The organism is Natrarchaeobius versutus (assembly GCF_041205745.1).
GTDB lineage: Archaea > Halobacteriota > Halobacteria > Halobacteriales > Natrialbaceae > Natrarchaeobius > Natrarchaeobius versutus.
Genome location: NZ_JBGFCC010000005.1, coordinates 1 through 56,988 on the forward strand (window position 1 = coordinate 1; position 56,988 = coordinate 56,988).

52 protein-coding genes and 2 pseudogenes (1 of these 54 only partly in view) are annotated in these 56,988 nt (G+C 64.5%); 42 read left to right on the forward strand and 12 right to left on the reverse strand.

All coding sequences use genetic code 11. From position 1 onward, the window contains the following. The first annotated feature begins 226 nt into the window (after positions 1–226). From AB7C87_RS12140 to AB7C87_RS12160, 5 genes are all read left to right on the forward strand, one after another. The gene (locus AB7C87_RS12140) at positions 227–673 is read left to right on the forward strand and encodes a TRAM domain-containing protein (protein ID WP_369729735.1); all 447 of its coding nucleotides are present in this window, start codon (positions 227–229) and stop codon (positions 671–673) included. 162 nt (positions 674–835) lie between these two features. Further along, positions 836–2,725, forward strand: a complete 1,890-nt coding sequence (locus AB7C87_RS12145; protein ID WP_369729736.1) for a hypothetical protein — start codon at positions 836–838, stop codon at positions 2,723–2,725. Next, positions 2,722–3,603, forward strand: a complete 882-nt coding sequence (locus tag AB7C87_RS12150; protein WP_369729737.1) for a DUF7269 family protein — start codon at positions 2,722–2,724, stop codon at positions 3,601–3,603. Before AB7C87_RS12145 ends, AB7C87_RS12150 begins: the two co-directional genes overlap by 4 nt. Beyond that, on the forward strand, positions 3,600–5,195 hold the full coding sequence (locus AB7C87_RS12155; protein WP_369729738.1) for a DUF58 domain-containing protein: 1,596 nt from the start codon (positions 3,600–3,602) through the stop codon (positions 5,193–5,195). Before AB7C87_RS12150 ends, AB7C87_RS12155 begins: the two co-directional genes overlap by 4 nt. Then, complete coding sequence (locus AB7C87_RS12160; protein WP_369729739.1) at positions 5,192–6,793, forward strand: DUF7519 family protein; 1,602 nt, start codon at positions 5,192–5,194, stop codon at positions 6,791–6,793. The genes AB7C87_RS12155 and AB7C87_RS12160 overlap by 4 nt, the downstream gene beginning before the upstream one ends. A gap of 234 nt (positions 6,794–7,027) precedes the next feature. Here the strand turns inward: AB7C87_RS12160 and AB7C87_RS12165 are convergent, their stop codons facing one another. Continuing rightward, on the reverse strand, positions 7,028–7,981 hold the full coding sequence (locus tag AB7C87_RS12165; RefSeq protein WP_369729740.1) for an AAA family ATPase: 954 nt from the start codon (positions 7,979–7,981) through the stop codon (positions 7,028–7,030). Positions 7,982–8,163: 182 nt separating this feature from the next. Here AB7C87_RS12165 and AB7C87_RS12170 point away from each other — a divergent pair, with 182 nt between their 5' ends. Then, positions 8,164–8,469, forward strand: coding sequence for an AbrB/MazE/SpoVT family DNA-binding domain-containing protein (locus tag AB7C87_RS12170; RefSeq protein ID WP_369729741.1), 306 nt, complete (start codon positions 8,164–8,166; stop codon positions 8,467–8,469). Beyond that, the gene (locus AB7C87_RS12175; RefSeq protein WP_369729742.1) at positions 8,466–8,903 is read left to right on the forward strand and encodes a PIN domain-containing protein; all 438 of its coding nucleotides are present in this window, start codon (positions 8,466–8,468) and stop codon (positions 8,901–8,903) included. The genes AB7C87_RS12170 and AB7C87_RS12175 overlap by 4 nt, the downstream gene beginning before the upstream one ends. 259 nt (positions 8,904–9,162) lie before the next feature. On the opposite strand, the gene AB7C87_RS12180 is transcribed toward AB7C87_RS12175, so the two are convergent. Both AB7C87_RS12180 and AB7C87_RS12185 read right to left on the reverse strand, forming a co-directional pair. Beyond that, positions 9,163–9,909: an endo-1,4-beta-xylanase gene (locus AB7C87_RS12180; protein WP_369729743.1), complete on the reverse strand. Its 747-nt coding sequence runs from the start codon at positions 9,907–9,909 to the stop codon at positions 9,163–9,165. A gap of 82 nt (positions 9,910–9,991) precedes the next feature. Continuing rightward, positions 9,992–10,156 (reverse strand): annotated as a pseudogene (locus AB7C87_RS12185) (endo-1,4-beta-xylanase); the annotation flags it as partial. Between the two features lie 1,062 nt (positions 10,157–11,218). Between AB7C87_RS12185 and AB7C87_RS12190 the strand changes: the two are divergent. The 5 genes from AB7C87_RS12190 to AB7C87_RS12210 all read left to right on the forward strand — a co-directional run bounded on the left by AB7C87_RS12190 (position 11,219) and on the right by AB7C87_RS12210 (position 15,551). Then, entirely contained in the window at positions 11,219–11,398 is a 180-nt protein-coding gene (locus AB7C87_RS12190) for a hypothetical protein (RefSeq protein WP_369729744.1), read from the forward strand. Then, a complete protein-coding gene (locus AB7C87_RS12195; protein ID WP_369729745.1) occupies positions 11,352–11,570 on the forward strand; it encodes a HalOD1 output domain-containing protein in 219 nt (72 codons plus the stop codon). Before AB7C87_RS12190 ends, AB7C87_RS12195 begins: the two co-directional genes overlap by 47 nt. A 353-nt stretch (positions 11,571–11,923) precedes the next feature. Continuing rightward, positions 11,924–13,066: a Fic family protein gene (locus AB7C87_RS12200; protein WP_369729746.1), complete on the forward strand. Its 1,143-nt coding sequence runs from the start codon at positions 11,924–11,926 to the stop codon at positions 13,064–13,066. Between the two features lie 716 nt (positions 13,067–13,782). Next, a complete protein-coding gene (locus AB7C87_RS12205) occupies positions 13,783–15,024 on the forward strand; it encodes an MBL fold metallo-hydrolase (protein ID WP_369729747.1) in 1,242 nt (413 codons plus the stop codon). 104 nt (positions 15,025–15,128) lie between these two features. Next, positions 15,129–15,551 carry a nucleoside 2-deoxyribosyltransferase gene (locus tag AB7C87_RS12210; RefSeq protein WP_369729748.1) on the forward strand — a complete coding sequence of 141 codons (423 nt, stop codon included), beginning with the start codon at positions 15,129–15,131 and terminating at the stop codon, positions 15,549–15,551. Between the two features lie 120 nt (positions 15,552–15,671). Here the strand turns inward: AB7C87_RS12210 and AB7C87_RS12215 are convergent, their stop codons facing one another. Next, complete coding sequence (locus AB7C87_RS12215) at positions 15,672–16,331, reverse strand: helix-turn-helix domain-containing protein (protein ID WP_369729749.1); 660 nt, start codon at positions 16,329–16,331, stop codon at positions 15,672–15,674. A 320-nt stretch (positions 16,332–16,651) separates the two neighbouring features. Continuing rightward, a complete protein-coding gene (locus AB7C87_RS12220) occupies positions 16,652–18,622 on the reverse strand; it encodes a molybdopterin biosynthesis protein (protein ID WP_369729750.1) in 1,971 nt (656 codons plus the stop codon). Positions 18,623–18,737: 115 nt separating this feature from the next. Here AB7C87_RS12220 and AB7C87_RS12225 point away from each other — a divergent pair, with 115 nt between their 5' ends. Continuing rightward, entirely contained in the window at positions 18,738–19,256 is a 519-nt protein-coding gene (locus tag AB7C87_RS12225; RefSeq protein WP_369729751.1) for a Tfx family DNA-binding protein, read from the forward strand. A 143-nt stretch (positions 19,257–19,399) separates the two neighbouring features. On the opposite strand, the gene AB7C87_RS12230 is transcribed toward AB7C87_RS12225, so the two are convergent. Beyond that, complete coding sequence (locus AB7C87_RS12230) at positions 19,400–20,683, reverse strand: outer membrane protein assembly factor BamB family protein (protein ID WP_369729752.1); 1,284 nt, start codon at positions 20,681–20,683, stop codon at positions 19,400–19,402. Positions 20,684–20,847: 164 nt separating this feature from the next. Here AB7C87_RS12230 and AB7C87_RS12235 point away from each other — a divergent pair, with 164 nt between their 5' ends. Continuing rightward, positions 20,848–21,885, forward strand: coding sequence for a hypothetical protein (locus AB7C87_RS12235; RefSeq protein ID WP_369730067.1), 1,038 nt, complete (start codon positions 20,848–20,850; stop codon positions 21,883–21,885). Here AB7C87_RS12235 and AB7C87_RS12240 read toward each other — a convergent pair. Then, the gene (locus AB7C87_RS12240; protein WP_369729753.1) at positions 21,882–22,754 is read right to left on the reverse strand and encodes a HesA/MoeB/ThiF family protein; all 873 of its coding nucleotides are present in this window, start codon (positions 22,752–22,754) and stop codon (positions 21,882–21,884) included. The two genes, AB7C87_RS12235 and AB7C87_RS12240, sit on opposite strands and share 4 nt — an antisense overlap. 162 nt (positions 22,755–22,916) lie before the next feature. On the opposite strand from AB7C87_RS12240, the gene AB7C87_RS12245 reads away from it, so the two are divergent. The 4 genes from AB7C87_RS12245 (at position 22,917) to AB7C87_RS12255 (ending at position 26,538) form a co-directional block, all read left to right on the forward strand. After that, positions 22,917–23,099, forward strand: coding sequence for an HVO_0416 family zinc finger protein (locus tag AB7C87_RS12245; protein ID WP_369729754.1), 183 nt, complete (start codon positions 22,917–22,919; stop codon positions 23,097–23,099). A gap of 181 nt (positions 23,100–23,280) precedes the next feature. Next, positions 23,281–23,439 (forward strand): DUF7563 family protein, encoded by a 159-nt coding sequence (locus tag AB7C87_RS24220; RefSeq protein ID WP_440590510.1) that lies wholly within the window; start codon positions 23,281–23,283, stop codon positions 23,437–23,439. A 73-nt stretch (positions 23,440–23,512) separates the two neighbouring features. Continuing rightward, entirely contained in the window at positions 23,513–25,381 is a 1,869-nt protein-coding gene (locus AB7C87_RS12250) for a UvrD-helicase domain-containing protein (protein WP_369729755.1), read from the forward strand. Then, the gene (locus AB7C87_RS12255; RefSeq protein ID WP_369729756.1) at positions 25,378–26,538 is read left to right on the forward strand and encodes a M24 family metallopeptidase; all 1,161 of its coding nucleotides are present in this window, start codon (positions 25,378–25,380) and stop codon (positions 26,536–26,538) included. The genes AB7C87_RS12250 and AB7C87_RS12255 overlap by 4 nt, the downstream gene beginning before the upstream one ends. A 135-nt stretch (positions 26,539–26,673) precedes the next feature. On the opposite strand, the gene AB7C87_RS12260 is transcribed toward AB7C87_RS12255, so the two are convergent. Continuing rightward, entirely contained in the window at positions 26,674–26,940 is a 267-nt protein-coding gene (locus AB7C87_RS12260) for a DUF7533 family protein (RefSeq protein ID WP_369729757.1), read from the reverse strand. 129 nt (positions 26,941–27,069) lie between these two features. Between AB7C87_RS12260 and AB7C87_RS12265 the strand changes: the two genes are divergently transcribed. Next, positions 27,070–27,717 (forward strand): riboflavin synthase, encoded by a 648-nt coding sequence (locus AB7C87_RS12265; protein WP_369729758.1) that lies wholly within the window; start codon positions 27,070–27,072, stop codon positions 27,715–27,717. 22 nt (positions 27,718–27,739) lie between these two features. Here AB7C87_RS12265 and AB7C87_RS12270 read toward each other — a convergent pair whose 3' ends face one another. After that, on the reverse strand, positions 27,740–29,170 hold the full coding sequence (locus AB7C87_RS12270; RefSeq protein ID WP_369729759.1) for an MFS transporter: 1,431 nt from the start codon (positions 29,168–29,170) through the stop codon (positions 27,740–27,742). A 157-nt stretch (positions 29,171–29,327) separates the two neighbouring features. On the opposite strand from AB7C87_RS12270, the gene AB7C87_RS12275 reads away from it, so the two are divergent. The 14 genes and pseudogenes from AB7C87_RS12275 to AB7C87_RS12340 all read left to right on the forward strand — a co-directional run bounded on the left by AB7C87_RS12275 (position 29,328) and on the right by AB7C87_RS12340 (position 45,614). Next, positions 29,328–30,344: a HEAT repeat domain-containing protein gene (locus AB7C87_RS12275; protein WP_369729760.1), complete on the forward strand. Its 1,017-nt coding sequence runs from the start codon at positions 29,328–29,330 to the stop codon at positions 30,342–30,344. A 310-nt stretch (positions 30,345–30,654) separates the two neighbouring features. After that, positions 30,655–31,821: an ABC transporter substrate-binding protein gene (locus AB7C87_RS12280; protein ID WP_369729761.1), complete on the forward strand. Its 1,167-nt coding sequence runs from the start codon at positions 30,655–30,657 to the stop codon at positions 31,819–31,821. A gap of 143 nt (positions 31,822–31,964) precedes the next feature. Further along, positions 31,965–33,116: an ABC transporter substrate-binding protein gene (locus AB7C87_RS12285; protein WP_369730068.1), complete on the forward strand. Its 1,152-nt coding sequence runs from the start codon at positions 31,965–31,967 to the stop codon at positions 33,114–33,116. Positions 33,117–33,118: 2 nt separating this feature from the next. Then, positions 33,119–33,238: pseudogene (locus AB7C87_RS12290) on the forward strand (thioredoxin reductase); the annotation flags it as partial. 35 nt (positions 33,239–33,273) lie between these two features. Next, a complete protein-coding gene (locus AB7C87_RS12295) occupies positions 33,274–34,470 on the forward strand; it encodes a FecCD family ABC transporter permease (protein WP_369729762.1) in 1,197 nt (398 codons plus the stop codon). Between the two features lies 1 nt (position 34,471). Then, positions 34,472–35,440, forward strand: coding sequence for an ABC transporter ATP-binding protein (locus AB7C87_RS12300; protein ID WP_369729763.1), 969 nt, complete (start codon positions 34,472–34,474; stop codon positions 35,438–35,440). Next, on the forward strand, positions 35,440–37,353 hold the full coding sequence (locus AB7C87_RS12305; RefSeq protein WP_369729764.1) for an ABC transporter ATP-binding protein: 1,914 nt from the start codon (positions 35,440–35,442) through the stop codon (positions 37,351–37,353). Before AB7C87_RS12300 ends, AB7C87_RS12305 begins: the two co-directional genes overlap by 1 nt. A 57-nt stretch (positions 37,354–37,410) precedes the next feature. Next, the gene (locus AB7C87_RS12310; protein ID WP_369729765.1) at positions 37,411–38,589 is read left to right on the forward strand and encodes an ABC transporter substrate-binding protein; all 1,179 of its coding nucleotides are present in this window, start codon (positions 37,411–37,413) and stop codon (positions 38,587–38,589) included. A gap of 2 nt (positions 38,590–38,591) precedes the next feature. Next, entirely contained in the window at positions 38,592–39,530 is a 939-nt protein-coding gene (locus AB7C87_RS12315) for an NAD(P)/FAD-dependent oxidoreductase (RefSeq protein ID WP_369729766.1), read from the forward strand. A gap of 1 nt (position 39,531) precedes the next feature. Next, complete coding sequence (locus AB7C87_RS12320; protein WP_369729767.1) at positions 39,532–40,746, forward strand: ABC transporter substrate-binding protein; 1,215 nt, start codon at positions 39,532–39,534, stop codon at positions 40,744–40,746. Between the two features lie 2 nt (positions 40,747–40,748). After that, entirely contained in the window at positions 40,749–41,978 is a 1,230-nt protein-coding gene (locus AB7C87_RS12325) for an ABC transporter substrate-binding protein (protein WP_369729768.1), read from the forward strand. After that, positions 41,975–43,192: an ABC transporter substrate-binding protein gene (locus AB7C87_RS12330; protein ID WP_369729769.1), complete on the forward strand. Its 1,218-nt coding sequence runs from the start codon at positions 41,975–41,977 to the stop codon at positions 43,190–43,192. The genes AB7C87_RS12325 and AB7C87_RS12330 overlap by 4 nt, the downstream gene beginning before the upstream one ends. Continuing rightward, a complete protein-coding gene (locus AB7C87_RS12335) occupies positions 43,189–44,388 on the forward strand; it encodes an ABC transporter substrate-binding protein (protein ID WP_369729770.1) in 1,200 nt (399 codons plus the stop codon). Before AB7C87_RS12330 ends, AB7C87_RS12335 begins: the two co-directional genes overlap by 4 nt. 113 nt (positions 44,389–44,501) lie before the next feature. Then, positions 44,502–45,614: an ABC transporter substrate-binding protein gene (locus tag AB7C87_RS12340; RefSeq protein WP_369730069.1), complete on the forward strand. Its 1,113-nt coding sequence runs from the start codon at positions 44,502–44,504 to the stop codon at positions 45,612–45,614. Positions 45,615–45,683: 69 nt separating this feature from the next. Here the strand turns inward: AB7C87_RS12340 and AB7C87_RS12345 are convergent, their stop codons facing one another. The 3 genes from AB7C87_RS12345 to AB7C87_RS12355 are packed head-to-tail and all read right to left on the reverse strand — an operon-like array spanning position 45,684 to position 48,497. Then, the gene (locus tag AB7C87_RS12345; RefSeq protein ID WP_369729771.1) at positions 45,684–46,490 is read right to left on the reverse strand and encodes a CopD family protein; all 807 of its coding nucleotides are present in this window, start codon (positions 46,488–46,490) and stop codon (positions 45,684–45,686) included. A 59-nt stretch (positions 46,491–46,549) separates the two neighbouring features. Beyond that, on the reverse strand, positions 46,550–47,407 hold the full coding sequence (locus tag AB7C87_RS12350) for an ABC transporter permease (protein ID WP_369729772.1): 858 nt from the start codon (positions 47,405–47,407) through the stop codon (positions 46,550–46,552). Between the two features lie 25 nt (positions 47,408–47,432). Then, a complete protein-coding gene (locus AB7C87_RS12355) occupies positions 47,433–48,497 on the reverse strand; it encodes an ABC transporter substrate-binding protein (protein ID WP_369729773.1) in 1,065 nt (354 codons plus the stop codon). A 378-nt stretch (positions 48,498–48,875) separates the two neighbouring features. Here AB7C87_RS12355 and AB7C87_RS12360 point away from each other — a divergent pair, with 378 nt between their 5' ends. The 9 genes from AB7C87_RS12360 to AB7C87_RS12400 form a co-directional block, all read left to right on the forward strand. Next, entirely contained in the window at positions 48,876–49,298 is a 423-nt protein-coding gene (locus AB7C87_RS12360; protein WP_369729774.1) for a cupin domain-containing protein, read from the forward strand. Next, complete coding sequence (locus AB7C87_RS12365; protein WP_369729775.1) at positions 49,295–49,603, forward strand: cupin domain-containing protein; 309 nt, start codon at positions 49,295–49,297, stop codon at positions 49,601–49,603. The genes AB7C87_RS12360 and AB7C87_RS12365 overlap by 4 nt, the downstream gene beginning before the upstream one ends. Before the next feature lie 69 nt (positions 49,604–49,672). Further along, on the forward strand, positions 49,673–50,443 hold the full coding sequence (locus AB7C87_RS12370; protein WP_369729776.1) for a class I SAM-dependent methyltransferase: 771 nt from the start codon (positions 49,673–49,675) through the stop codon (positions 50,441–50,443). Between the two features lie 160 nt (positions 50,444–50,603). Next, the gene (locus AB7C87_RS12375) at positions 50,604–51,776 is read left to right on the forward strand and encodes an ABC transporter substrate-binding protein (protein WP_369729777.1); all 1,173 of its coding nucleotides are present in this window, start codon (positions 50,604–50,606) and stop codon (positions 51,774–51,776) included. Between the two features lie 38 nt (positions 51,777–51,814). Further along, positions 51,815–52,978 (forward strand): ABC transporter substrate-binding protein, encoded by a 1,164-nt coding sequence (locus AB7C87_RS12380; protein ID WP_369729778.1) that lies wholly within the window; start codon positions 51,815–51,817, stop codon positions 52,976–52,978. Between the two features lie 733 nt (positions 52,979–53,711). Next, positions 53,712–54,929: an ABC transporter substrate-binding protein gene (locus tag AB7C87_RS12385; RefSeq protein WP_369729779.1), complete on the forward strand. Its 1,218-nt coding sequence runs from the start codon at positions 53,712–53,714 to the stop codon at positions 54,927–54,929. 157 nt (positions 54,930–55,086) lie between these two features. Beyond that, a complete protein-coding gene (locus AB7C87_RS12390) occupies positions 55,087–56,013 on the forward strand; it encodes a DUF7551 domain-containing protein (protein ID WP_369729780.1) in 927 nt (308 codons plus the stop codon). Further along, positions 56,010–56,813 (forward strand): DUF7260 family protein, encoded by an 804-nt coding sequence (locus AB7C87_RS12395; protein ID WP_369729781.1) that lies wholly within the window; start codon positions 56,010–56,012, stop codon positions 56,811–56,813. The genes AB7C87_RS12390 and AB7C87_RS12395 overlap by 4 nt, the downstream gene beginning before the upstream one ends. A 103-nt stretch (positions 56,814–56,916) precedes the next feature. Beyond that, positions 56,917–56,988, forward strand: partial view of a metal-dependent transcriptional regulator gene (locus AB7C87_RS12400; RefSeq protein WP_369729782.1) — the 5' end (the start) only. The gene runs 342 nt beyond the window's last position; the window shows 72 of its 414 coding nt (coding positions 1–72); its start codon is at positions 56,917–56,919; the stop codon falls past the right edge of the window.

The following is a 56,988-nucleotide window of genomic DNA, read 5'->3' on the forward strand; positions in this document are numbered from 1 at the left end:
GCGATTGCTGTCCCGTCGATCTCGAACTCGTCTTCGACGGTGGCGACTTCGGAAACCGTGACGAGGATCTTCATCGGTATCACTGCAACGTCCGCGCCGTAAACGTTTTCGAAACCCCTATCCCCTCGTTCGCCGTTCATTCGTCCTCGTATTTCGGATCCCTCGAGCGCGCTCGAGGGCCGTATCGAGACGGAAACGGTTTAACGACGCCTCCGGTACTACGGGTATGGCAGACTGTCCACTCGCCGACGACTGTCCGAGTTTTTCCGAACGGATCTCGGGAATGGGGTGTCAACACTACGGGGACCGGGGTGGCAAGGAGTGGTGTAACCACTACAGCCAGCCGATCCAGGACCTGAAGACCCAGCCGGTCAAATCCGGCGAGGAGGTCGTCATCGACGTCGTCGACATGCACGAAAGCGGTGCCGGCGTCGGCCGAACCGAGGACGGCTTCATCGTCATGGTCGACGGCGTCCTCCCGGAGGCCAGAGCCCGCGTCGAGATTACTCGCGTCCACAGCAATCACGCACGCGCAGAGGAACTCGAGATCCTCCCGACGCCCGAAGAGGAGGACGACGACGAGGACGAATCCGAGGCCGACGGGAAGGGCCGAACGGACGGGTCGGACAAACGAGAACAGCTGGGCAGTCGCGAGAACTTCTGGGGCTCCTGATCGGCGCGCTCGAGCCGACCGATTCAGACTCGATCAGACAGTCGACCGTGGACAGTCGAACCGTCGTGTGATCGATGGACAGTCAGACCGGCACGTGATCGGGACCGTCATCGACGGTGCAACAAGAGGTAAGTGCGTGTTTCGTCTAGTATAACCCGATTAATGGCAGGCGGATCGAACGCTGGACGACGTCTTCTCGCGACGATTGCGGTGATCTGTGCCGTCGGTGGGCTCGTGCTCGCGGCGAGCGCCATGCCGATGCTCGCGTCGGACGCCCCCGTGAGCGGGCTGGCGACGGAGCGAGGTGACGGCGACGATCGTCACGGTTCCACCGATTTCGGCGGCGCACACGCCGAGGGCGCACAACAGGGTGTTGGCACTCACCACGACGATTCCGTTTCGGGATCGCCAGCCGATGGGCCCCAACTCGACGGGGCGCCCATCGCCGATCGCGACCTCGGAGCGGCTGAGACAGTTGCCGGCGGTATTCTGTACGGACTGGGAACGCTATTTTCGGTTCTCGGCGGCGACGGCGGTGACGACGGCGTTGCCGATGCAGGCGAGACACTCGAGGGCGGTGCCGTCGCCGACGCCGAAGCTGACGGCGCGGCCGAGGGGGTATCCGGAGACGAGCTCGCGGACGAGACCACCGAGGACACAGACCCCGCTGACGGCGGGATGGGCGGCGAGTTCGGGGAGTTACTGACCGACGGGGACGATCCCGACGAGCACGGTATGGATACCGACGGCGTAGAACCGACGGCTGGAGACGGCGAAGACGACGCGATCCCGACGGACGTCAACGAGGGCGACTCGAATGAGGGCCTCTCGGCCGACGACGCGGCCGTCTCGGACGCCGACCACGAGGACGGACCGCCGATCGACGACGACGGCGACCACACCGGCGGAGACGGCGAAGACGCGAACGGACTCCAGTCGGGATCCGACGAGGGTAACGCCCTCGAGCCGGGAGATGAGGACGGTGACGCCCTCGAGTCGACACTCGAGGGTGCGGACGGCCTCGAGTCGGAGGGGACGAGCGAGAGCGATCTCGAGTCCGACGACGGCACGAATCTCGAGTCGGCTGACGAACTCGAATCCGACGGGGACGCGGCCGACGGATTCGACTCGAGTGACGACGGAGATTCGAGTGACTCGATCGATTCCGACGGGGCGATCGATGCACACGGCACTGACGAGGCACTTACCGACGAACTCGGTGACGGGGAAACCGCCGGTGAACTCGGCGACGAGGAACTCGTCGGCGAGGAACCGGGCGACGTCGACGGGGAGGGCGACCACTCCGCCGCTTCGACCGACGGGCCGGACGAATCCGTCGACGAGGACTCGAGTGCGGCGGGCGACTCGAGCGGCGACGGCGGCGACGGGGAATCGGCGCTCGAGGACGCCACGCCCGACGTATCGACGACGTTGCTTCTGATCGTCGCGCTCGCGCTCGTAGCGGCGGTCGTCGGCTATCTCTGCTACCGGTTGGATGACCCGATCGCCACGGTGCTGTCGATTCCCGGCCGTATCGTGTCGTTCGTCGTCTCCGGCGTCGTCGCCTGCTCACAGGCGCTCGAGCGTGCGCTTGGGGCACTGCGAGGACTCGGTTCGATCCGAGAGCTACCGGCGCTCGTGCTCGCGGCGATCGGCGGGCTTTTCCAGTCGGCGCGGACACGAACCCGGACCGTCGGATCGGCGATCGGCCTGTTCGACGAGACGGGGTCCGACGCCGACGAAATCCCGGAAGACGGCACACACGCGAGCGCTCGAGAGCGGATCGAACGCGCCTTCGAGGCGGTGATCGACGCCTCGACGATGTACCGGGCGCGAGTCGCGACGGCGACGCCCTCGGACGTCGCCCGAAGCGCGAAGCGCGCGGGTGCGCCGACCGGCCCAGTCGAGACGATCACCGACGCGTTCCGCGACGTCGAGTACGGTGAGCGCGATCCCGAGCCTTACGTCGATCCGACCGACGCGGCCCACGAACGGCTTCGAAGCGCACTCGAGTCGCCCGGTGATGACGCGGCGTCGGAGGCCGACGAATGAGCCGGACGCCGTCGCGGCGCGGGTTGGGACTCGTCACGCTTTTCGCGGGAGCGTTACTCGCCGTCGGTATCGTCTTCGCGATCGATTCGAGGCTTCTCACGGGAACCGTGCCGGCGCTCGAGGGGATACTCGCGTCCGTCGATCCCGGTTTGATCCTCCTGGGTGCAACCCTGCTACTGGTGGTTTTCGCCCCGACGCTCGGCGTCGCCGGCAAACTCCGATCACGTCGCATGGAGCCCCTCGTCGACTCGATCGACCGCAATGAGAGCGATCGACGCCGGCGGGAGAGCGAGACGACCGCTCGCGTCCGCCCGTCAGCCGGGCGAGGCTGGGACGTCCTCGGCGCGTCGTTCGACCGCTCCGTCGACCGCGCGACGGACTACGACGGCGACCGCGAGGTTCGCTCGAGGGCGCGCGAGGAACTCATCGGCGCGCTTCGACCGATCGCAGCGCGGGCGTACGCCAACCGCGCCGGAGTCGTCCAGGATGACGCGACTCGAGCGATCGAGCGCGGCTCCTGGACGGACGACCCTCGCGCGGCGGCGTTTCTCGCCGACGAGTCGGGTCCGTCGACGCCGATCTGGCTCTGGCTGTTCGATCTCGTCACCGCGACCGACCCTTTCTCGAAGAGCCTCGAGCGGACGGTCGACGAGATCGAGGCGATCCAGGCGACGGCGACGATCACCCCGAGAGACGAGGACGGCGACGGCGAGAGCGGAACCGACGGAAACGAAGACCACGGCGAGAGTCCAAGAAACGGCGACGGGAATCCAAGAAACGGCGATGAGGGGGCGAGCGACGGTGACGAGCGTTCGACAAGCGACGACGAGAGAGTAAGGGATAGTGACGAACGCGTCGACCTCGAGGGGAAGCAATGACCGAGGCGATTCGTCGGGCACGATGGCATGGCGCGCTCGTCGTTGCGCTGGTCTCGGCGCTTCTGGGGGTTGCACTCGGCGTCTCCGAACTGTTCTTTCTCGCCGTCGTCGCGCTCGGCTTCGTCCTGGTCGGACAGGCGAGCGCCGAACCCGACGCCGATCTCAGCGTCGAGCGCGCCCTCGAGGAGTCGCGAGTCCGCCCCGGAAAGCCGGTGACGGTGGCGCTTTCGGTGACCAACGAGGGAGACCGCGTCGTCTCCGACGTCCGGCTCGCGGACCAGCCGCCGGCGGACGTCCCCGTCACGGGTGGCTCCCCGGCGTTTGCGACGGCAGTCAGACCAGGAGAGACGGTTAGCCACGAGTACGAACTGACGCCGCCGCGGGGGGAGTTTTCGTTCGGCCCGACGCGACTTCGGGTCCGTTCGCTTACGGCGACGAGCGCCGCGACCGACGAGTGCGACCCCGATGGCGACCGCAAACTCAGCTGTGAGACCCTGCTCGATACGTTCCCCGTCCAGGAACAGACGATCCAGTTCGTCGGCCGGACGCCCACCGACGACGGTGGAAGCGGCATCGAGTTCTTCTCGACTCGGGAGTACCGCCGGGGCGATCCGATCAACCGGATCGACTGGCACCGCTTCGCTCGAACCGGCGAACTCGCGACCGTCGAGTACCGCGAGGAGCGGGCCGTGACGGTCGTCTTCGTGATCGACGACCGCGACGGCGTCCACCGCGAGCCACTCGAGGGTGGCCCCAACTCCTACGACCTCACACTGTACGCCGCCTCTCGAGGCGTCGTCGCCTCCCTCGAGGACGGCAACCGAACCGGCGTGACGACCCTCTCGGGAAGCACCTGGATCGAACCCTCCGCCGACACCGACGTCCGAACGCGGATGGACGACGAACTCGGCGGTGCGAGAAGCGGATCGTCGGCCGATCGGGACGGATCGTCGAACCGGCGACGAGGGCCGGCGGAGCGACGACCCAACCCGTCCGCGACGGAGCAATCGACGTCCGACGGTCGCGACGCACGCGCCGATCGGCCGGTCACCGACGGCGGCTCACAGGTCGGTTCGCTCGCGGTCGACCTCGAGCGCCGACTCCCGCGCCGGGCCCAGGTCGTCCTCTGTACGCCGCTTTCGGACGCGGAGGCGGTCGGTCTCGTCGAGACGTTGCGAACCCGCGGGCGCGACGTCACGGTCGTCACGCCGGATCTGACGACCGGCATCGCGTCGTCGTCGATTTCACCGGGTGCGCGGATCGCCGGCCTCCGGCGGACGAACCGAATCGACGCCCTCCGCGGCATCGGCGCGACGGTCGTCGACTGGCACCTCGAGGATCCGATCTCGGTCGACCTCGCGCGGGCGTTTCGCGGCTCGCGATCCGGCCGATCGTCGCCTGCGCGTCGGACCTCTGGGGCGGGTCGATCCACGGGGCAAGAGACAGCGACGTCAGAGGAAATGGGGGACGGACGATCGACGACTGAGGAAACGGCGGACGGACGACCGACGGCCGACGAAACGGCGAATCGGCAATCACCAGCCGAGGAAACGGCGACTCCACGATCGGCGACTCGAGGTGAGCGCCCATGAGCCAAAACGTCGCCGACGTCGGCGGAGCGGCGTTCTCGTCGGCGCTCGGCGAGGTTCGCCGGGCGCTGTCTCGGCCGACGGCGAGCGACGTCGCGACGATCGGCTGTACGCTTCTGGTCGCCGTCGTCGTGGGATCGGCGCTCGTGGGCGTCGGTCTCGCGGTGTTCGCGACCGTCGCGGGACTCGCCGCCGCGCTGGCGACCGTCTTGCTCGCGAGCGATCGGCCCCTCGTCCGGGCGATCGGCGGGGCCGTCGCGATTCCCGCGGCGCTCGTCGTCGTCCTGCCGACCGTCCTCGCCGCCGCGCTCGTCGCCTCGAGCGGCGTCGGACGTTTCGCCGGTATCAGCGTCTGGGCGCTCGTCGTCGCGGGGCTTTCTTCCGGGCTCGTCTCCTGGAACCGGCTCGGACGCGGCGGCGCCGCACGCGGCGCGACGGGCTCGATGATCGCCGCGACGGGCGTGATTGCCCTCGTCGTCCTCCGAATCCTGCCCGAGTCGACGGCTCGAGAACGGGCCGGCGCGGCCGCCGCGGACGTGGCGGGAACGCTCTGGAGCGTTTTCGTCGTCGCCGACGGCTCCTGGGCGATCGTCTGGTTCGCCGTCCTCCTGTTTTCGACCGCATTCGCCGTGAGCCGCGCGGTCGCGGCCGTCCCGTTCGAACGACTCGTCCCGCCGGACCGCGAACCCCGCCTCTCGGCGGTCACCGACGCGATCCAGCGTGCGTGTTCGTACGGCCTGCGGTTCGCCGTCCTCCTCACGATGCTCGCGTTCGTCACGCCGGCCGTCAGCGATCGCTTCGAGGAGGTCCCGACGACGCCCCTCGAGGTCGCAAGCCAGCTTCCGTGGTCGATCGGCTACGCGCCAGCAGTGCTCGTGACCGCCTCCGGGCTCCGACTCCTGTTCGTCTCGCTTCTCCTCGCCGCCGTCGCGCTCGTCGCCCTCGAGTGGGCGCGCCGAACCCTCCGCCACAACGCCGCACTGGCGCTCGCGCGCATCGTGGCCCCCGGCGTCGGCGCGGCGCTGGTCGCCGTCGTCGCCGCGCTCGCTCTCTCGGCACTTGCGCCCGGCTTCGATCCCGCGGCGGCGCTCGAGGGGAGCGCCCCGCCGTCGGTCGTGAATCTGGTCGAGTCGTTGCCGCCGTTCGCGCTGGCGGCGTCGGTCCTGGTGGTCGCGTTGGCCGTTCTCTCGTCGGTGCTCTACAGCGTGACGTTCCTCCGTTCGCTCAGAATTCTTCCGGCGCGGGCGATCGGCGGCGCGCTCGCGGCGGGATCGGTCTTCCTCCTCGCCGTTGGCCTCGCCGTCGTCGGCCGGGCCGAACTCGCGATCGTAACCGGCGCCGGCGCGTTCGTCCTCTGGGACGTCGGCGAGTACGCCGACGGCGTCCGGGGCGAACTGGGTCGGGACGCCGAGACGCTTCGCGCCGAACTCGTCCACGTCGGCGCCACACTGTTGTCGGGGGCCGTCGTCGCGGGCGCGACGGTCGTGCTCTATCGCTCGATCGGAACCGACACGCCGGTTTCCGACCCGATCTCGGCGGCGGTCGCGCTCGCGACCGGCCTACTCGCGGTTGTCTTCGTGGCGTGGTCGCTTCGTGGCTGACGGTCGTACTCGAGGCGCGGTGACCTTACAATCGAGGGGTGGGCTCGAAACCCACTGATTTTGCGGTCGAGGGGTGGGCTCGAAACCCACTGATTTTGCGGTCGAGGGGTGGGCTCGAGCGGATGTCGGACGCGCTCGATCGTCGACGGATTGTCGGACGATGGTCGATCGACGACAAGATGGAGATCGATGGTCGGCCAGACGATGGTCGACGGACGGCCGGGACCGCGCCGATCAGTCGCCCATCGACGGCACCGGTACGCCGTTCAACGCGCTCTCGACGACGGCGTACGGGTCGACGTCGCGAACGTCGGCCTCCGTGGTGAGGACAATCCGGTGGTCGAGCACCGCGTGGACGACCGCGTGGACGTCCTCCGGCGCGACGTAGTCGCGGCCGACGATCGCCGCGCGGGCTCTTGCCGCCTCGAACAGCCGCTGGATCCCACGGGGCGAGACGCCGACGTCGACGCGTTCGTCCCCGCGGGTCGCCCGGCAGACGTCGACGACGTACGCCCGGAGTTCGGGGTCGACGCTCACCGTCTCCGGGACCGACTGGAGCGCGAGGACGGTCTCGCGGTCGACGATACGGGAAGCCTCGGGCGTCCGGGATTCGCGGCTCGCACGCCGGTCGACCAATTCGAGTTCGCCGTCGCGGTCGGGATACCCCATCGCCGTCTTGACCATGAAGCGGTCTACCTGGGCCTCCGGCAGGGGGAAGGTTCCCTCCTGCTCGACGGGATTTTGCGTCGCGATCACGAAGAAGGGCTCCGGCAGGGGGCGGGTCTCGCCGCCGATCGAGACCTGTTTCTCGCCCATCGCCTCGAGTAACGCGGCCTGGGTCTTCGGCGGCGCGCGGTTGATCTCGTCGGCGAGGACGACGTTCGCGAAGATGGGGCCGGCCTCAAACTCGAAGCGGCCCGCGTGTTCGTCGTAGATGTGCGTCCCCGTGATGTCGGCGGGCAACAGGTCCGGCGTGAACTGGACCCGGCTGAACTCGAGGTCGAGCGCCCGCGCCAGCGTCCGCGCGGTGAGGGTCTTGCCGGTGCCGGGGACGTCCTCGAGTAAGACGTGTCCCTCCCCGACGACGGCCGTCAGGATCGTCTCGAAGAGCTTCGGATCGCCGATGACCGCCGTCCGGATCTCCTCGAAGACCGCCCCGCAGACCCGTTCGGCTTCCGTGACGTTCATGAAACCGACCAGTTTCCCGACGCCCATATAGGGTTTGGCCTGCGATCAGACGGACCTTCCTTCCCGTGACGAGGGGAATGGAGCCCCAGCAGAGTCGGATTCTCGAGTGAGGATGTCGAACGAACGGGGCAGATGGTCTCACCGATAATTAGTAGTACACAGATATTGTAGTACAACATAGTATGTCGAGTAGTACTCGGGAGCCGGAGGTCGTACGCATCTCGCAGAAGGGACAGGCGACGATCCCGAAGGCGCTCCGAGAGAAGTTCGGGATCGACACCCCCGGAGAGGTGTTCATTTACGAGGAAGACGGGAGAATCATCGTCGAACCGATTCCGTCGCTCGAGGAGTTAGGCGGGATTCACGCCGATACTGACCGCGAGCGTGGCGAGGTGCTCGAGCGGGTTCGCGAGCTGAAACGCGAGGAACGCCGGCGTGAGGATGGCCGTGCCGACCGACTCCGACCGACTGACTCGGAGGGAAAATGAGCGACCGGTACGTCTTCGACGCCGAAGCGATCATCGCCTACCTCTACGACGAACCGGGTCGAGACGTCGTCGAAGCGTATCTCGAAGACGTTCGCGACGGTGCCGTCGACGGACTACTGGCGGAAACCAACGCTGGAGAAGTATTCTATCTCGTTGCCCGCTTCGAAGGTATCGACGACCAGCCAACGACAGCCTCACTTCGAATTGCCGACCGTGATCTCCGTGCACTCGAGCGGTGGGGGATTCAGATCGAACGAGCCGACTGGCGACTCGCTGGCGAGGTGAAAGCGGATGGGCATATCTCGTTTGCGGACGCTCACGGCGTTGCACTCGCCCACGAGAGGGGCGCGACGCTTATCGCCGGTGCTGACGACGACTTCGAGACGCTCCCGATCGAGGTCAACGTCGTTCGGTTTCGCGAGGATGGTGTCTAGTACCTTCCCAAGCGTCGACTGATGAGGACAATCGACACTCACCACATGATTTCGCTCATTAGTCCAGGTTTGGAACGCCACTAGATGTGGTTTTGGAGACTGTGAGGAGATCTATTCAATCACCGGTAGAAACTCACTCTACGTAGTTATTCGCAATCCCGCAAATCACTGCTCTCTATTTCATATTACCACTGTCGAAGCATAGAACGAGCGTCAAGTACAGCGTGCTGCTCGCTCAGTAGTGGGGAGTTCGTGCGCGTCAATCCCGGTTCTCTAAGAGGTCTCGGATCGCGTCGTACGCGGGCTTGGGGTTGAAGTTCTCATCGAAGAGCAGTGGATCGCTCGTCACGTCGTAGCGATTCTGGAGCCAGGTTCCCGCGTCGTGGACGCCCCACGTGACGAGCGTGTTACAGCCGTTGTCGAGACACGCCTCAAGGACGTCCCGATAGTACTGTGCCTGATGTTCGAGGCGGTCGTCGAACTCCTCGTCGGGGCCGTACGCGACGTCCATCTCGGTGACCTGGACGTCCAGGCCGAGGTCTTTGAAGCGACGGATGTTTTCGCCGACCGCTTCGGGATCCTCTCGAGTGTGTCGATACGACGGCAGGGAGTGCATCCGGAACCCGACGCCGTCGATCGGCACGCCACGATCGAGCAGGCGCTTCAGGAGGTCGTAGACGGCGTCGGCCTTGTCGTTGTCCGACGCGATCTCGTAATCGTTGTAGTAGAGATCGGCGTTCGGCGCGACGTCGTTCGCCCATTCGAAGGCCTTGTCGAGATACTCCTCACCCATCGCCTCGTACCACATCGTCTCGCGCATCGACCCGTCGTTGGCCACCGCTTCGTTCACGACGTCCCAGACGTCCACCTTGTCGTGATAGCGGCCGGCCACCGTATGAATGTGATCCCGGACGAACGCTTCTAACTGGTCGTCGGTGTAGTCCCAGGCGAGGAACCACTCCGGGGTCTGCTTGTGCCAGAGCAACGTGTGTCCCCGGACGGTCATGTCGTTCTCGACACCGAAGTTTACGTACGATCGCGTCGGCGTCGTCGAAATCGTAGACCTTGGGCTCGGGGCGCAACGGTCCCATCTTCAGCGCGTTCGCCGTCGTAACCGCGTTGAACTCCCGCTTGAGCGTCTGTGCGAGCGTTGGATCGTCGGGGTATTGTCTGAACGACCGAGCGGGAATGCCCGCCCCGATCGTCACGCCGTTCTCGTCGGCCAGTTCGCGGAGTGTCTTGTCACTGGACATCCGCAAATACGGGAGCGCGAGGCGAAAAAGTCGTACGGATACCGGAAACAATGTGATACGCGAACACAGGTGCCGCCGAATGTAGAGCTGTTCGTGCTCTATATTTCGCACGATATTCCGAAATTTCTCATTTCTGATGAGTGACTACATCGAGGTTCCAATTGGCTGTATTACTTATGTGTGGTATCTGGAATATCGAGTTCCAGTACGCGAAAATTGACGGTTGCACACGCCTCGAGTCCCGTTTTCTCGAGAGGTGCCAGTGAGTATACCAGGGAGAAAGCCCCCGGCTCGATCGCTCGTTGTACTCGCTTATTCGCCCTCACCAGCGCACCACCTGGCCGGGAGCGCGGCTCGAGCACCGCGAGAGCCGCACTCCCCGGGGAAGGGCAGGCGGCTGTGCGGTCCCTGGTGGACTGAAAGGGCGAGACGGGCTCACGGTCGCTGTGGCGGCCCTATCCGACCGCAGGGAGGATATCCGTCACAGCGACCGCGAGCACGGCGAGGGCTTTCGTCGTGATATCGAGTTCGAGGACGTCGACGACGCGTTGATGTCACAATCGACGACGCGTTGATGTCACAACGAATGCGAGCGCGGCGAGGGCTTTCGTCGTAGTTTCGAGAGTCGAGACGGGCAGAGTATTCCAAACTATTCCAGACCTACCCCAAGTACTGGGTCGGTCAACTGGATCAGGAACGAAGCCGACGTATCCTCGAGCGATCTGACGACCGACGAACTCGAGCGTCCATCTGCCCGCCGTCTACCCCCATCATCCCAGTACACCAAGAGTCAGTATCCTAACGTTCTTTACGTTGGTTGAACAATCAATAGACGCGCACTGAAAGTGCGCAGAGCCGGAGTCCAAGCCACCAAGCAAGCACTCCGGCTCGTCGCGACCTCCGCGTAGCGGAGGCAACTCACGATTGTCGGCGGCGAAATAAAGACCTGCCGACGTGTCGCCGAACCAGTCTAATCCCTCGGTTTCACCGAGCCAGTCTCGAATACTGCTGGTTCTGCGGTGAGTTTGCTCCGCGACGCTGGGTCTCGAGACGGAGCTACGCATGACACAACTCACGATACACTGCGACTGTGGTACCGACGTCCGGACGACGACCACCGACGGCACGATCACCTGCCCCAACTGCGAGGCAGCGTTCGAGACGACGATCGTCGAATTCACTCCCGATCAGGACGATGCACCCAGCACTCGCTACGGCACTCGCTCGTGTCGCGGCCCGTGAGGGCTGTCGCGGGACGACCCTGCCGCCGCTGTACGAGACGGTGGATACCGAGGCATTGGTCTCGCTGCTCGAGTCCGACGCCGACGTGATGGTCCGGTTCGAGTACGAGGGGTACCGCGTCGTGATCGGTCCGCGGCCGCTCGAGGTGGCGGTGATCGACGAGGATCGGTGACAGGTTGCCGATCGGTAGCGGCAGCCGATCGATCCGACCATCCTCGGCCTATGAGAGGGCAATTATCGTGCTCAACGACGTTTCCGCGAGGACGAATACCACAGGTCGGATTACACCTCTATAGTAGCCCCTGCAGGTCATTGCACACCTGATCGCCAGACGGCTCGGCGATCAGTGTGTGAATCGTTTTAGCTGTTACAATAGCGGTTATCCTACGGATTGAAGATGATCAGTGCCACTCTGCGAGTCAAGAACTCTTGTCCGGACATGAGTCAGGCCATTTTGAAACCGCTCTAAGTCAATCAATATCTGTCTCAGTAGACTTAGGTTGGTGGGGTACTATTCTAAGTCAAATGGATCCGGATGACTTTGAGGACGGACCCGGTGTGATCGATCCATACGAAGGGCTTCCCTGCTATCGTCCAGCAAGCCTTCCTCCGGAGATCGAGTACACCGATGACGTCATCCGAGTATACGGCGATGCTCAGTACGCATTAGGGCGCCTGGCGACACTTCACCGAGACGTAGACAACGAGAACCTGTTGATCGCTCCCTTCGTCGTACGTGAGGCTGCAATGAGTTCACAGATCGAAGGGACGAACGTTACAGTCTCGGATATCGTCCTTCACGATGTCAAAGGAACTCCACAACGATCTGCTGCTGAGTCAGCTGATGTTCGCGAAGCGTACAACTACGTCGACGCTATCCACGAAGGCTTCGCACGAATTGAGGCGGGGGAGTCGCTTTCGGTCGAGTTGATTTGCGACCTCCACGAAACGATGTTGAACGACGTTCGCGGTGAGGAGGACCGACCTGGAGAACCTCGAGATGTGCCGGTCTATATTGGTTCTCCTGATGGATCTGCTCGGACCGCCCGATTCGTCCCAGCTAATCCAAACACGGTTGAACTCCTGTTGGAACAGTTCGTATCCTACCTGAACGACGGGTCGTATCCTTCATTAGTTGACGTGGCGATCATGCACTACCAATTCGAGACGATTCACCCGTTCCGGGACGGGAACGGTCGCCTTGGACGGCTGCTGATCATGCTACAGCTGTACGATGTTGGATTACTGCCAAAACCGTATCTCTATCTAAGTGCATACTTCAACAGATACCGCCAACAGTACCTTAATTACTTGCTTGAGGTGAGTCGTGGTAGTGAATGGGAGCAATGGATCACCTTCGTCCTGAATGCAATCGCCGAACAGGCGATTGATGCCTACAATTGCGGAGTAAGTCTCGTGGACCTCCGGGAACAATACCATTCCAAGTTCCCGAACAGCCCTGCTGTTCGTGACGTCGTTGACTTCATTTTTGAGGAGCCGTATCTCACAGCTCCTCGAGCAATCGACGTAACCGATCGCTCACGCCAAGCTGTTTACGACGCTATCGAAGCGTTGGAAACAGAGGAGATCATCGAGGAGATTTCGGGCTCGAAACGGTATCAGGTATACAGAGCACCAGAAATCCTCAGTATCGTGGAGTCGCCCTAACAGTCGGATTGGCCGGAGAATAGTGGGTGAGATATGCCGATTGGGAGTGGCATCTACTCAAACTATCGCAGCCACTGCAGGTCTTGCACACCTGATCGACAGACGAGCGCGGTTCGGAGTGAGCGCGGTTCGGAGCGAGTGAAACGAGCGAGAACCGCGGAACGGCGAACGGGGAACGAATGTGACCCGTGAGCGAACGAAGTCGTTCGAACGACCAGCGGTCGTTCGTGATGACGAACATCTTTGATTTTCGAACCATGAGCGAGAACCGTGGAACGGCGAACGGGGAACAAACGTGACCCGTGAGCTATGCGATCAGTGTGTACATCGTTACAGTTGTTACTATACTATAGCGACTACATCTGTAACTCACTACGAATTTCAACAGAGCACATCATTTATTTCACGGCGAAATATGTGAACCATCCGTACACTATAGGCGAACCTCTTTTCGTCTCGGGTGCGCTTCGCGCACCGCTCGACGAAAACCCGTTCATGCCAAAAAGCCGGTCTCGCTCCGCTCGACCGGTGAATCGCGCTCACTACCGGGTCCTTCGGACCACTCGTTCGCGCGAATGCTCGTGCTCACTAAGCACGTAAAGTGACCAGTTCGGGGTTCCAATTGACTGCATTACTGGTATACAGTGTCTCGAGTATCGAGTTCCAGTACGTGAAAACCGACGGTTGCAAACACCTCGAGTTCCAACCGCAGTCCGATGGAGGTCCAGTTTCTCGGCGGCGCTCGAGAGATCGGTCGGAGCGCGATCGTCGTCGACGATCGGCTCTTGCTCGATTTCGGGATGGACTCGGGCAACCCGCCGTCGTTTCCGATCGAGGACGTCGACCCCGACGCGGTCGTGGTGAGCCACGGCCACCTGGATCACGTCGGCTCGATCCCTGCCCTGCTGTCGGGCGACGCCCGCCCGCCGGTTCACTGGACGCCCCCAACGCGGGACCTCACGATGCTCTTAGCGCGTGACACGCTGAAGCTCCACGGCGGGACCTACGACTGTCCGTTCACGGAGGCCGAACTCGCCCGGCTGACCCAGGTTTCGGAAACCCACGGCTACCGCGAGCCGTTCGCGGCCGCGGGCTACGAGATCACCTTTTTCGACGCCGGCCACATCCCCGGGAGCGCCCACGTCCTGATCGACGACGGCGACACCCGACTGCTCTACACCGGCGACTTCCACACCGAAGACCAGCGCCTACTGGCGGGCACGACGGCCAGACCCGACGCCGACGTCGTGATCTGTGAGAGCACCTACGCCGACACGACGCGCGAGCCCCGCCCGGAGATCGAACGCGCGTTCGTCGACCTGCTCGAGCGAACGATCTGGGAGGGCGGCACCGTCGTCGTCCCCGCGTTCGCGATCGGGCGCACCCAGGAGGTGCTTTGCATCTGCGAACGGTACGACCTCGAGTGCTACGTCGACGGGATGGGAACCCGCGTCGCGGAACTCCTCTTGCGCGAGCCGAACCGGGAGTTCCTGCGCGATCCCGACCTCCTCCGGCGGGCGAAGGGCAATGCCCGCTTCGTCGACGGCCGCGACGGTCAACGGAAACGCATCGCCGAACAGAACACCGTCATCGTCACCACGAGCGGGATGCTCCACGGGGGGCCCGCGATGACCTACGTCCCCGCGGTCCGGAATCACCCGACGAACACGATCGCGATGACGGGCTACCAGGTCGAGGGCACACCCGGTCGGGACCTCATAGACACCGGGAGCGCCGAGATCGACGGCCGGATGATGCGCGTCAGCGCCCGCGTCGAGCAGTTCGACTTCTCCGCACACGCAGATCGACCGGGACTGCTCGAGTTTCTCGAGCCCTACCGCGAGTCCACGATACTCGTCGATCACGGCGACCGATGCGAGGCGTTCGCCGAGGAGCTTCGTACGGAGGAGTACGACTCGAGCGCACCCGAACTGGGAGCGCGACTCGAGGTCGGCTGAGGAAACCGTGCCACCAGATGGTGAAGACTCGACATCGGCCGATAATCGACGCCGATCGTCGGCGTTCGAAATACTGATAGCGAACAGGCATCTCGATGGCGAACATGAATATCTTCTTCAGCGGCTCGATCCGCGGCGGTCGAGACGATCGCGACCTGTACGCCGACCTCATCGAGCACCTCGAGGACCACAGCACGGTCCTCACCGAACACGTGGGGACCGAGAACGTCGAGCAAAAGGAAGCGGAGGAGGGGCTCACCGACGACGAGATCCACGACCAGGACGTCGAGTGGCTCCGACAGGCCGATATCGTCGTCGCGGAGGTCACCACGCCCAGCCTCGGCGTCGGCTACGAACTCGGCCGCGCGGTCGCGTGGGAGAAACCAATCCTCTGTCTGTACCGTCCCGGAGCGGAACACGATCTGTCGGCGATGATCCGCGGAAACGACGCCGCCGAGGTCCTCGAGTACCACGAACTCGAGACGGCGACCTCGGGAATCGACGCTTTCGTCCGGGAACACCGCTAACGTCGATCTCGTCCGCAAACGGTCATCGTCGCCCACGCCCGTCGGTCCCGCGTCCATCGGTCCCGCGCCCGTCGGTCCAATCGCCCGCACACGTCGGTCCCGCGTCTGCGGGCTCGGTGCTCACTCCGCGGCCGAGCGCTCGCCGGTCGGCTGGAGCTCTTCGTCGACCAGGGTCTCGTAGGCCCGCCTGAATCGTTCGGAGAGCGCCTGGTGAGAGATGTCGAGTTCGGCGGCCAGTTCCTCCATCGAGATGCGCCGCGGTATCTCGAAGTAGCCGTACTCGAGGGCGGCTTCGAGCGCTTCACGCTGTTCCGGGGTCAGCCTGGTGTCGGGCTCGGCCGCCTCGCTTACGTCGGTGACCCGGCGAAGGTCGGCGTTGATGTCGCGCTCGACCAGCCGGTCGTAGGCGTTACACAGCGCGTCGCGGTCCGGGAACCGGATCCGTACCTGCCACCAGCCGTCGGTCGACCACGCCTCGAGCAAGGAGCCGCCGTCGGCAAGCAGTGGATCGCACAGGCGATCGATTCCCGCACCGTCCGTAAAACTCACGTCGAACAACGACCGTGAACGCGTCTCGACGAGTAATTCGTACCCGTCTACCGAGGGGTCCGCGTCGAACGCCGACTCGATACGCTCGTGGTCGACGCCCGACACCCAGAGACAGGGCCGGGTCTTCGACACGGACGACTCGAGTTCGAACGTCGCATCGGGAACATACTCGAAGGCCGTCTCGAGCGTCGTGTCCGGGACTGGGAACCGGAGCTCGGCTATTGTCGACATCACGCCACGTACATCACGATGACGTAAAAATCGCTGTTCACGGCCTCCTGAGAGTCAAGAACGGGCATATTTCGCCGCCTCACGACGTTCGGTTTTTCCGAACTGACCCGAGTTTCCCCCGAGTCGGTCGACGGGCCAGTGTTTCCCTCGAGTCGGTCGACGGGCCAGTGTTTCCCTCGAGTCGATCGACGGGCCGGTCCCAACCGATGGCAGTGATCGCTCGAGCAACGGCGATACCCGCTCGAACAACAGTGCGTCTCGGCTACTCGCTCGAGACTCGGCGTGTCTCAACTACTCGTCCGAGTCTCCGGGAATCTCGGCTACTCGTCCGAGCCCCCGGCCTCGAGTGCGTCAGCGAGCGACCGAACGCCGGCTTTCGTCACCCGATCCGGATTCGCGAGGACGCGAACGCGCTGGTCGCCGAGCGGGACGAAGCCGAGATCCAGTCGGTCGGCGGTGTCGGCGAGCCCGAGGGCGGCGTCGGCGTCGCCAGCGAGCACTTTACGCGGCGGGCTCTCGTGAGCCCGTAATCCGAGCTCGAAGCCGTCGACCGCGTCCACCAGCTCCCGTCGACTCTCTGTGCGTCCGTCCGCGAGATCGTCGAGCGTCCGCTCGAGGCTCGTCCGGAGTCCGGAGTCGGTTGTCCGGTTGACAACCCGGAGGTCGCGATCGATCAGATCGGCCAGCCCCTCGATCTCGTCGGGGTTTCCGGGTCGGACGGCGAGCCCCCACTCACGGTGCCAGCCGCCGACTTCCTCGGCGTCGACCTCGCGATCGACCGGACCGGCGACGACGGCGACGTCGGGGACGCCCTCGCGGAGCCGCCGGAGCGCCGGCCGCGAACCCACCGAGAGATACCGCGGGCGCTCGAGTCGGTCGAGAATCCGGTTCAGCGTGGGGTCGTCCTCGCCGACGCCGAACAGCGTCGGCGGGCGGACGTCCGGCGAGAAGAGCTGGACGGAGACGGGTTCGCCCGCCTCGAGGTAGTCGGTGTCTGCGTCGACCGAAACGACGCCGTCAGCCTCGGCGAGGCTGGTCGTCGCGCCGCTTCCCTTGTCGACGGGGTAGACCAGGAGATCGGTTTCCGGGTTCCCTCCGGGACTCCCTCCGCCGTCACCACTCACGGGAGCGACTTCGTCGGGTCCGGTTTCGACCAGCCCGACCGGCATCAGGCGGAGTCGTCCCTCGCCGTAGCGTTCCTGGCGAGCCAGCCGTCCAGTAACGGTCGCGGATTCGGGTTCCGGAAGCCCGGCGGCCTCGCGGATCGCCGGCGCGACGAACGTCCGGAAGACCATCATCGCGGAGACGGGGTAGCCGGGGAGGCCGACGTACGCCGAGTCGGCCAGCCGACCGACGAGCATCGGCTTTCCCGGCTTGACGGCGACGCCGTGGACCAACAGTTCGCCCTCCTCCTCGATCACCCGGTAGATGACGTCGACGGCGCTCGCGCTCGTCGATCCCGAGGAGAGCACCAGATCGCACTCCTCGGCGGCCTCCCGAAGCACGCGTTCCATCTCCTCGCGGTCGTCGCCGGCGTGGGGGTAGAACACCGCCTCGCCACCGGCGTCCTCGACGCTCGCCGCGATCGTGTAGCTGTTGACGTCGTAGATCTGGCCGCGTCCGCTCTCGAGGTCGCCGCCCGGCCGTACGAGTTCGTCGCCCGTCGAGACGATCCCGACTCGAGGCCGGGCCCGGGCCGGCACCTCGTCGATCCCGAGCGCCGACAGCAATCCGATATCGCGGGGCGTAACCTGCGTTCCGGGGCCGAGCGCTCGTTCGCCCGCCGCGACGTCCGCGCCGGCGAACATCACGTTGTCGCCGGGGGCGACGGCGGTCCGAATCAGCACTGCTTCGTCGTCCGTCTCGTCGGTTCGTCCCCCCGTATCCACTTCGTCGGTTCGCTCTACCGCGCCCGCCTCGTCGGTTTGCTCCACCGGGACCATCGCGTCCGCACCCGAGGGCATCACCGCTCCCGTCGAGATTTCGACGGCCTCTCCCTCCGCGACCGTCACGTCGGGTTCCTCGCCGGCGTGGACCTCGCCGACGACCTCGAGGCGAGCGGGGTCGGCCTCGTCGGCCCCGAACGTCTCCCGGGCCCGGAGCGCGTAGCCGTCCAGGCTGGCCCGGTCGAAGCCGGGAACGTCGAGTTCGGCGTCGAGTCCTGCGACGAGGACGCGACCACGGGCGTCCTCGAGCGGGACGCGGTCGATCCCGCCCTCGAGCGACAGCGATGCGATCGCCTCGCGGGCCGCCTCGGGTGAGACGAGGTCGCGAAACTCCTTTCGATCCATACCGGCTCTTCGGGCGGCGACGCTAAAAACGTCGGTCGTCGCCGTCCCGTCCCCGATCCGACGATCGACGCTCGGTTCGCCGAACCGCTACACTCACTTACGGTCGGACGCATAGTTGACATATGCATTCGCGAATCCGACCCGGTCGGATCGACACGCGCCGGAGGCGGTCGCCGTGATCGACGAGACCGAGGAACTCCTCGGGGAGATCGGCTTCGACGCCGAGACGAGTATTCTGACCCGCAGACAGGCCCAGGTGCTCGCGTTACGCGAGCGCGGCATCTCCCAGGCCGACATCGCCGACGAACTCGGGACCTCGCGGGCGAACGTCTCCTCGGTCGAGGCGAGCGCACGCGAGAACGTCGAGAAAGCCCGCGAGACGGTCGCGTTCGCCGAAGCGCTCCGGGCGCCCGTTCGCGTTCGCGTCCCCAAGGGAACGGACCTCTACGACGTTCCCGAACTCGTCTACGACGCCTGCGACGAAGCCGGCGTCAAGGTCGATTACACCGCCCCGGACCTGATGAAGGTCGTCAGCGACGCCGCCGGCTCGGCCGTCTCGGGTCGACAGATCGCGACGCCGCTGATCGTCGGCGTCACCTCGGAGGGGATGGTCCGCGTTCGACACAGGGAGTGATCGCGGTCGTCGATCCGCGACTCGAGCGACGACGCCGGAAGAGCGCCCCGTTTGAGGCGGTTCTTGGACTGTTCGTCGGCCATCGTTCACTCCGGAACCGGTCGCCCACCGTTTTCGACTATCGAACCGGTCGCCCACCGTCGTCACCCGCCAAGTGCGGTGACGTCGCCGCCGTGTGAAGCCACGTAGACGGTCCCGTCAGAAACTCCAGGGGGCGATCGGGTGCCGCCGAAGACCATGTCGTCGATCTGGCGGTCCTCGAACGCGTACGTCCACCGACTCTCGCCGTCCTCGTCGAGACAGCTCGCCGCGGATCGGTCGGTGACGACGACCGCGTCTCCCGCGACCGAGGGCGCGTTTACCCGCGATCCGCTCTCGGTCGACCACACCTCCGTCCCGGCGGTATCGAGCGCAACCAGCGCCTCCGTCGTGGGAACGTAGAGGCGTTCACCGGTCGCGGCGATCGATTCGGGGACGTCGTCTCCGACCGAGGCGGTCCAGCGCTCTTGCCCGTCTTCGACCCCGAGGGCGTACACCGTCCCGTCTCTCGAGCCGACGGAGACGACGTCGTCGACGACCGTCGGCGCACCCCACACGCGCCCGTCCGTTTCGACCTGCCAGCGCTCCTCGCCGGTCGCGGCCTCGAGTGCGTACACCACGTGTTCGCTTCCGCCGCCGACGAAGACGGTTCCGTCGGCGACGGCGGGCGTCGTCGCGTACTCCCCCGCTCGAAACCGCCAGCGTTCGGTGCCGTCCGTGGCGTCGAGGGCGATCACGGCCTCGCTGTTCAGCGAGCCCCCGACGTAGACGATCCCGTCGGCCAGCGTCGGCGCCGTGGAGACGTCGACGTCCGCGATCGCCCGCCACCGCAGGCTTCCGTCCGCGAGGTCGACGGCCGCGACCCCGCGGTCGGTGTCGGGGCCGCCGTTCCAGGCGGTCACGTACGCGGTATCCGACGTCACCGCCGGCGGCGCCTCGAGGCTGTGTCCCACGTCGGTCTCCCAGCGCTTCGATCCGTCGTCGGCGTCGAGAGCCACCAGGTTTCCGGCGGTGACGAGCACCTGTCCGTCGGCGACCGAGAGTCCGCCCTCGATCGGCGACAGTCGCGTCTGCCACTGGACGGCGTCGTCATCCGGAGCGGGGCCGTCGGCGACACCGGCGTTCCCCGCGGTGTACTGAAACTGCGTCGTCGCGGTCGTGTCCTCGGGCGGATTCACATCGGGTTTCGTGGGGTCGTCCTCGCCGGTATTGCCATCTCCACCGGTATCGTCGCCCGTTCTCTTGCCGTCGTCGTCCGGTCCGTCGTCGGTTCCATCGCCGCTCGTGGAATCGTCGCTCGAGAGATCGCCACGGCGGCCGAGACACCCCATCAGCACCGGCGGGAGCGTCGTCGCTGTCGTCGAGAGGATCGTTCGTCTGGAGGGCACGGTCGTCGGGCAATGGATCCGGGACGCACTTTTAGCTACGGGTCCGTGGTACGCCGTCGGTGACGGGGCGAGCCGTCGCGGGGCGAACCGACGACCGGCTCGAGAGTTCCGACAGCGGATCACGAATCGTAACCCTCTCGATCCCCCTCGAGCGACTGTGGCGTGTGTACGGCCCGGTCCAGATCGCAGGCTACGTCGCGCTGTTGGTGACGCCCGTCGCGTTGGTGCTGAGCGCGATGGCCGGCCTCCCCGAGGTGCGGATCGGGACGGTTGGAATCCAGGCGGGAATCGTCCTCGTCGGAGGCGTCGCCGCCGTGCTCGAGCGCAGACGCGCGCTCGACGGACTGGCCGTCGAGGATCCGAGATTCGACGAATCAGCCCTCGAAGAGGAATCATCCTTCGAAAAGAATGGGTTCGACCGGACGGACCTCGTCGACGCGCTCGCGGTCGTCGTCGGCGCGGTCGTCACCTACGTCGCGAGCGTCTCGCTCGGGCTCGGCCCGGTGGTCGCCTCGGCACTCGTCGGGCTGGTCGCCGGGGTACTCGTCCCGCGAGTCGCCGTCCCGACATTTTGTGGCTCGTTCGTCGGCATGGCCTCGCCGGCGGCGTTCCCCTCCCTCGAGTACGTCGCCGCGGCGGGCGCGATTTCGGGGGTGGCGTACGTAGCCACGACGGAGTCGTTCGACGGCGTCGGCGGAAAGCTCGGGACGATCGCGCTCTGTGGCTGTCTGGGAACGGTCGCGCTCGCGGGCCTCGAGTACGGGGCGCCGAGTGCGCCACAGTGGGAACTCGCCGCGGTCGTCGCGGCGGTCGCGGTCGTCGCGGCGGTCGCGACCCTGCTCGTGAGCGTTCGACTCGAACTCGGGGCGGTGGTCGCCTCCGGCCTGGTGGGTGTCGTCGCCGGCGTCGCGTTTCCCGCCGCAGGAATCGGCGTATCCGCCCTCGCTCCGGAGACGGCGTCGACGCTCGCCGCGGTCGCGTTCTGCGCCTCGTTCGTCGGCATGTCGAGCGTCGATCGGCTGTCGACGGCGGGCGTCGCGGGGGCCGGCGGGCTCTCCGGGTTGGTTTTTCTCGCGGTCACGCCGGCGGTCACCGGCGCGGGCGGAAAACTCGGGACGATCGCGTTCGTCTCCTGTCTCGCCGTTCTCGGCGCGCTCGAGCTCTTTCGCGTACTGGATCCGCGGCGAACCGACTCGGTCTAGTCGGCCGAGATTTCACACGTCCCTTCGTAGGCGACGTCTTCGACCGACTCGATTTCGGGCTCGTCTCCACAGACCGGACAGGCCGGGTTCGCTCGATACTCGACCGTCTCGAAGCTCATATCCATCGCGTCGTACATGAGGAGTCGCCCCTCGAGCAACTCGCCGTTCCCCAGCAGGTACTTGACGACCTCGGTGGCCTGGATACAGCCGACGGTACCGGGAAGGACGCCGAGGACGCCGGTGGTCGCACAGTCGGGGACGGTGCCGGGTTCGGGCGCCTCGGGAAAGAGACACCGGTAACACGGCGACTCCCCGGCCCCGCTGGTATCGTCTCCATCACCGTCGCCGTCCGCACTCGAGCGATCGTTCGTGAACGTCGTGATCTGGCCCTCGAAGCGGTAGATGGCGCCGTGAGAGAGCGGCGTCCCCGTGAGTACGCAGTGGTCGTTGAGCAGGTACCGTGTGGCGAAGTTGTCGCTGGCGTCGAGGACGACGTCGTGGTCGTCGACGAGGTCGGCGACGTTCGCCGCCGTGAGCCGCGTCTCGTACGTCTCGACGTCGACGTCGGGATTGAGCGTGGCGACGTAGTCGGCGGCGCTCTCGACTTTCGGCCGGCCGACGTCGGCGTCGCCGTGGACGATCTGGCGCTGGAGATTGGACCGTTCGACGGCGTCGTCGTCGACGATTCCGAGTCGGCCGATGCCCGCGGCCGCGAGGTACTGGATCGCCGGCGAGCCCAGTCCGCCCGCGCCGACGACGAGGACGCTTCCCTCGAGCAAGCGTTTCTGTCCCTCCGGACCGATCTCGTCCATGATGACGTGTCTCGAGTACCGATCGAGCTGGGTCGCATCGAGGCGCAGGTCGCTCATACGCCGACCTTGGGCCGAGAGGGAGAAAAGAACGCGGGTCGATTCCGTCGGGCGACACGACGCGAGTGGTCGGCTCGAGCTGTCGTGACAGTCCCACACACGATTGCGGCAGTGTTTTGCCCAACCCGACCATTTAAGACCATGGTGTGCGATACCATGACTATGGCATCCTCACCCAACGGTGCCGACGACGTTTTTGACCAGTTCCTTACTGACCGCGGTCACGCTGTCGAACGAGTAGGGTGGGACCAAGAGTATAACAAGAAACAGTGTCCGGAGTGTGGCGGACTCCACGACACCTCGGCGACCACGTGTACCGTCTGTGGGTGGGAACCAACGCCGTAACCGAGCGGTCCTCATACGGATTTCTGTATCGATTTGCCGGTGAGACCGCCGCTCGGGTCGCAGTCTCACCGGAGCTGACCGACGGTAAACCGTATCCATTCGTCCGCCAACGTGTTTTTCATCGGGACTGTTCGATACAATTATTATAGAGCACTCGCCACTGTCCCAACGAAGAAGGACAATGCCGAAATGCCAGAACTGCGGCGCGTTCGTGACGGACGCCTACGCTCGCGTATTCACCCCCCGAAACGTCGATGAACCGCGCGTCTGTCCGGAATGCGAAGACAAGATCCGCGACGGTGCCGACGTCCGGTCCGCCCGGTCCCCGCGGAATCCCTAACTATTGTTCACCGGCAATCGGTATCAACGAAAACCCACGTCACTTATGGGTATCGCGCCCCTGAACAGCTATAATGGCTACCACGGAGACGAAGGTGACCCGGCTGTTCGGTGGTCCGGGAAGCGGGAAGACGACGGCGCTTCTCGACCACGTCGAAGAGATCTTAGAGCAGGACGACGTCACGTTCCGGGACATCCTCGTCGTTTCGTACACTCGAGCCGCAGCACAGGAGGTTCGCGAACGACTCGCAGAGCGACTCGACGAAAGCCCCCGCGCACTGCAAGGCAACGTCTGTACGATGCACGCGAAGGCGTACGATCTGCTCGATCTCTCTCGAAGCGACGTCATCGGCGAATCCGACAAGGAGGAGTTCTGCGAGGAGTACGGCCTCGAGTTCGAAGACGAGTACAGCGGCGCCGGCCGCCGAACCGCTCGGTCGACGACGATCGGGAACAAGATCATCGCGACGAGCCAGTGGCTCCAGCGGACCCGCCGTGAGGTTTCTGACTGGTACGACGTTCCGTTCCAGTGGGACGTCGAGGAGGTTCGCCTTCCACCGGAGATCGACCCCAACGCCCAGGAGGGGAACAAGTACACGCCGACCTGGCCCGCCGCCGACGATCGGATCGACGTCCCCGAAGCGATCCGAGCCTGGCGCTCTTACAAGGGCGAACAGGGCAAGATCGGCTTCGCGGACATGCTCGAGCGGGTCAAACAGCGCTCGCTCGTCCCGAACGTCGAGTACCTCGTGATCGACGAGTTCCAGGACATCACCACCCTCCAGTACGACGTTTACGAGGAGTGGAAACCCCACGTCGAACAAGTGCTCATCGCCGGCGACGACGACCAGGTCGTCTACTCCTGGCAGGGCGCCGATCCCGCGCTCTTGCTCGAGGAGGAAGTCGACGACGACGTCATCCTGCCGAACTCCTATCGGCTCCCGTCGAACGTCCTCAACGCGGTCAACCAGGAGATTCGCCACATCGATCACCGACAGGACAAGGACCTCAATCCGCGCAAGGAAGGCGGCTCGGTCGAGGCCCGTCGGAACGCGTCGATGCTCGACGTCGTCCGGATGGTCCGTCGAACGCTGGTCGAAAGCGAAGGTACCATCATGATCCTGTTTCGGGCCCGGTACCAGATGTTCCAGTTTATCGACGAGTTCATCACTGAAGGGATGCCGTTTACCTCGCTGACCGACCAGCGGCTGTGGACCGATCGGCTCACCCAGTACGTCCGCGCGGTCGAAGCGATCGACGCCGGCGAGGACGTCACCGGCCTCCAGGCCCGTCGACTCGCAGACATGCTTCAGGAGTCGGCGTTCGGAAGCAACGAGCGCGACGACCTCTTCGACGAGATCGACGACCGCCAGGAGGACGCCGGCATCGACGACCTCCAGAAACTGATGATCCCCGGCGAAGTCATCGAGGATCACGCCCCGTTCATGCCCGGTCCGGCTTCCGCGGCCGACATGGTCCGCAAAGTGACCAACTTCCAGAAAAAGAGCGTCCGCTCGTACTTCGGCATCGGCGAGTACCAGGGGATGGACACCGACCGGGTCCGCGTCGGCACGATCCACTCCGCGAAGGGCCGTGAGGCCGACCACGTCATCGTCGCCACCGACCTCACCGAGAAGGTCGTCGAGCAGATGGTCGCCACCGTGGACGACCCCGAGGACGTCCCCGGCGTCGAGGAGTTCACCAAGACCACCTCGCCGGTTCCCGTCCTCACCGACAACGAACGCCGAGTCTTCTACGTCGGCATGTCTCGAGCCCGCGAACGACTCATCCTCCTCGAGAATCTCGTCGACGGCGCGCCGACGCTCCCGATCGACGTCCTGTTGCACAACCGCCTCACCGAGACGCCCCTCGAGGAGCTAATCGAGCAGGCCCAGGAGCCGGAGGCGACGACGGCCGACGAGGTCGAAGCCGAAGCGACGTGACCGACGGAGCCGACTACGGCGGAGGCGTCCGATCGGGTCGTACCATCCTCAAAGAGCGTCTCCGGTCGGTACTCGACTCGCGGGAGGCGGTCGCGTTCGTCCACGCCGGACCGACGCGGGACCCCGATCTCGCGTACTGTCTGAACGCCGACGGGGAACTCGAGAAGAGTGCGGTCGCCGACGCCGAGACGCGATCAGCGGCGGTCGCCTTCGACGGCGAGCAGTGGGATCGCGAAACGGGAGACTCGCCGTCCCATCCGGGCCATCGACTGGCCGATTCCCTCGCCGATCGATTCACGGCTGGGACGGTCCTCACTCCCGCGGGAATTCCCCACGACGCCGCGTTGTTTCTCGAGAATCGCGGGTTCTCGCTCGCTTCGACCGACGCGATAGCGCGGGCTCGAGCGACGAAGACGCCCGCCGAACGCGAGCGGATCGCGAGCGCCCAGGAAGCCGCGAGTGCCGGAATGAAGCGGGCGGCGGCGGTCCTCGCGGACGCCGCCGTCGAGGACGGTCGACTCCTCGTCGACGGAGCGACGGTGACGGTCGATCGACTCCGTCGCGAGATCGACGAAGCGATCGTCGCCGCCGGTGGGTTTCCCGCTGGTAACACGAGCATCGACGGTGGGTCGGCCGACGGCGAGGATCGTCACTCGGGTGGGTCAGGGTCGGTCCAAGCCGGCGAGTCGGTAGTGATCCGAGCCGGCGAGCCGATCGTCGTGTCGGTCGCCCCTCGCGGCCCGGAACGCTACCACGGCGGGCTCAGCCGGACGTTCGTCGTCGCCGGCGAGGGCGGCCGGGAACGGCGCGCCCACGTCGCCGTCACGCAGGCGCTTCGCTCGAGTCGGGCGCTCCTGACGGCGGATTCAGCCTCCGTCACGGCCGTCGAAGCCGACCTCGAGGCCGAGATCCGCGCCTTCGGCGAGGACGGTGCGGTCGAGACGCGGGTGTCGGGCGTCGGTCTCGAGCCCCGCGAACGGCCGTCCGCGGGCGAGGAGACGGTCGACGTCGGGAGCGTCGTTCGACTCGATGCGGCCGCCCAACTGGCCGACGGCGCGTGGGTTCGGGTGGCCGATCTGCTTGCGAAGACCGAAGAAGGAGTGAATTACCTCGCCGCGCCGTCGCGGTCGCTCGAGCCGAGAAACGTCCTCGAGTGAGGTCGGAATTCGGGTTCGTGGCTCTTCTCTGGTTCGTGGCACTTGTACGGAGACCCCGTTTTTGGGCCTGATTCGCCGTCGACGACGCACTCGGCACAAAGCCGTCGACAAATCGTCGGGAGAAAAGAAATTGATTCACCGACTGCTGTGGTCTTCGTCGTCGGCTTCGGACGTCGAGTCGGTCGTTACCGCGCCCGTGATCCGGTTCGTGACGATGCTTTTCAGATCAGTCGGCGTCGAAAGCCGTTTTTGGGCGACCACGAGCGCGACCGCGAGTCCGATCAAGATTGCGCCGGTGAGCGTCTCGCCGCGAACCAGCAGAAACTCGAGGCCGGCGAGGGCGGCGGGGATTGCGAGGACGAGCGAACCCGCCAGCTTGATCGTATCGAGGATGCCTGCCATCGAATACCGATAGCGCGGGCGGGTCCAAAAGCGCGGCGACTCTCCGCACACCGTTCTCGTGGTGGATAACGAAATCGTGATGCATACCTCGTTCGGAACGGCTTTATTCCTCCGCTGTCAGCATCGAGTATGTTTACGGGAATCGTCGAGGAGACGGGCAAAATTCTCGATCGGACGCGGACCGAGGATGGCCTTCGACTGCGGATCGGCGCCGACGACGTCGCGACGGGACTCGAGTACGGACAGAGTATCAGCGTCAGCGGCGCCTGTCTCACGGTCGAACGCTTCGAGGAGGGGGAGTGGTTCGAGGTCTTTCTCGCGAGCGAGACGGTCGATCGGACCTACCTCGGTGAACTCGAGGAAGGCGAGGCGGTCAACCTCGAGCGGGCGATGCCGGCCGACGGCCGCTTCGACGGCCACGTCGTCCAGGGACACGTCGACGCGGTGGCGACCGTCTCCGATATCGAGTCCGTCGACGAAGACTGGTTCTTCGAGTTCGAACTCCCCGAAGGATACGAGCGCTACGTCGTCGAGAAGGGGTCGATCACCCTCGACGGCATCAGCCTCACCGTCGCGGCCCTCGAGAGCGCGGCGTCGAAGGCGCCGCGAACCAAAGACGGTGAAACCGCCACAACTGGGCGCGTCACCGTCGCGATCATCCCGACGACTTACGAGTTGACGACGCTCTCCGAGAAGGAACCGGGCGACCCGATCCACCTCGAGGTCGACGTCCTCGCGAAGTACGTCGAACGCCTGCTCGAGGCCCACCTCGAGTAGTCGCCAGACGTCGACGGAACTTTTACGCGCCGTTTCCGTTCGCGTACGCCTCGAACTCCTCGCCGAACAGCAGGAAGTAGCCGGTGCCGACCACTCCGATGACCGTCGCGATGGAGAAGGCGAGGACCGGTGATCCCTCGAGGATCACCTCGCCGGTCAACGGGTTCGAGAAGCCCGCCCAGATGAGGCCGCCAAGGGCCGCCGACGGGATGACGATCAGGTTCCGAACGAGGTAGTACGAGCCGGTCACTCGGCCGCCGGCACCCATCTCGGCCGGGCCGACGATCAGCGCCTTGTGGGCAGGGAGGCCGGCGAACCGCAGACCGGAGAACGCGAAGAGGACGGCGAGGACGAGGGCGCTCGCCGGCGCGGTGATCAGCAAGAGCGGAAAGATCGCGTACACCGCGAAGCCGAGCGCGACGACCGGTTTCAGACCGACGCGTTCGGCGATCTTCGCCGCCGGCACCATCACCAGCAAGGCGACGAGCATCTCGAGGCCCAACAGGAGGCCGAAGTACGCCTGCGGGGAGAGGGAATCGCCTGCAAAGGGAACCGAGAACGGCAACTCGAGTCCGACACCCAGAAACTGCGTGACGACGAGGACGAAGAAGATGTAGACCATCCCGTTGGCAAAGCGCACCAGGGTGTCCGCGATCAACAGCGGGCGCAGTTCGTCTGGCATCTCCCGAAAGTCCCGTCTGATCTGGGAGAGGCCCTGGAACTGCTTGCCGAAGCTATCGCCACTCGAGTCGTAGAGGACGTGCTGGGCGACGGTACCGATCACGCCGAAGACGATGGCGACGCCGAGGATCCACTGGAACGCGGCGACGATCTCGGCGGCTACCGCGTCGGTCAGGCCGACGTCGGCCGCCTCGGCGGGAACGTCGATCGGCAAGAAGAAGGCGGCGGCGATCAGGGGGCCGATGAGAAACGCCGTCCGACGAAAGCTCTCGGTGCTTGCAAAGCCCGCGGCGAGTCTCGAAGGCGGGACCGCCTGTTTGACGATGGCGTAAGTGGCGCCGAGGCCGAAAGACTTCCAGGCTTGAGAAAAGACGAGTCCGGCGAAGATCAAAACGATCGCGAGCGAGACGGGGCCGATCGTGACGTCCGAAAACAGCGGCGCGGCCAGCCAGATCCCGAATCCGAGGGTCGAACACAGTCCGAAGACGGTGAGGGCGTACCGCGAGCCGATGCGGTCGGAGATCGCCCCGCCGGGGTAAGGGTAGACCGCGGCGATGACGTTTCCGAACGTCCCGAATAAGCCGACCACGAGCCCGCCCGCCCCGAGCGCGACCATGTATTCGGGAATGTACCGGTTTGTCATCTGAAAGCCCAGGCTGAACGCGAACATCGCCAGCGAGAGCACGAGGACGTCCCGCTCGAGTGCGAAGAACTGCCGGTAGGCGTCGAACGGGTCCGGTTCCTCCTCGGATGCGTCCTGCTCGAGGCTCATGCGGGTAGCTGACCGCCCGAGGGGCTTTATTCTTCGCGTTCGATACGTTATCGCGACGGGGTGACGCTCACGAAGCTCGTCGACGCGGGGTCGGCCCCGATTTGCGGGAGGTTTTTCTTCGAGCACCGTGATCGGCTGTCAACGAGCGAACACAGCGATGGACGACACTCCCGATTCCGCGTCGATCGAATGCCTGCCGGAGTACGTCCGGAACGGCGAGGCTGATCGAATCCGCGAGCGCCTCGAGCACTGTCGCGACGCCCCGGTCGACCGCCGAAAGGACGCCATCGGTGCGATCCGGTCGGTCGTGGACGAACGAGCGGGCGCGATGGCGCCGATCGTCCCGGCGCTCGCCACCTTCCTGACCGACGACGACCGTTCCGTACGGTTGCGAACGGCGAAGCTGTTCGTCGCGCTCGCGAGGGTCGAACCGGACGCGGTTGTGGACGTCGTCGACGCGCTCGCGTCCCGACTCGCCGACGACGAGGAGTTCTACTACGTCCGCGCACGCTCGGCCGAAGCACTCGGCTACGTCGCACTCGAGCGTCCAGAGGAGGTTACGATGCCAGCAATACTCGCCGACCTCCGGATCGGCCTCTCGTTCGACGAACCGGAAGTCCGAGAGAAACTGGCGAAGGCGCTTTCCCACGTCGCGCTGGGCGATCCGGATCGGCTTCGCCACCTGGTTCCGGATCTCGCCGACCACCTCGAGAGCGACGACGAACTCGTCCGATACCACCTCTGTACGGCGGTCGTCGCGGTCGGCTGTGAACGCCCGGACGCGCTGACCGACGCGGTCGACGATCTCTCGGCACGCCTCGAGGACGACTCGGAGTACGTCCGCGGGCGCGGTGCCGAGGCGCTCGGGCTGGTGGCTCGCTCCGACATTGCCGGGCCAGAACTGCCGAGGGAGCGGCTGGCCTCGCTCGCCGACGGTGACGACGTCGAGTCGTTCACCCGCAAGCGCGCCCGGTTCGCGCTCGCGGGACTCGAGGGAGACTCGGCCGAGGCCGGTGACGAGAGCGAACTCGGATCGCTGTCGGCGATCCGCGAGCACACGAACGAAATCGTCGAGGAGATTACTGCCCCCGACGGCGACGGCTGTCCTCACTGCGGTCTCACGCTTCCCGGGAACGGACCGACGATCTGTCCGCGCTGCGGCGGACCGTACTGACGTTCGATGATTTTGGCCCACCTAAAGATCGAAACCCATTTATCCCTTTAGGGTCGCCTAAAACCATGGACTGTGACGGACGCGTGTGTGGAGATCTGACAGGCGAGCGTTCGTTTCGTCCGATCACCGCCGAGCGTCCGGCCCTATCGATAGAACGTCGACGATGAGTGACGACGGTTGCATTCGGACGGGTCTGCTCGACGCGTATCGGCGAACCACTCCTCGGTCGAGATCACTCGCGCCGACGTGACAGATTTTCGGTCTGCCTAAAACCGAAGTGATTATAGTATTTTAGGCCAGCCTAAAGTCCATGGCTAACGAGAGTGTCACGTGCAAGCCACAGACCCGGCGGGACTGCGTGAAGTACGGCGGAGCGATCGTCGGCGGGAGTCTACTCGCGGGCTGTACCGGCGACGGAGACGGAGACGAAGAACGGACGGCGGCAACCGAGTCGAGTTCGACGGATCCGTACACCGTTTCGATGGAGCCGGTCGGCGACGTCACGTTCGACCGCGTCCCGGAGCGGTGGGTGGCGTACGACGGCGGCTACGCCGACATGGCGGTCGCGCTGGGCCAAGCCGACGGGTTGGCGGGGACCGGCATGGCCGATCGATACTACACCCACGTCTACGACGAGCTCGCTGGAGTCGACGTCGACCGAAGCGTCCTCGAGGCCTATCCCGATGTGCACACGAAAGAGGAGTTCTACGAACTCGACTGTGACGTCCACCTGTACGATCCACAGATGCTTATCAACTGGTTCGAATGGAGCGACGACGACGTCGAGGAGATCGTCGACAACGTCGCACCGTTCGTCGGGAACCTGATCTTCCGCCGGTCGGACGAGTGGCACGACTACCGCTACTACACGCTGTACGAAGCCTTCGAGACGGTCGCCGACGTGTTTCAGGAGACCGCACGCTACGACGCGTTCGCCGAACTGCACGATGAGTTTATCGCGGACGTACGCGCCCAACTGCCGTCGGAGGAAGCGCGTCCGGACGTGTTCGTCACCTACGACGAGACGGATCAACCGGACTCGTTCTCGCCGTACCGGCTCGACGACGGCGGAACGAGCACCAAGCAGTGGCGCGACCTCGGACCGACCGACGCGCTCGCCGACACCGACATCGACCACCTCAGCACGACCGATCGGGGCAACCTCGACTACGAGGGGCTGTTGGATCTCGACCCAGAGATCATCCTCGTGCGCGGCCACGAGCGAAAGTCGGCCGCCGAGTTCCGGGATACCGTCCTCGCGTACATGGAATCACATCCGGTGGGGAACGAACTCGAGGCCGTCCGGAACGGACGGGTCTATCGCGGCGGCTACCTCTACCAGGGCCCGATCCACAACCTGTTTCTGACCGAACGCGCGGCGAAACAGCTCTACCCAGATGTGTTCGGCGACGTAACCGACGACGCGGAACTGTTCGATCGCCAGCGGGTTGCTGACATCGTCAACGGCGAGTTCTAAGGATGACCACCGATAACGACACTGATACGACACGGCCCGAGGCGCCGACCCGGCGGGATTCCCGCAAGCACCAGCGAGCGGGAAGTCGTCGGGGGAGTGAGCGAAGCGAGCGGACTCGACGGGACTACGTGAAGTACGGCGGAATGATCGTCGGCGGCGGGATGCTCGCCGGTTGTACCGGCGTCACCGATCATGGATCGACGCCATCGGAGTCGAACACCCCGACTGATTCAGAGCCGTCAGCGGACGACTCCTACTCGGCAACGTTGTCGCCGGTCGGTACCGTCACGCTCGAATCGACCCCGACGAACGTGTTCACCCACTTCCCCTGGTTCCCGGACATGACCACCGCACTCGGTCACGGCGAGAGCGTCAACTATCTCTGGTGGGATGGCACCGCGGCGGCTCTCGAGTACTTCACCGCCGGAATGGACGGCGTCGAAATTGCGTGGGCAGACGAACCGGGGGAGTACGGGTTCACGAAAGAACAGCTGTACGAACTCGACAGCGACCTCCATCTTGTAGACCCCGCCTGGGTGACGACACAGGACAACTGGACCCGAGACGACGTCGACGAGATCGCAACCAACGTCGGACCGTGGTTCGGAAACTACTACAGCTCAAATCACCTCACACCGCCCGAGGAGTGGGCCGACGGCTACGAGTACAACACGCTGTGGGAGCTGTTCGACCGCGTCGCCAGTCTGTACGGTGAACGGTCGCGGTACGAGGCGCTCGCATCCGTCCACGACGGCCTCCTCGAGACCATCGAAGACGGGCTTCCACCGGCGTCCGAACGACCGACTGTCGCGTACCTCTCTCTCGAGACGGATCTGTCCGCGATCCACGTGCTCCGTCTGAACGCAGACGGGTACTGGAACACCCACACCAGACCGCTCGGTGCCGTCGACGCCTTCGGCGACGAGGAGTTCGACGGACCGTTCATCGAAGTCGATTCGGAGGCGCTGTTGGACGCCGACCCGGACGTACTACTCGCACTCTGGACGGTGACGGAGACCGTCGACTTCGAACAGCTGGATCAGAACCTGCGAGACGACCCAGTCACAAGCGAGATAACTGCCGTTGAGCACGACCGGGTGTACGCACAGGGAACGCGATGGCAGGGGCCGCTGATGAACCTCTTCCAGTTGGAGATGACCGCAAAGCAACTGTACCCCGAGCAGTTCGGCGAGTGGCCGGGCTACGAGGACGGCGATGTGTATCCGGCGTTCGGTCCCGACGAACAGCTGTTCGATCATCAGCGGGTTGGGGATATCATCAACGGGGAGTTCTGACCATGAACACAGAGACCATCAGCGAGGACGATGCCTTCGAGTACGATGTTGCCGTCGTCGGTGGCGGCCCGGCTGGCTGTGCGTCCGGCGTCTTCACTGCCCAGTACGGCCTCGAGACGATTTTCGAGTACACGGCCGAACTCCGGTCGGAGCCACGATGAGCAACCGAACGTCGACGGAAACGACACAGGGGCCTCGAACCCGCGAGAGTCGACGGTTCGTCTGGCTGTTCGACCCGAAGCTCGTGACGACCGCACTCGCCAGTGTCGCGGTCGTCGTGGCCGCAGGGCTCGTACAGGTAAGCTTCGGTGCGTACTCGATGAGCCTCGGGCAAGCCTGGGCGGCCGTGTTCGACCCAGAGGTGATCTTCAACCAGCAGGCGTGGAACGCGTTCTTACTCGGCGGCGAGGTACCGGAGATGAGCCGCGAGAGTCTCATCGTCTGGAACATCCGACTCCCTCGCGTGTTCGTCGCGATCATCGTCGGAATGAACCTCGCCGTCTCTGGTGCGATATTCCAGGCGATCACCCGAAACGAGCTGGCAAGCCCGTTCATCCTCGGGGTCTCCTCCGGCGCGGGGCTGATGATCCTGCTCGTCCTCGTCGCGTTCGCAGGCGCCACCTTCGCAGTCCCGTGGCTCGCTATTTCCGCCGGGCTTTCGGTCGAGTTGACGAGTTTCACGTTCAGCGTGTCGTCGCTGTTGCCCGTGCTGGCGGCGGTGGGCGGCGCAGTCGCTTTCTTGATCGTCTACGCCATCGCCTGGAAGAACGGCACCTCGCCGGTCAGACTCGTGCTCGCGGGGGTCATCGTCGGGACCGTCTTTGGGTCCTTGCAAACGGGGCTGTTCTTTTTCGCGGACGACATCGGCGTCGTTCAGTCGAGCATCGCGTGGACGACCGGTTCGCTCACCGGTACTGACTGGGGGCAGGTGCGGATGGCGCTGCCGTGGTCGATCGTTGCAATCTGTCTGGCGATCGCCGGCTCCCGGCAGTGCAACGTCATGCTACTCGGCGAGCAGACCGCGAAGTCGCTGGGAATGTCAATCGAGAAGGTGCGGTTCGCGCTCTCGGGCGTCGCCGTGCTGGCGGCGGCCGCGAGCATCGCGGTCGCGGGCATCGTCGGGTTCGTCGGCCTCATCGTCCCACACATGGTCCGCAATCTGGTCGGCAGTGACTACAAGAAGGTCATCGTCGGCTGTCTGTTCGTCGGCCCGGCACTGATGGTCGGCGCGGACGTGGGTGCCCGGCTCGCACTCAGTCCCGTCCAGATCCCCGTCGGGATCGTCACCGGGCTCGTCGGCGGCCCCTACTTCCTGTACCTGATGCGCAAGAAGCAGAATATGGGTGAGATATAATATGGCGAGACACACGACCGACTCGAGCCGGACGAGCGGAACCGAGCGAGTCGCCGCGGAGGCGCCTCGAGACGACAGTACGGAGACAGCCGCCGCGAGCACTCTCGCTGGCGAGAACCTCGTCTTACAGTATCCGTCGACCGAGGAGCCAGTGATCGAGGAGGAGACGTTGCTCGCTGAGCCGGGAGCCGTCACCGCACTCGTCGGGCCGAACGGCTCGGGAAAAAGTACCCTGCTGAAGGGACTTGCGAACCAACTCGCTCCCGAGGACGGCTCCGTTCTGCTAGACGGCCGCGACGTTCACTCGATGGGGACGAAAGAGGTCGCTCGCCAACTCGGCTTGCTCTCCCAGGAGAGCACGTCGCCCGGTTCCATTACCGTCGGGGACCTCGTCTACCACGGCCGGTATCCCCACCGCGGGTTCTTCGAGCACGTCACCGAAACGGACCACGAGGCGGTCGATCAGGCGATCGAACTGGCTGGCTGTGGCCACCTCCGCGATCGCGAGGTTGGGAGCCTCAGCGGCGGCCAGAAACAGCTGGCGTGGATCGCGATGGTCCTTGCACAGGAAACGGACGTCCTCTTGCTCGACGAGCCGACGACGTTCCTCGATCTGCACCACCAACTCGAGGTGATGGAGATCGTCGAGACGCTCCGGGACGAGAGCGACATCACGGTCGTCGTCGTGCTCCACGATCTCGAGCAGGCCGCCCGCCTCGCCGACCGGGTTGTGGCGCTCAAAGACGGCGAAATCCGGGCTCGTGGGCCACCCGAGGAGGTCGTCACCGAGGAGTTGCTCGCGAGCGTGTTCGAAATCGACGCCGAAGTGGAACTCACCGAGCGGGGACCACGTGTCACGCCCATTCGTGCTCGCCACGACGACGCCGAGAATACCGACGACGAGCGGGTAGACGCTGAGGACACCGAAAACCCTGAGACGCTCCCGGCGGGCGCACCCGAGGCGAACTGATGGCCGGGGAAGACGAGAGCCTCGAGACGGAACTCGATGTGTACCGTGACCGCGTCGAGAAACCGCTGTGGCGATTGTTTGGGACGTACGGTCGTGGGGAGTGGCGATGGCTCGCGGTCGGACTCATTACAAGCGTGTTCACGTACGCCGCGTTGCTGGTGACGCCGGTCGTGCTGGGAACGACCATCGACGCGGTGTTCACTCGAGAGAGCGCCTACGCGCTTCCGCTCGTGCCCGAGGCGTGGCTCCCAGCCGATCGAACCGACCAGTTCCGGCTGTCGGCGACGGTCATCGGCGTCGCCCTGCTGGGTGGCGCGATCCTCCAGTGGATACGCGGCGTCGCGACCAATTACTTCGCCCACGGCGTGATGTACGCGATTCGCGTCGACGCCTACGAGAAGATGCAGCGCCTCGACATGACCTTCTTCGACAACAAGGAAACCGGCGAGGTCATGTCGATCCTCAACAACGACACCGGCAATCTCGAGGTGTTTTTCGACAACGCACTCGGTGACTCGGTTCGAATCGGTGTCATCGTCATCGGCATCACGGTCGTATTACTGTATACGAACTGGCAGCTCGCGTTGGTCACGCTTGGGGCGGTTCCACTGCTCGCCGGCTTTACATGGTGGTTTATCCGAGTGATCGAACCCCGATACGCGACGGTCCGGTCGACGGTCGGCGATCTCAACACGCGAATCGAGAACGGGATGAGCGGGATCGAACTGGTGAAGACCGCCAGTACGGAGGAGTACGAGAACGACCGGGTCCGGCGCGTCTCGCGGGACGTGTTCGACGCTAATATGGACGTGTTGAAACTGAGTTACTTCTACCGACCCGGAATGGAACTGGTCACCGGGATCGCACTGCTGGCGACGTTCATCATCGGTGGTTTCTGGGTCTTTTCGGGCCCCCCGCTGTTCTTTTCGGGGACGCTCACAGTCGGGGATTTCGTCGTCTTTATGTTGCTGACCCAGCGGCTAACGGGACCGATGGCCCAGCTCTCGAGTATCGTCGACTGGTACGAGAACGCCCGTGCCTCCGGCAAGCGCATCTGCGGGCTGATGGACGTGCCCGTCCACATCGAGAACGCGCAAAACCCCGTCGCCCTCGATGACGTGGAGGGCCACATCGCATACGACGACGTGACCTTCGGTTACGAGGGCGAAGAGACCGTCCTGGACGGCGTCGACTTCGAGGTCGACGCTGGCGAGACGGTTGCGCTGGTCGGCTCGACCGGTGCCGGAAAATCGACGGTTGCCAAGCTCCTCTTGCGCCTGTACGACATCAACGATGGCGCAGTGCGGGTCGACGGCCACGATGTACGCGACGTGGACGTCTCGGACCTTCGGGAGTCCATCGGCTACGTGAGCCAGGACACGTTCCTCTTCGACGGCACCGTCGCCGAGAACATTCGCTACGGCCGCTTCGACGCCACGGACGAGGAGGTCAAAGCCGCCGCCGAAGCTGCCGAGGCTCACGAGTTCATCCGGGACCTCTCGAGTGGCTACGAGACGCGCGTCGGCGAGCGCGGCGTCAAACTCTCCGGCGGGCAGCGCCAGCGGATCGCCCTCGCACGAGTCATCCTGCAGGATCCGGCGATCATCCTGTTGGACGAGGCGACCGCAAGCGTCGACACCGAGACGGAGTACCTGATCCAGCGATCGCTGGACCGGCTGACGGCCGATCGGACGACGCTCGCGATTGCCCACCGGCTGTCGACGATCAAGGATGCCGACACCATTCTCGCGCTCGAGGACGGACGGGTTCTCGAGCGTGGCACCCACGAGGAGTTGCTCGCAGCGGATGGCCTGTACGCCAATTTGTGGGGCGTCCAAACCGGTGAGATCGAGGACCTGCCCACGGCGTTCGTCGATACCGTCACGCAGGGGACGTTCGATGGTGATCATTAGCTTTTAGGCTCGCCAAACAACCGGTGCGCTTATTATGTTTTAGGTGAGCCTAAAAGTATGCCACGTCAGAAGAAGGTCACCAAAGGGGTGACGCGGCGGAAGTGCGTGCGGTATGGCGGCACCGTACTCGGCGGGGGACTGCTTGCCGGTTGTACCGACGGCGAATCCCGTTCGGTCGACGAACAAACCGACCGATCCGACGAAGCCTGCATCGAACCGGTTGGCTGTCGAACGTTCGAGGAGGTTCCGAAGACCTGGATGGCTCCAGTCGGAACGTGGGCTGATATGGCGATCGCGCTCGGACAGCGCGATGGCTTCCTGCCGGCCGGGTGGTACGCGCCATCGTATCTCTACGAGCGTGTGGGTATCGAGATGCCAGCCGAAATCTCGGATCCACTTTCGGGAACCGGCTGGGACAAGGAGTTGTTCTACGAACTCGATCCGGACGTCATCCTCTGTGATCCGAACTACCTCCATACGGGGTTTCCCGGATGGGACGAATCCGACACACAGGAACTCGACGACAACGTTGCACCCTTCTTTGGACGTGTGATTTTCCGGGATTTCGATTTCCCTGTGTATCAAGAGTACGACCAGTATACGTTATACGAAGCGTTCGACCGTCTCGCCACACTCTTCAGAGAACGCGAACGGTACGATGCGTTCGTCGCCGTTCACGATGGCCTCGTCACAGCAATTGATGCGAAACTACCTGCCGAGCACGACCGACCCGAAGTCGGTCTCGTAAACTTCAGCTCGGATCCCGCTCACGGGGAGTTCTCTGCGTTGACAATTGATGAGACTGGCACGGAGATGAAACACGTTCGCGACCTCGGCGTACGGAGTGCGTTTACCGAGGCGGAAACCGATGGCACACTCGACTACGAGAAACTCCTCGAGATCGACCCCGAAACGATCATCGTCCACAGCGCGATTCAACTGACCGACGACGACGGGGAGTTCTCCGCGTCGACGTTCCACGACGAGTTCGTCGCGCCGATGGCGAACCACCCGGTGGGTAGCCAGCTCACCGCGGTCGAAAACGGGAACGTGTATCCAGGTGGGCATTACCTACAGGGACCGATCGCCAACCTCTTCCAGACCGAACTCACCGCTCGACAGCTGTTCCCTGACGAATTCGGTGCGTTCGACCCCGATCGGTTCCCGGACGTACCCGCGGACCAACAGCTGTTCGACCGCCAGCGCGTCGCGGACATCATCAACGGAGAGTTCTGAACATGAGCGAAGCCACCACACAGCAAGAATCACGTTTCGATCACGACCTCGTCATCGTCGGTGGCGGCCCGGCCGGTTGCTCGGCCGGGATCTTTACCGCCCGGTACGGACTCGAGACCGCCATTTTCGACCGAGGACGCTCGTCGCTCCAGCGACTCGCCCACCTCGAGAACTATCCCGGCTTCCCAGGGGGAATCGACATCGAGACGTTCTACGACCTCCTGCACGATCACGCCGAGGCGGCGGGCTGTACGATCGTCCCCGATCTGGTCGAGACGATCGAACAGGACGGATCGGGGTTCGCCATCGAACCGCAGGGTGGAGAGCGCGTCACCGCCCGCCGAGTGATCGCCGCCACGCGCTACGACGGCGAGTACCTGCGCGGGCTCGGGGACGAGGAGGCGATGTTCGAGCGCTACGAACACGATGGCGAGGAACACGAACGCTTCGACCGAGCGTACCCCGAGATGGACGGGACGACCCCCGTCGACGGCCTCTACGTCGCCTCGCCGTCGGCGGAGGCGGACGAACAGGTGGTCATCGCCGCCGGACGGGGCGGACGGGTCGCAAAACGGCTCATCAGGGACGTTCGACTCGAAGACGAGGGGTTCTGGGAGGAAGTCGTCGAGCACCACCGCGATTGGGTGTTTCTCGAGGAGGGCTATAGGGACGGCGACTGGGAAGAACGGATTCGAGAGCACTTCAGGGAGACCATCCCGGAGGGGTCGGATCACAGCAGTGCGAAACTCGAGCGGCTCGAGGATCAGCACGTCGACGAGAAGCTCTCACAGCTTATCAGCCGAGAAGAGCAGGCCGAACGCCGGGTCGAAGGGCAGCGGGCGCTTGCCACTCGGCTCGACGACGACGTACTGCGTGCGGAACTCGACGCGCGGGGCCTACTCAGAGCAGAAGCGGTCGCGGACGGAAATACCAGTGAGTAACATGAGTGACAACGACAACACGATTCGACAGGAGGCACCGACGCGCAGAGACTACATGAAGTACAGCGGGGTGGTCGTCGGTGGCGGATTGCTTGCGGGCTGTACGGGCGACGGCGACCACGGACCGTCCTCTGATGCGTCAGACGGTTCGGAACCGTCGGACGATTTTGAACCGTCGAACGGAGATGACTCCTACTCGGTCACGATGTCGCCGGTCGGCACCGTCGAGTTCGACGGCGTTCCCGAGACAGCGGTTGTCTACGACGATCAGATCGCGGATCACCTCGTCGCACTCGGCCAACAAGAGCGGATCGTCTCACTCGGCTTTCCCGACCGGTACTACACCGGCTATTACGACGAACTCCCCGGCGTCGAGTTCGACACGAGCGACCTTACTGCCCTGTACACCGACGAGCTGGTCCTCGACAAAGAGATCCTGTACGAACTCGACGCCGACGTTCACCATCTAGACCCGATTAGTTGGGAGGGAACGTTCGACGACGCCGACATCGAGGAAATCGAGCAGAATATCGCCCCGTTTTTCGCCAACCGGTTCAGCCGCGCTCACGGCTACCAGGGTGACGAGCCCTACGAGTACTACACGCTGTGGAAACTTCTCGACAAGTACGCCCAGGTGTACCAGGTCCAGAGCCGGAGCGAAGCGCTGACTCGGACTCGAGACGAGATGCTCGAGGCGATCCGAGCCGAACTCCCGCCCCAAGAAGAGCGACCCTCGGTCGCGCTCGTCGTCTACAACCACGACGAGAACACGTTCGGGCCGTACCTGCTGAACGGGCCCGGATTCGGAAAGGCGCACACCCGCCCGCTCGGGGCAAACGACGCACTTGCTGAGGGAACGAAGAGCTACGCTTCAGACTCAGGCAGTTACTCGATGGAGGCGATGCTCGAGTTCGACCCCGACGTAATCATCCACAACTTCGACTGGAACAACGTCCGCGATCGGACGGAGGCGTTCTTCGACCTCGGCGACGATCCCGTCGGCCGGGAGATCACGGCCGTCCAGAACGATCGGCTCTACGCCGGCGGATCGGCGCTGCAGGGACCGATCTTCAACCTGTTCCAACTCGAGCTTTCGGCGAAGCAGATCTATCCCGACCTGTTCGGTCAGCCCCCGGAACCGGGTGAATCCGTTTCCGAAGACGAGCAGCTGTTCGACCGCAAGCGCGTCGCGGACATCATCAACGGAGAGATCTAACAATGAGTGACAACGACAAGACGAGTCGACACGAGACACCGACGCGCAGAGACTACGTGAAGTATGGCGGGGCGGTCGTCAGTGGTGGTATACTGGCGGGGTGTGCCGGCGAAAGCGATCCAGGGACAGCTCCGACCGGAACGAGTGGGGATGACGATAGGGATTCGACCCCGACCGGGGCTGATACTTCCGACGAGGCGTGCCTCGAGCCGGTTGGCTGTCAGACGTTCGAAACGGTTCCGGAGACGTGGATGGCACTTACTGGTCTGTGGGCGGATATGGCGATCGCGCTCGGACAGCGCGATGGCTTCCTGCCGGCCGGGTGGTACCCACCGGCGTACCTCTACGAACGCGTCGGCGTCTCGATGCCGACAGACGTTCCGAACCCGCTCGCCGGAGGTGGCTGGGACGAGGAACTGTTCTACGAACTCGATCCGGACGTCATCCTCTGTGACCCGAACTATCTACACGGTTCCGGGTTCGACAGTTCCTGGGACGAAGCCGACACGGAGAGCATCGCGACGAACGTTGCACCTTTCTTCGGGAACAACATCGTCCGACGTCGAGATTTTCACGACTATACCCTGTACTCGCTGTACGAGGCGTTCGACCGGTTGACGAATGTCTTCGACGAACGCGATCGCTACGAGGCGTTCGTCGACGTACACGACGAACTCCACGCCGAAATCGATTCGAAGCTGCCACCCGAGAGCGAGCGCCCCGAAGTCGGGCTAATCAACTTCGGATCGGACATAGAGGGCGGTGAGTTCGCCGCGATGACGACCGACTCGGAGGGCGTCGAGATGAAACAGTACCGGGACCTCGAGATCGAGAGCACCTTCACCGACGACCAGACCGACGGGATGCTCGATTACGAGGCGATGGCGGAGATCGATCCTGAGATCATCATCGTCCACGGTGGGATTCGCCTGACCGACGACGACGGTGAGTACTCCTCGGGTGCATTCCGTGAGCAGTTCGTCACTCCACTGAACGAACACCCGGTCGGCAGCCAGCTCACCGCCGTCGAGAACGGCGCGGTGTATCCCGGTCCGTACTTCATGCAGGGGCCGATCGCGGACCTCTTCCAGACCGAACTGATCGCCCGACTGTTGTATCCCGAAGAGTTCGGTACGTTCGACCCCGAACGGTTCCCGGACGTTCCCGCGGGCGAACAGCTGTTCGATCGCGAGGAAGTTGCAGACATCATTCGCGGAGACTTCTACCCATGAGTGACGACGACAGTATCAATACAATTCAACGCGATGCACCGACGCGCAGAGAGACGATCACGTACGGCGGCGCAGTGATCGGCGGCGGGCTACTCGCCGGCTGTACCGGCGATACCCCCGGCGAAGATTTATCGGATGCAGATGATGTCGATAGTGACCAGCCGGATTCATGGGCGGTTCGAATGGAACCCCGGACGGGGGTCACCTTCGAGTCTGTCCCCGAGTCTGTCGTCGTCTACCGGGCAGACTATGCGGACATGCTGATCGCGCTCGGACACGGAGACGCACTGGTCGGGATGCAAGACACCCAGAGCCTCCCAACGGAGTTTCTCGAGCAACTTCCGGATGTGTCCATCGATCCCGCGGAGATCACTCAGCTTCGGCAGGGCGGCGAGTACGATAAGGAGGTCTTCTACGAGATAGACGCCGACCTCCACCTTATCGACCCGAACAACGCGAAACACTATTTTGATTTCGACGAGGAAGACATTGCGGAACTGGAAACCGCCGTCGCCCCGTGGCTCGGCAGCTTTATCCGTCGTCCGCAGGAGGAAATCGGGCCAGGATACCCCCATTACACGCTGTACGAGGCGTTTGAGAAGGTCTCCGAAGTGTTCCGAGAGCACGAGCGCTATGAGGCGATAGCGGCGATTCACAACGAGATGCGTTCGCGAATCGAGGCGGAACGGCCGCCAGCCGACGAGCGACCGAACGTCGGCCTCGCATTTCTCGTGCCCGGCGAGGACTTCGTCGGGTCCGGGACTTTCTACCTCAACGACCCGACGCAGCCGGGAATGGCGATGAAGCAGTATCACGACCTCGGTGTCGAGGACGCCTGGGCGGCCGCGGGCGTCGACGCCGACGGGAGCGTGGGTTACGAGACGTTACTCGAGGCCGATCCGGACGTCATCGTTGCGCACAACGCGTTCGGCTACACCGACTCCGGGGATCACTTCCAGTCCGAGGTCGTCGATGTGATGCGAGCGGACCCTCTCGGGAGTGAACTCACCGCGGTACAGAACAGCCGCGTCTACCGCGGCGGGAAGAACGTCCAGGGGCCGATCACCAACCTCTTCCAGACCGAAGTGGCCGCGAAGCAGTTGTACCCCGAGGCGTTCGGCGAGTGGCGAGGGCTAGCCGAGACGCCCGAGGAGGAACAGTTGTTCGATCGCAAGGGAGTTGCAGACATCATTAGCGGAGACTTCTCACTATGAGTGACGACGACACGAGAACGGCGGCGGCACCGACGCGACGGGAATACGTGAAATACGGCGGCGCGGTGATCGGCGGCGGGATACTCGCCGGCTGTACCGGGAGTGAGACCGGCGACGAGGGCGAACCCGAGGAGGATGGCGATGGCGACTCGTACTCGGTGACGATGTCGCCTGCCGGCGAGATCACGCTCGAGCATCCGCCAGAGCGCGTCTTCACCAATCTCGTCCACCACGCCGATATGGCGCTCGCACTCGGACACGGCGACTCGATAACCGCGCTGTACGCTCCACAGAACTTCGGGCCGCTCTACGACCTCTTCCTCGAGCGACTCGAGGACGTCTCCACCGAGTGGACCGATCTTCCAAACTCCTGGAACATCGACAAGGAGCACCTCTACGAGTTGAACAACGATCTCCATCTCGCCGATCCGGCGTACATGACGGTAATGGATAGTTTGGACCGCGACGACATCGACGAGATCAGCGAAAACATCTCCCCGTGGTTCGGTAACTCGTACAGCGATTCTCACAGAGAACCCCCAGAAGCGTGGGCCGACGACTACGAGTACTACACGTTGTGGGAAATCTTCGAGAAGGTTGCAGCAGTCTTCCAGGAAGAACAGCGGTATCAAGAACTCACGGCAGTCCGTACGGATCTTCTCTCCGAGATCGAGACGAATCTCCCGCCGGAGACGGACCGGCCGCGGGTTGCCCGCATACAGACGGGGCTCTCGGATGGAGAGTTGAGCATCTGGCCGTTCCCACTCACCGACCCCGGCTACGAGCAGGCACATCTCCGTCCGCTCGGTGCAGAAGACGCGTTCGCCGACACGGAGGCGTACAGCGAGATCGACCTCGAGGCGCTCGTCGAAGCCGATCCCGACGTGATGCTCATCACCCACGCGATGGGGGCAAACAGTGATTTCGTCGAGACCAAAGAGTTCCTCGAGAACGATCCCGTCGCTCGAACCATTCCTGCCGTCGAAAACGACCGCGTCTACCCCATGGCGATACGATACGGCGGACCGATCGCTCACCTCTTCCAACTCGAGATGGGCGCAAAGGAGCTGTATCCGGAGCAGTTCGGTGAGTGGCCGCGATACGATGGTGGGGCGTATCCGGAACTCCCCGAGTCGGAGCAGTTGTTCGACCGCCAGCGAGTTGCGGACATCATCAACGGAGACACCGAGCAATGACGAGAACCGAAGCGACTCGACTCGAGGCACCGACTCGGCGGGATTCCCGCGAGCACCAGCGAGCGGGAAGTCGTCGGGGAAGTGAGCGAAGCGAACGGACTCGACGGGAGTACGTGAAGTACGGCGGAACGATCGTCGGCACCGGGTTACTCGCCGGCTGTGTCGGAATCGACGAGGGAGAAACCGGCACGGACGACGACGACAGCCCAACCGAGTCCGAGACGACCGACGAAACGGGCTACAGCGTCTCGATGGAACCAGTCGGAACGCTCGAGTTCGACGAGCCGCCGGAGACGTGGCTCGCCTACACCGGCGACTACGCGGATATGGGCGTCGCGTTGGGCCAGGCCGATGGCCTGTCGGCGATCGGCGTCCGGGAGCGGTTCGGCACACACCACTACGAGGAACTCCCCGGGGTATCGGTCTCGAGTGCCGATCTCACGGAGCTGTGGAACGAGGGGACCGGCAAGGAGGTCTTCTACGAACTGGACGTCGACCTACACGTCGTCGATCCGAACTTCATGGAACACCGCCTCGGGTGGAGCGAGGACGACGTCGGCGAGATCGCCGACAACGTCGCGCCCTTCTTCGGAAACACCGGCTTCACACGGGTTTACGACTGGCACGACTACCGCTACTACTCGATGTACGAGGCGTTCGAGAAGCTCGCGAACGTGTTCCGGGAGCGAGAGCGGTACGAGGCGTTTTCCGCCTACCACGACGAAATCCTCGCGGAGGTCGAAGGGCGGCTACCGTCGTCATCGCCAGAACTGGCCGTGTTGTACCCCGATGGAATCCCGCCGGAGGGATTCTACCCCTATCTGATCGGCGAGGGAACGCAGTCGAAACACTGGCGGGACCTGAACGTCGACGACGCCTTGGCTGCCGCCGGGATCAAGGATACGCAGACCGACGGCGGAACGATCGACTACGAAACGCTTCTCGAGATCGATCCCGACGCGATCGCGATCAGGATACAGGGCGAGATCACGGAGGAGTACTTCGAGCGGGAGATCCGGTCTCACCTCCGCGATCACGCCGTTGCGGGCGACCTTCGGGCGGTTCGAAACGATCGCGTCTTCTACGGCGGACTCACCTACCAGGGCCCGATTATTCACCTCTTCCAGCTCGAGCGAGCCGCGCGGGGGCTCTATCCCGAGGAGTTCGGCGGCGAGCGGCTGTTCGACCGCGAGCGCGTCGCGGATATCGTCACCGGCGACAGCTGAGCGCGAAGGACAGCCGCGGGGATAGTCTTCCCGGACGATTAGCAGTTGACCAGAAAGAAAGTCACGACGTTAGCCATTGACCAGGAAGAAAGTCACGACGAGGGCGATTCCGACCTTCAGGCAGATCAACAGACCAGGTACGGTTCCGACGTATACACTACTCGAGGTTCCGAAGGCGGTGATCGACTGAGCGACGCCTGTGAGGACCAACGCCACAACCAGGGCGGGGACGGTGCGGCGAAACGCCCGTGTCTGAGCCGTTATCTCCGATTTCGACCCGGGATAGCGTCGAACGGCGCCGACGACGATCAGGTTGTGCCACAGCGCGCCGCCGAACCAGACCGAAAACGCGGACAGGTGAACGATCCGAACGGCGACCTCGAGCGCGCCGCCGCCGAGCGAGAGGACGTTGACCGTCCCGACGAGGGCGACGGCGAGACATCCCAACGCGAGCGCGACGGCGCGCCACGACCGTTCTCGCAAAGGGGAGTCGATTCGAGCGAGCGCGAGAGCGACCGAAATCGCACAGTAGGCGACGACCAGCACGCCGGTGGCGACGCCGACTCGAGGTCCGAGTTCGACGGAACGTCCGGCGGCGATGGCACCGATTCCGGCGAGTGCACCCCCGACGGCACAGAGCTCGATCAGCGCGTACCGCCGATCGACGAACGCCACACAGTTCTCGTCGAGGACCCCCCTCGAGTAGAGCGCGAGTCGCCACCCGATCCCGCCGATGGCGGCACCGAGACCCAACAGGGCGGTCCACTCGAGGAGCACGATCGCCGGCCCGTTGCCCGACCGGGTGCCGACGGTCCACGTCCCAGCGAGCGACGCGCCGAGGACGAGTACGAGGACGATTCGAGGTTTGAGAGGCATAATAGCCGCCCGTATCCGTAGATGCGTGGCCCGAGCCACCGGATCTTGCGTCGTCATCGTCACCACCCCCGTCGCCGGCGTACTCGCCCCTCGAGCCGTCGGAACGTCCAGTCGGTCGCCAGAAACACGGTGCTAATCAGCAGCATGTAGCTCATGGTGACGTCCAGTGCGAGATTCTGTGCGCTGGTGATGATCTCGTAGCCGACGCCGGGCGCGCCGAACAACTCGGCAGCGACGACCGTCATCCAGCCCCGTCCGACGCTGGTTCTGAACCCGGTGAGGATCGCGGGCGCCGCGTTCGGGAGGACGACAGTTCGGAGGACCGTTCGGTCACTGACCTCGAGAACCGACGCGGCCTCGAGCTGACTCGACGGCACACCCTCGACGCCGGCGTAGGCGTTGTAGTAGCTGATCCAGAAGGTTCCGACCGCGACGACGAACGTCGCGCCGGCGTGGCCAACGCCGACCCAGACGATGGCGACGGCGATCCACGCGAGCGGCGGAATCGGCCGAAGTATCCGGGTGATCGGCCGCAGAAGATCGTCGAGCCACCCGTACCAGGCCATTCCGACGCCGAGGCCGGTCCCGAGCGTCGTTCCGATGAGAACGCCCGGGACGTAGTGAATCGCACTCTGGACGAGACTCGTACCCATTCGCCCGCTCGCGATCTCGGCCACGAACGCCGACGCGACCGCCGCCGGGGACGGGAGGAGATACGACGGCTGGGTGCTCGCGGCCGCCGTCCAGATCAACAGGAATCCGATCGTCCCGCCGATCCCGATCGCGAGGCCCCGTGTGTCGAACGGGACGTCTCCGCTCCGGACCCGATCCAGTTCGGCCGTCTCTCCCGCGACGTCCGCCGGCTCGAGTTCGGATCGGTTGCCGTCGTTCGCGGTGTGGGGCTCCGATCCGTTCATCGTCGCTCCGTTCTCGACCCCTCGCTCATAGACGGTCGTACGGCCCGAAGTCGAACACGTCCTCGGCGTCGATCCGGGCTTCGGTGCGCTCGAGGTCGGCCATTCCGTCACAGAACAGCGGGGTGTCGTCGACGATCTCCCGCGGATCCGTGACGAAGTTCGCAGCCTCCGAGTTCAGCGCCTCTCGTGCGGCCTCGGGTGGGAGCGTTCCGGATCCGATGGCATTGCTGACGTGCTCTGCCGCCTCGTCCGGGTTCTCCGTGGCGAACGCCGTTGCTTCCTCGTGTAACTCGAGGAACTCGGCGGCGAGATCGGGGTGGTCATTCCGGAGGCGGTCGTGCATGACCGTGACGCCGCCCGGCTGGCCGGACATGAACTCCCCCGCCCAGGCGAGCCGGGAGATCGGCGCGTCCGCACGCGTCAGGATAGTTCTGATCGGTTCCATGATGCAGGTCGCGTCGGCTTCGCCCGAGACGAGCGCCTGGCGCACGGGACCGGCGCCGCTCATCGCGGTCACGTCGACGTCCGCCGGTGGTTGTCCGACCATCGTCTCGAGCCAGTGGTGGAGCAATACGTACGCGACGCTACTTTCCGGCGGCGTCGCGAACTCGACCGGGCGGCCGCGTTCTTCCTCGAAGGCGTCGAACGCCACCGGCCCCTCGTGGTCGGCCCAGCGCTCGGCGAACGAGTCGCGTCCAACGAAGACGAACCCCTCGACGTTGTTCGCCGCGACGACCTTGCCGGGAAGTCCCCGATCCTGCATCACGATCGCTGGCGTGATGCCGACGAAGGCGACGTCCAGGTCGCCCCGACCGAACGACTGCATGATCGTCAACCCGCTCTCGCCGAAGTTCTCCGTCTCGACGTCGACCGACAGCCGATCGAACTCGCCCCGTTCGTCTAGCAAGAGTGCCTGCAAGAACGGAAACATCGGCTTGTAGCCGACCGTAATCTCGTCCGGCCCGGACCGACTGAGCGCTGTACATCCCGCCAGCCCCGCGATTCCGGACCCGCCGGCAAGCCGAAGGTACCGTCGGCGCGTCGCGTTCGATGCCCGTTCCCTCGGCGATTTAGGTCTGCCTAAATCCATAGTCGTGGTTCGCTGACCGATCGAAATAGTTCGTCTCCCGAATATGTTCAGCTGCTCTGTGAGTTCGATCTGATTCGAGTTTCAGCCGTTCCGCGCGTTCGAGCCGGATCGCGTTCGACTCGAGTGTGGTACCTCTGCGCCTCCGTCCCCGCTCGCGACCGACGGATTCGAACCAGCCGATCACGCCCCCGATCATCTTCGGGAACACGTTCATCCCGAACGCGCCGGTAGCTCGAGACGTGGTTTAGGTATACCTAAAACAACTGCCGAACAACGCACCGGGTTCGACCGCGGGACGTTCGATCGGTCGTTCCGGTCGTCCTCGAACGGAAGCGGGGAGACGAGTACGAGTCCGACGAGTGCAGCCGAGGTGGACTGATGCCTGCGACCGACTTCGACGCCGAGCGTGTCTACGACGACGATCGGTTCAGCGTACAGGAGATATTCCGAAACGACCGGGTAAAAGTCGCCTGCGGATACTTCGAGCCGGGACAGTTCATCCCGGTTCACGCGCCGGAGAGCGACCTGGTCATCAACGTCCAGCAGGGAACGGGAGTCGTCCGGGACGACGAGGTCGACCGTGACGTCGCTCGCGGTGACGTGGTCGTCGTCGAAGCGGGCGTCGACCGCGGGATCGAAGCCGACGACGACGTCGAGGCGGGCGTCGACCGCGTGATCGAAGCCGACGACGACAGGCGACTCGAGGCCCTGCTGGTCGTCTCCCCGCCGCCGACCGACGCCGAACACGAACCGGTCAGGCGGGGGCTCGCGACCGACGAGTTCGATCCGGAGGAACGATGACCGCGATCGAACATCTCCCAGCGGTATCTGGATCGCCGATCGAACGAGTTTTTCCGGACGCCGAACCGCGGACGAACCTCCTCGAGTTGCCGGCGGGCGAACGCGTTCCGGAGCACCGCCACCCCGATCGGACGGTCGTCTTCTACGTACTCGACGGCGAGATCGAGTTACGGGTCGGAGACGACAGCTACGCCCTCGGTAAGGGCGACATCGCACGCTTTTCGGGTGATCAGAAGATCTCACCTGCGGCGATCGCGGACAGCCGCGCACTGGTCATCCTGTCGCCGACCGGGGGTGAGACGTAGCGTGGTGGGGCTCGAGGACAGCGCGAATCGCCCGACGTGGAGGACACACCTACGGGTGGTGTCCCGGCGATGGCGAACGTAGCCGACCTGCCGGCTCACCTGTTGCTCGCCGAGGTTGGAAAGCGAGTGCTTCGCCCCGGCGGCAAGGAGCTGACCCTCGAGTTGATCGATGCGCTCGAGGTTGGCCCGGACGACGACGTCGTCGAGTTCGCGCCGGGAACCGGGTTCACCGCCGAACGCGTCCTGAAACGTTCGCCACGGTCGTACACCGGCGTCGAACTGAACCGCGACGCGGCGGCCGACCTCGAGGAACGCCTCGGTGGGCCCGGCCGCGAGATCGCCGTCGGCGACGCCGCGGAGACGGATCTTCCGAATTCGACCGCCGACGCGGTGTACGGCGAGGCGATGTTGACGATGCATCCCGACGAGGCGAAGGCATCGATCGTCGCGGAAGCGAGCCGTCTTCTCCGCCCCGGTGGTCGGTACGGCATCCACGAACTCGCGGTCGTTCCCGACGAGATAGATTCGGAGACCAAAGCCGAGATCCAGCGCGATCTGGCGGCCGTCACCAGGGTGAACGCCCGCCCGCTGACGGAATCGGAGTGGATCGACCTGCTCTCCGAGGCGGGTTTGACCGTGACGTGGCGGTCCTCGGCGCCGATGCACCTGTTGCGACCCCGACGGGTCGTCGACGACGAAGGACTTCTCCGGACGATGCGGATCGGCGCCACCGTGGCGACCAAGCCAGCGGTGGCGCGCCGGATTCTGTCGATGCGCCGTGCGTTCGACGATCACAAACGGCAGATGGAAGCGATCGCGCTCGTCGCCGAAAAACAGTAGCCCATTCGGCCGTTGCTACCGGCCCTCGGAGCCGGCGACTCGAGGGCGACCCCATCCCAGACCGAGCGTACTCCAACCGTCGTGTACGCGTCCGCCGCCCACGTTTTAGGCCTGCCGAAAAACCGAAACGCCTAACTTTGTTTAGGTTAGCCTAAATCCTATGCGTGGATGTACGATGCGATACGAGGCGCCGACCCGCCGGGAGACGATCACCTACGGTGGGGCCGTCGTCGGGAGCGGGTTGATCGCCGGCTGTACCGGCAGTGAACGCGAAGACACACGGACCTCAGCCCCGGTTTCCGACGAGAACGGTGAAACGGACGACGGCCGCGAGGTGTGTCTCGAGCCGGTCGGCTGTCTCGAGTTCGAGGGGCCTCCCGAGCGCTACGTCACGTACAAGGAGTCGACCGCCGAGATGGCGATCCTCGCGGGCCACGGTGACGGGCTGGCCGGCATCGATCGACCGACGGAGGGTCTCGCGACGCTGGACGAACTGTTTTACGACGAGATTCCCGGCCTCTCGATCGATCCGGCCGGGATCACGAACATCCGCGCTGACGGCGAGAACGTCGACAAGGAGATCTTCTACGAGATCGACGCCGACCTTCACCTGATCGATCCCAACGAGGCGGCGTTTCGCTTCGACTGGAGCGACGACGACCTCGCGGAGATCGAAGAGCACGTCGCCCCATTCTTCGGGCACTCGAACCGGCGGTACACATACGACTGGCAGGACGGCTACGAGGTGATCGACCTCCTCGATAACTTCGAGCGGATCGCCGCCGTCTTCGGCGCTACAGACCGCTACGAGGCCTTCCGGGAGGTCCACGATCGAATGCTCGAGCGGATCGACGAGGTGACGCCGGACGAAGATCCGGAGATCGGTCTGCTCAACGGCGGTTCCGATGCGCGGACCGGGACGTTCTACCCGCTTTCCCCCTCGAGCGCGGGCTACGAGATGCGCCAGTACCGGACCATCGGCGTTACGGACGCCTTCGCGGACGTCGACGTCGGCGACGGCGAAGCCGACTACGAGACGCTGCTCGACGTCGATCCCGAAATCATCGTCTTTCACTGGGACGTCCTCTCTTCCGAGGAGGAGTTTCGAACCGAACGGCTCGAGCCGATGCGCGATCACCCCGTCGGCGGGGAGCTGACCGCGGTGAAAAACGATCGCGTCTACCCCGGCGGGACGGCCGAACAGGGGCCGCTTACGAACCTCTTCCAGACGGAACTGCTGGCAGCACAGCTGTGGCCGGCGGAGTTCGGCGACGTGGAACTGTTCGACCGTCAGCGGGTGGCGGAGATCGTAACCGGAGAGATCGATCGATGAACGACCACGAAACGACTCGATACGACCTACCAGCACCAATGACCGACGAAACGACTCGATACGACGTACCGACGCGCAGAGAGACGATCAAATACGGCGGCGCGGCCGTCGGCGGTGGATTGTTGGCCGGCTGTACCGACGATTCGCCCCCCGAGCCGACCGAGGTGGATGGCGAGACCGCGGATTCGGACGAGGCGGCGACCGATGACTCGGGATACTCGGTCACGATGGAGCCGGTCGGCGAAGTGCGCTTCGAGGACGTGCCGGAGACGTGGTTCCCGTTTACCGGCGACTACGCGGATATGGGCGTCGCGCTCGGACAGGGCGACGGATTGGTGGCGATCGGCATCCGGGAGCGATTCGCGACGCACTTCTACGAGGAACTTCCCGGTGTGTCGGTCGACACCGACTCGCTCGTCCAGCTCTGGCAGGACGGCACCGACAAGGAACTCTTCTACGAACTCGACGCCGACGTCCACGTCATCGATCCGAACTTCATGATCAACCGGATCCAGTGGGAGCGAGCGGATATCGATGAGATCGAAGCGCACGTCGCCCCGTTTTTCGGGAACACGATCTTCTCGGGGAGCTATCCGTGGCAGGACTACGAACGGTACACGCTGTACGAGGCGTTCGAAAAGCTAGCGGCCGTCTTTCGGGAACGCGAGCGCTACGAGGCGTTCGAACGACTCCACGACGAGGTGCGCTCGGAGATTCGCTCCCGGCTCCCCGACGAGCGCCCGGAAATCGCCGTGGTGCTCCCGCGCTCGGACCCGCCCGAGACCTTCATCCCGTTCGTCATCGACTCGGGAACGAGCTTCAAACAGTGGCGCGACCTGCGCGTCGAGGACGCGCTCGCGGAGAGCAACGTCCACAACTTCCACGAATCGCGCGGCGAGATCGACTACGAGACGCTACTCGAGGTCGACCCCGAGGTGATCGTCGTCCGCCAACAGGGCGAGGTGACGAAAGACGAGTTCGAAGACGAGTTCGTCTCGTACATGAACGACCACGACGTCGCCCGGGAACTGCAGGCGGTCGAACACGGCCGCGTGATCCGCGGTGGCGCACCACAGCAGGGTCCGATCGTCCACCTGTTCCAACTCGAGCAGGCGGCTCAGGATCTCCACCCGGACGTCTTTACTGAACCGGAGCTGTTCGACCGTCAACGGGTCGCCGACATCGTAACCGACGGGCGCTGAGCCGCTCGAGAGCGGCCATCGTCGAGATATAGGAACAACTGAAACGATTCACACACTGATCGCCGAACTCACGGGTCACTGGGTTCCCCGCTCGCTATTCCGCGGTTCTCACTCACTCACTCCGCTCGCTCACGGGTCGTTCCTCCCCGCTCGCATTCCCGCGGTTCTCGCTCATGGTTCGAAAATCGAAGATTTTCGTCATCACGAACGACCAGCGGTCGTTCGAACGACTCCGTTTGCTCACGGGTCACGTTCGTTCCCCGTCTGCTCACGGGCACAGCGTGCCCGTTCGCATGGTTCGCGGGATCTTTGATCCCGCGCTATTCGCTTTCCCGCGGTTCTCGCTCACTTCGTTCGCTCACGGGTCGTTCCTCCCCGTTCGCATTGACGCGGTTCTCGCTCATGGTTCGAAAATCGAAGATTTTCGTCATCACGAACGACCGCTGGTCGTTCGAACGACTCCGTTCGCTCACGGGTCGTTCCTCCCCGTTCGCATTGACGCGGTTCTCGCTCACTCCGTTCGCTCCGAACCGCGCTCGCTCCGAACCGCGCACGCTCCGAACCGCGCTTTTCGTCTGGCTACAGGTGTGCAATGACGTTCAGTGGCTACTATAACCCACCAGCCCTCGATCACCGGCGTCTGCGACGTCCGTCGGCAGTCTCGTACAGACTGGGGGTTTCGGCCTGCCTAAAAATCGAAGCAATTATACTTTTTTAGGGAGGCCTAAATAGTATGGTCGACCACGAAGCACACGGAACGCCGACGCGGCGGGAGTACGTGGCGTACGGCGGGACGATCGTTGGCGGAGGATTCCTCGCCGGCTGTACCGGAACCGGCGAGGTCACGGACGACGGCGGATCGTCGACCGGCGGCGTCGACGAACGGGAGGGGGCGGCGGACGAAGGCGGCAGCTCCAACTCGTATTCCGTTTCGATGTCGCCGGTCGGCGAGGTAACGTTCGAATCGCCGCCGGAGACGGTCTTCACGCGGTTGACCCACCACGCGGATATGGCGTTCGCGCTCGGTCGCGGCGACGGTGTCAACGCGATGCACGCGCCCGACTACTACGACGCGCTGTGGAATCAGTTCGTCGAGCGCCTCCCCGGCGTCTCGCTGGACTGGTCGGGGCTGTACTCCTCGTGGGAGCCGGACAAGGAGATGCTCTACGAACTCGACAGCGACGTCCACCTCGCCGATCCCGCATCGATGTCCGCGCTGGATGGCTGGGGGCGCGACGACATCGACGAGATCGCCGACGCCGTTTCCCCCTGGTTCGGAAACTCCCTGAGCGATCGCCATCAGGAGCCACCGGCGGACTGGGCCGACGGCTACGAGTACTACACGCTCTGGGAGCAGTTCGAACTCGTGGCCGAAGCGTTCCAAGAACACGCCCGGTACCGCGAACTGACGGCGATCCGGGAGACGCTTCTCGAGACCATCGAGGCGGACCTGCCGGCGGCGGATCGGCCGACGGTGGCACTGGCCGGAATGAGCGACATCGAGAGTATCTACGTCTACACTGCCAACGCGCCCGGGTTTCTGACCGCGCACCTCAGACCGTTCGATCCCGTCGACGCTTTCGACGACGCGGTTTCTTCCGGCGAGCAAGTGGACATGGAGGCGGTGCTCGAGGCCGATCCGGACGTACTCTTCGTGCTCGGCGGGATGACGCCGAGTACGGATATGGCTGCCATCCGAGACGATCTGCGCGATCATCCCGTCGGTGGGAACCTCACCGCGGTACAAAACGGTCGGGTCTACGCCCAGGGAACGCGGTATCAGGGGCCAATCCTGAACCTGTTCCAGCTCGAGATGACCGCAAAACAGCTGTATCCGGACGCGTTCGGAGAGTGGCCGACCTACGAGGAGGGGCCGTATCCGGAGATTCCGGCGGACGAACGGCTGTTCGACCGTCAGCGCGTCGCGGACGCCATCAACGGGGAGATCTGATATGGAAGGATGTGTCGGTGCAGTGGCAGTCGACGCACGACCGGTCCGCTCGAGCGCCGTCCCCACAGCGGAGCCGGATTCCGTTGGATCGACTCGTCGGCCGACAACCGGAGTCCCGGTTCGGTCCTGCCGTCGAGTACGGCGGTGGTGACGACCGATGACTGGACCGACGCTCTGTGCGATCCGAGAAGTCGTCGCCGCGCTCGCGACGACGGGCGATCGATACTCTATCGTCTGTGGTCGAACCGGTATCAGACCCGTTCCCGCCGAACGGACCTCCTTCGGGAGCAAAGCGGCCGCTCGAGTCGCCGCGTGGGCGACCGAACGGTATCGGGCGACGGTGGCGCAGTACGATCCGTACGCGCCGCAGTACGACGTGATCGTCAGCGAACGTCCGGTGTGCGGTTCGGGTCCGAAGAACTCCGATCGATCGACGGTCGAGGGATCGGACGCGACTCGACCAGGGCCGAACCGCTCGCAGATCGGAGGCGATGCCAGCGCGCTGGTCGAATACTGTCACGCCGTCGGCGGTGGCGCCCTCGAGGCGGCCGCTCCCTACGACGGCCTCACGGAGACCATCATGGAGGCGTATTTCGACCGCGCCGGCACGGTCCCGAATGCTGAGACGCTGTGTGTCTGCCTGCTCGAGAGCATCGCGTTCGAACTCGACGCCCGACTCGACTTCGACGATCGGGCGTCGGTGCTGGCCGCCGCGGCCGCCGGCACGTCGACTGCGACGCCAAACCACGTTGCGGACGATCCGCTCGAGGAGGCGCTGTGGACGATTCGGTCGGTTGGCTTGCTCGAACACGCCGCGATCGAACGGCGCCGAGTGGACGAGGAGACCGGCGAACGATCGTGGACGATCAAGGTTGGTGGTGGTCCACTCGAAGGCCCGACCGACCGTTCGGTGGCGCTCCCCATCGTCTTCGAGTGTTCCGCTACGCTCCCGCGTCGATCGGTGTCGGTTACCAGCATCGAGCGCGTCGGCGACTCGACCGCCACGCCGTGGCGGCTTCGACTCCGGACGACCGCGGCGACCACTCGTCGGGATCGTCGCCGAACTCGAGGTGAGACCGCATGAGAGCTGTGACGCCGACGCACGCCGCGCTCGAGCGCGTCGAGGCCGAGCGAAAACACGTCGGTCGCGGGCTGGACGCGTACGATCGGTTCGCCGCCGACGTGCGCGAACTGGCGTCGGCCTCGTCTGGCACACACTCCGAAAGGACCCTCCCCGATGGAGCCGGACAGTCACTGGCTCTGCCGGGCGCTCGTTCGGGTCGCCGGGACACCGACGGATTAGCCGAGCTCCGGTCGGCGTTTCGCGAGACGGTTCAGCCCTTCGCCGTCGCCCATCACGATCGAGTCGACTCGAGTCGAGATGCGATCGGAGAGGAACTCGGTGACGAACTCGCCCCGGCGCTCGAGTCGACAGCGTCCGGGCCAATCTCGCCCGCGCTGAAAGCGACAGTTCTGTCGGCCGCCGAGCGGCGACGGATCGAGCTTCGGACCGTCGAACGTGCACTCGCGACCGAGGAGGCGTCGTTACAGGACGTCCTCGAGTGCATCGAGGGGGTCGCCGACTGGCTCGTCGATGCGGACCGAACGCCGCTGAGTGCGTTGGACTTCACGGCGCTCTCCGAGCGCCACGAGACGTTACGATCGCATCACGATCGGTGCGAGACGGCCGTTTATGACCGCCAGACCGTGATACGTGGCCGGACGGCTCGCGGGACCGTCGTGGTCAGCCACCGTTCGCTCGTCGACCGCCTCTATCGAAGGCTCTCGAGTCCCCATCCGGCGTTGTCGACCGTCGTTCGAGTCGCGGACGTCTGTCGAGAGTGTCGACGAATCGTCCGCGATCACCTCGTTAGACGCACATGAGAGGACGTGGTTCACCGGAACGCACCCGAAACCGAGCCCGATCGACGGCCTCATCCGGCAGGGTCGATTCGTTTTCGCGGTCCGGTACGGGACTGATGGGGCGATGACCGGGGCGCCACAGTACCTGCTCGTCGTCTACGCCGCCCACCGCAACGGGCTGGACGTCGTCCCGCCC

Coding starts and splice junctions, on each gene's coding strand:
- AB7C87_RS12375 (WP_369729777.1), top strand. CDS start 50,604: ATGCGTGGATGTACGATGCGATACGAGGCGCCGACCCGCCGGGAGACG.
- AB7C87_RS12205 (WP_369729747.1), top strand. CDS start 13,783: ATGGAGGTCCAGTTTCTCGGCGGCGCTCGAGAGATCGGTCGGAGCGCG.
- AB7C87_RS12305 (WP_369729764.1), top strand. CDS start 35,440: ATGGCCGGGGAAGACGAGAGCCTCGAGACGGAACTCGATGTGTACCGT.
- AB7C87_RS12250 (WP_369729755.1), top strand. CDS start 23,513: ATGGCTACCACGGAGACGAAGGTGACCCGGCTGTTCGGTGGTCCGGGA.
- AB7C87_RS12380 (WP_369729778.1), top strand. CDS start 51,815: ATGACCGACGAAACGACTCGATACGACGTACCGACGCGCAGAGAGACG.
- AB7C87_RS12245 (WP_369729754.1), top strand. CDS start 22,917: ATGGCATCCTCACCCAACGGTGCCGACGACGTTTTTGACCAGTTCCTT.
- AB7C87_RS12385 (WP_369729779.1), top strand. CDS start 53,712: ATGGTCGACCACGAAGCACACGGAACGCCGACGCGGCGGGAGTACGTG.
- AB7C87_RS12260 (WP_369729757.1), bottom strand. CDS start 26,940: ATGGCAGGCATCCTCGATACGATCAAGCTGGCGGGTTCGCTCGTCCTC.
- AB7C87_RS12395 (WP_369729781.1), top strand. CDS start 56,010: ATGAGAGCTGTGACGCCGACGCACGCCGCGCTCGAGCGCGTCGAGGCC.
- AB7C87_RS12175 (WP_369729742.1), top strand. CDS start 8,466: ATGAGCGACCGGTACGTCTTCGACGCCGAAGCGATCATCGCCTACCTC.
- AB7C87_RS12155 (WP_369729738.1), top strand. CDS start 3,600: ATGACCGAGGCGATTCGTCGGGCACGATGGCATGGCGCGCTCGTCGTT.
- AB7C87_RS12315 (WP_369729766.1), top strand. CDS start 38,592: ATGAGCGAAGCCACCACACAGCAAGAATCACGTTTCGATCACGACCTC.
- AB7C87_RS12160 (WP_369729739.1), top strand. CDS start 5,192: ATGAGCCAAAACGTCGCCGACGTCGGCGGAGCGGCGTTCTCGTCGGCG.
- AB7C87_RS12240 (WP_369729753.1), bottom strand. CDS start 22,754: ATGAGCGACCTGCGCCTCGATGCGACCCAGCTCGATCGGTACTCGAGA.
- AB7C87_RS12200 (WP_369729746.1), top strand. CDS start 11,924: ATGGATCCGGATGACTTTGAGGACGGACCCGGTGTGATCGATCCATAC.
- AB7C87_RS12355 (WP_369729773.1), bottom strand. CDS start 48,497: ATGGATTTAGGCAGACCTAAATCGCCGAGGGAACGGGCATCGAACGCG.
- AB7C87_RS12310 (WP_369729765.1), top strand. CDS start 37,411: ATGCCACGTCAGAAGAAGGTCACCAAAGGGGTGACGCGGCGGAAGTGC.
- AB7C87_RS12215 (WP_369729749.1), bottom strand. CDS start 16,331: ATGTCGACAATAGCCGAGCTCCGGTTCCCAGTCCCGGACACGACGCTC.
- AB7C87_RS12195 (WP_369729745.1), top strand. CDS start 11,352: ATGCACCCAGCACTCGCTACGGCACTCGCTCGTGTCGCGGCCCGTGAG.
- AB7C87_RS12325 (WP_369729768.1), top strand. CDS start 40,749: ATGAGTGACAACGACAAGACGAGTCGACACGAGACACCGACGCGCAGA.
- AB7C87_RS12330 (WP_369729769.1), top strand. CDS start 41,975: ATGAGTGACGACGACAGTATCAATACAATTCAACGCGATGCACCGACG.
- AB7C87_RS12300 (WP_369729763.1), top strand. CDS start 34,472: ATGGCGAGACACACGACCGACTCGAGCCGGACGAGCGGAACCGAGCGA.
- AB7C87_RS12285 (WP_369730068.1), top strand. CDS start 31,965: ATGATCGTCGGCGGCGGGATGCTCGCCGGTTGTACCGGCGTCACCGAT.
- AB7C87_RS24220 (WP_440590510.1), top strand. CDS start 23,281: ATGCCGAAATGCCAGAACTGCGGCGCGTTCGTGACGGACGCCTACGCT.
- AB7C87_RS12145 (WP_369729736.1), top strand. CDS start 836: ATGGCAGGCGGATCGAACGCTGGACGACGTCTTCTCGCGACGATTGCG.
- AB7C87_RS12295 (WP_369729762.1), top strand. CDS start 33,274: ATGAGCAACCGAACGTCGACGGAAACGACACAGGGGCCTCGAACCCGC.
- AB7C87_RS12390 (WP_369729780.1), top strand. CDS start 55,087: ATGACTGGACCGACGCTCTGTGCGATCCGAGAAGTCGTCGCCGCGCTC.
- AB7C87_RS12365 (WP_369729775.1), top strand. CDS start 49,295: ATGACCGCGATCGAACATCTCCCAGCGGTATCTGGATCGCCGATCGAA.
- AB7C87_RS12280 (WP_369729761.1), top strand. CDS start 30,655: ATGGCTAACGAGAGTGTCACGTGCAAGCCACAGACCCGGCGGGACTGC.
- AB7C87_RS12275 (WP_369729760.1), top strand. CDS start 29,328: ATGGACGACACTCCCGATTCCGCGTCGATCGAATGCCTGCCGGAGTAC.
- AB7C87_RS12180 (WP_369729743.1), bottom strand. CDS start 9,909: ATGACCGTCCGGGGACACACGTTGCTCTGGCACAAGCAGACCCCGGAG.
- AB7C87_RS12165 (WP_369729740.1), bottom strand. CDS start 7,981: ATGAACGTCACGGAAGCCGAACGGGTCTGCGGGGCGGTCTTCGAGGAG.
- AB7C87_RS12345 (WP_369729771.1), bottom strand. CDS start 46,490: ATGCCTCTCAAACCTCGAATCGTCCTCGTACTCGTCCTCGGCGCGTCG.
- AB7C87_RS12140 (WP_369729735.1), top strand. CDS start 227: ATGGCAGACTGTCCACTCGCCGACGACTGTCCGAGTTTTTCCGAACGG.
- AB7C87_RS12335 (WP_369729770.1), top strand. CDS start 43,189: ATGAGTGACGACGACACGAGAACGGCGGCGGCACCGACGCGACGGGAA.
- AB7C87_RS12265 (WP_369729758.1), top strand. CDS start 27,070: ATGTTTACGGGAATCGTCGAGGAGACGGGCAAAATTCTCGATCGGACG.
- AB7C87_RS12270 (WP_369729759.1), bottom strand. CDS start 29,170: ATGAGCCTCGAGCAGGACGCATCCGAGGAGGAACCGGACCCGTTCGAC.
- AB7C87_RS12210 (WP_369729748.1), top strand. CDS start 15,129: ATGAATATCTTCTTCAGCGGCTCGATCCGCGGCGGTCGAGACGATCGC.
- AB7C87_RS12220 (WP_369729750.1), bottom strand. CDS start 18,622: ATGGATCGAAAGGAGTTTCGCGACCTCGTCTCACCCGAGGCGGCCCGC.
- AB7C87_RS12150 (WP_369729737.1), top strand. CDS start 2,722: ATGAGCCGGACGCCGTCGCGGCGCGGGTTGGGACTCGTCACGCTTTTC.
- AB7C87_RS12360 (WP_369729774.1), top strand. CDS start 48,876: ATGCCTGCGACCGACTTCGACGCCGAGCGTGTCTACGACGACGATCGG.
- AB7C87_RS12320 (WP_369729767.1), top strand. CDS start 39,532: ATGAGTGACAACGACAACACGATTCGACAGGAGGCACCGACGCGCAGA.
- AB7C87_RS12350 (WP_369729772.1), bottom strand. CDS start 47,407: ATGAACGGATCGGAGCCCCACACCGCGAACGACGGCAACCGATCCGAA.
- AB7C87_RS12370 (WP_369729776.1), top strand. CDS start 49,673: ATGGCGAACGTAGCCGACCTGCCGGCTCACCTGTTGCTCGCCGAGGTT.
- AB7C87_RS12170 (WP_369729741.1), top strand. CDS start 8,164: ATGTCGAGTAGTACTCGGGAGCCGGAGGTCGTACGCATCTCGCAGAAG.
- AB7C87_RS12190 (WP_369729744.1), top strand. CDS start 11,219: ATGACACAACTCACGATACACTGCGACTGTGGTACCGACGTCCGGACG.